The organism is Corallococcus sp. AB032C (assembly GCF_003668935.1).
Classification (GTDB): domain Bacteria; phylum Myxococcota; class Myxococcia; order Myxococcales; family Myxococcaceae; genus Corallococcus; species Corallococcus exiguus.
Map to the genome: position 1 here is coordinate 57,672 of NZ_RAWP01000012.1, position 57,671 is coordinate 115,342.

Annotated in this window: 49 protein-coding genes (2 of these 49 cut by a window edge); 41 read left to right on the plus strand and 8 right to left on the minus strand. The window is 69.2% G+C overall.

All coding sequences use genetic code 11. The features are described from left to right. The 7 genes from D7X99_RS07600 to D7X99_RS07630 all read left to right on the plus strand — a co-directional run. Positions 1-564, plus strand: the 3' portion of a protein-coding gene (locus tag D7X99_RS07600; protein WP_121777173.1) for a pectin acetylesterase-family hydrolase. 534 nt of this gene lie to the left of the window's left edge; the window shows 564 of its 1,098 coding nt (coding positions 535-1,098); its start codon lies off the left edge, out of view; it ends in the stop codon at positions 562-564. Positions 565-813: 249 nt separating this feature from the next. Further along, a complete protein-coding gene (locus tag D7X99_RS07605) occupies positions 814-2,205 on the plus strand; it encodes a hypothetical protein (RefSeq protein WP_121777174.1) in 1,392 nt (463 codons plus the stop codon). Next, positions 2,195-4,348, plus strand: a complete 2,154-nt coding sequence (locus D7X99_RS07610) for a hypothetical protein (RefSeq protein ID WP_121777175.1) — start codon at positions 2,195-2,197, stop codon at positions 4,346-4,348. Before D7X99_RS07605 ends, D7X99_RS07610 begins: the two co-directional genes overlap by 11 nt. Next, complete coding sequence (locus D7X99_RS07615) at positions 4,345-5,679, plus strand: hypothetical protein (protein WP_121777176.1); 1,335 nt, start codon at positions 4,345-4,347, stop codon at positions 5,677-5,679. Before D7X99_RS07610 ends, D7X99_RS07615 begins: the two co-directional genes overlap by 4 nt. A 49-nt stretch (positions 5,680-5,728) precedes the next feature. Then, complete coding sequence (locus D7X99_RS07620; protein ID WP_120579657.1) at positions 5,729-6,496, plus strand: DUF3592 domain-containing protein; 768 nt, start codon at positions 5,729-5,731, stop codon at positions 6,494-6,496. An 84-nt stretch (positions 6,497-6,580) separates the two neighbouring features. Beyond that, on the plus strand, positions 6,581-8,329 hold the full coding sequence (locus D7X99_RS07625; protein ID WP_121777177.1) for an N-acetylmuramoyl-L-alanine amidase: 1,749 nt from the start codon (positions 6,581-6,583) through the stop codon (positions 8,327-8,329). Positions 8,330-8,352: 23 nt separating this feature from the next. After that, on the plus strand, positions 8,353-11,925 hold the full coding sequence (locus D7X99_RS07630) for a DEAD/DEAH box helicase (protein ID WP_121777178.1): 3,573 nt from the start codon (positions 8,353-8,355) through the stop codon (positions 11,923-11,925). Between the two features lie 337 nt (positions 11,926-12,262). Here the strand turns inward: D7X99_RS07630 and thiD are convergent, their stop codons facing one another. The 3 genes from thiD to D7X99_RS07645 all read right to left on the minus strand — a co-directional run bounded on the left by thiD (position 12,263) and on the right by D7X99_RS07645 (position 14,966). Then, positions 12,263-13,072: a bifunctional hydroxymethylpyrimidine kinase/phosphomethylpyrimidine kinase gene (gene thiD, locus D7X99_RS07635; RefSeq protein WP_120579660.1), complete on the minus strand. Its 810-nt coding sequence runs from the start codon at positions 13,070-13,072 to the stop codon at positions 12,263-12,265. Positions 13,073-13,116: 44 nt separating this feature from the next. Next, positions 13,117-14,169 carry a hypothetical protein gene (locus tag D7X99_RS07640; RefSeq protein WP_121777179.1) on the minus strand — a complete coding sequence of 351 codons (1,053 nt, stop codon included), beginning with the start codon at positions 14,167-14,169 and terminating at the stop codon, positions 13,117-13,119. Positions 14,170-14,315: 146 nt separating this feature from the next. After that, positions 14,316-14,966, minus strand: coding sequence for an NADPH-dependent F420 reductase (locus D7X99_RS07645; RefSeq protein ID WP_121777180.1), 651 nt, complete (start codon positions 14,964-14,966; stop codon positions 14,316-14,318). A gap of 102 nt (positions 14,967-15,068) precedes the next feature. Here D7X99_RS07645 and D7X99_RS07650 point away from each other — a divergent pair, with 102 nt between their 5' ends. Beyond that, positions 15,069-15,974, plus strand: a complete 906-nt coding sequence (locus D7X99_RS07650; RefSeq protein ID WP_121777181.1) for a LysR family transcriptional regulator — start codon at positions 15,069-15,071, stop codon at positions 15,972-15,974. On the opposite strand, the gene D7X99_RS07655 is transcribed toward D7X99_RS07650, so the two are convergent. Then, positions 15,961-16,671, minus strand: a complete 711-nt coding sequence (locus tag D7X99_RS07655) for a TVP38/TMEM64 family protein (RefSeq protein WP_233613181.1) — start codon at positions 16,669-16,671, stop codon at positions 15,961-15,963. The genes D7X99_RS07650 and D7X99_RS07655 overlap by 14 nt on opposite strands. 349 nt (positions 16,672-17,020) lie before the next feature. On the opposite strand from D7X99_RS07655, the gene D7X99_RS07660 reads away from it, so the two are divergent. The 6 genes from D7X99_RS07660 to D7X99_RS07685 are packed head-to-tail and all read left to right on the plus strand — an operon-like array spanning position 17,021 to position 22,099. After that, positions 17,021-17,473 carry a general stress protein gene (locus D7X99_RS07660; RefSeq protein WP_121777183.1) on the plus strand — a complete coding sequence of 151 codons (453 nt, stop codon included), beginning with the start codon at positions 17,021-17,023 and terminating at the stop codon, positions 17,471-17,473. Between the two features lie 39 nt (positions 17,474-17,512). Continuing rightward, positions 17,513-17,851, plus strand: a complete 339-nt coding sequence (locus D7X99_RS07665) for a hypothetical protein (RefSeq protein WP_121777184.1) — start codon at positions 17,513-17,515, stop codon at positions 17,849-17,851. 32 nt (positions 17,852-17,883) lie between these two features. Continuing rightward, positions 17,884-19,119, plus strand: a complete 1,236-nt coding sequence (locus D7X99_RS07670) for a sodium:proton exchanger (protein WP_121777185.1) — start codon at positions 17,884-17,886, stop codon at positions 19,117-19,119. After that, a complete protein-coding gene (locus tag D7X99_RS07675) occupies positions 19,116-20,417 on the plus strand; it encodes a cation:proton antiporter (RefSeq protein WP_121777186.1) in 1,302 nt (433 codons plus the stop codon). Before D7X99_RS07670 ends, D7X99_RS07675 begins: the two co-directional genes overlap by 4 nt. A gap of 51 nt (positions 20,418-20,468) precedes the next feature. Then, positions 20,469-21,089 (plus strand): L-threonylcarbamoyladenylate synthase, encoded by a 621-nt coding sequence (locus tag D7X99_RS07680; RefSeq protein ID WP_120581577.1) that lies wholly within the window; start codon positions 20,469-20,471, stop codon positions 21,087-21,089. Positions 21,090-21,112: 23 nt separating this feature from the next. Continuing rightward, positions 21,113-22,099, plus strand: a complete 987-nt coding sequence (locus tag D7X99_RS07685) for a hypothetical protein (protein WP_121777187.1) — start codon at positions 21,113-21,115, stop codon at positions 22,097-22,099. Positions 22,100-22,124: 25 nt separating this feature from the next. Here the strand turns inward: D7X99_RS07685 and D7X99_RS07690 are convergent, their stop codons facing one another. Further along, the gene (locus D7X99_RS07690; protein ID WP_147476058.1) at positions 22,125-22,439 is read right to left on the minus strand and encodes a hypothetical protein; all 315 of its coding nucleotides are present in this window, start codon (positions 22,437-22,439) and stop codon (positions 22,125-22,127) included. A 125-nt stretch (positions 22,440-22,564) separates the two neighbouring features. Between D7X99_RS07690 and xerD the strand changes: the two genes are divergently transcribed. From xerD to D7X99_RS07710, 4 genes are all read left to right on the plus strand, one after another. Next, the gene (gene xerD, locus D7X99_RS07695; protein ID WP_121777189.1) at positions 22,565-23,500 is read left to right on the plus strand and encodes a site-specific tyrosine recombinase XerD; all 936 of its coding nucleotides are present in this window, start codon (positions 22,565-22,567) and stop codon (positions 23,498-23,500) included. A 290-nt stretch (positions 23,501-23,790) separates the two neighbouring features. Next, the gene (locus D7X99_RS07700; protein ID WP_147476059.1) at positions 23,791-25,314 is read left to right on the plus strand and encodes a hypothetical protein; all 1,524 of its coding nucleotides are present in this window, start codon (positions 23,791-23,793) and stop codon (positions 25,312-25,314) included. 24 nt (positions 25,315-25,338) lie between these two features. Continuing rightward, complete coding sequence (locus D7X99_RS07705; RefSeq protein WP_121777191.1) at positions 25,339-27,261, plus strand: hypothetical protein; 1,923 nt, start codon at positions 25,339-25,341, stop codon at positions 27,259-27,261. 62 nt (positions 27,262-27,323) lie between these two features. Further along, positions 27,324-28,067, plus strand: coding sequence for a glutathione S-transferase family protein (locus tag D7X99_RS07710; RefSeq protein WP_121777192.1), 744 nt, complete (start codon positions 27,324-27,326; stop codon positions 28,065-28,067). 18 nt (positions 28,068-28,085) lie between these two features. On the opposite strand, the gene D7X99_RS07715 is transcribed toward D7X99_RS07710, so the two are convergent. Beyond that, positions 28,086-28,391: a hypothetical protein gene (locus D7X99_RS07715; RefSeq protein ID WP_158626948.1), complete on the minus strand. Its 306-nt coding sequence runs from the start codon at positions 28,389-28,391 to the stop codon at positions 28,086-28,088. A gap of 335 nt (positions 28,392-28,726) precedes the next feature. Here D7X99_RS07715 and D7X99_RS07725 point away from each other — a divergent pair, with 335 nt between their 5' ends. Next, positions 28,727-29,089: a DUF2019 domain-containing protein gene (locus tag D7X99_RS07725; protein WP_121777194.1), complete on the plus strand. Its 363-nt coding sequence runs from the start codon at positions 28,727-28,729 to the stop codon at positions 29,087-29,089. Positions 29,090-29,095: 6 nt separating this feature from the next. Here the strand turns inward: D7X99_RS07725 and D7X99_RS07730 are convergent, their stop codons facing one another. Together D7X99_RS07730 and D7X99_RS07735 are read right to left on the minus strand one after the other, a co-directional pair. Beyond that, positions 29,096-30,070: an RNA ligase family protein gene (locus D7X99_RS07730; RefSeq protein ID WP_121777195.1), complete on the minus strand. Its 975-nt coding sequence runs from the start codon at positions 30,068-30,070 to the stop codon at positions 29,096-29,098. A 4-nt stretch (positions 30,071-30,074) separates the two neighbouring features. Then, positions 30,075-31,262, minus strand: coding sequence for a DUF4388 domain-containing protein (locus tag D7X99_RS07735; protein WP_121777196.1), 1,188 nt, complete (start codon positions 31,260-31,262; stop codon positions 30,075-30,077). Between the two features lie 245 nt (positions 31,263-31,507). On the opposite strand from D7X99_RS07735, the gene trpS reads away from it, so the two are divergent. The 22 genes from trpS to D7X99_RS07845 all read left to right on the plus strand — a co-directional run. Further along, on the plus strand, positions 31,508-32,521 hold the full coding sequence (trpS, locus tag D7X99_RS07740; RefSeq protein ID WP_121777197.1) for a tryptophan--tRNA ligase: 1,014 nt from the start codon (positions 31,508-31,510) through the stop codon (positions 32,519-32,521). A gap of 139 nt (positions 32,522-32,660) precedes the next feature. Further along, positions 32,661-33,536, plus strand: a complete 876-nt coding sequence (locus D7X99_RS07745) for a ScpA family protein (protein ID WP_120580752.1) — start codon at positions 32,661-32,663, stop codon at positions 33,534-33,536. After that, positions 33,523-34,524, plus strand: coding sequence for an SMC-Scp complex subunit ScpB (gene scpB / locus D7X99_RS07750; protein ID WP_120580751.1), 1,002 nt, complete (start codon positions 33,523-33,525; stop codon positions 34,522-34,524). The genes D7X99_RS07745 and scpB overlap by 14 nt, the downstream gene beginning before the upstream one ends. Before the next feature lie 27 nt (positions 34,525-34,551). Continuing rightward, a complete protein-coding gene (locus tag D7X99_RS07755; protein WP_121777198.1) occupies positions 34,552-37,143 on the plus strand; it encodes a pseudouridine synthase in 2,592 nt (863 codons plus the stop codon). 97 nt (positions 37,144-37,240) lie between these two features. After that, complete coding sequence (locus tag D7X99_RS07760) at positions 37,241-39,358, plus strand: HEAT repeat domain-containing protein (RefSeq protein ID WP_121777199.1); 2,118 nt, start codon at positions 37,241-37,243, stop codon at positions 39,356-39,358. Beyond that, positions 39,359-41,257, plus strand: coding sequence for a cyclic nucleotide-binding domain-containing protein (locus tag D7X99_RS07765; protein ID WP_121777200.1), 1,899 nt, complete (start codon positions 39,359-39,361; stop codon positions 41,255-41,257). It begins immediately after the preceding gene. A gap of 108 nt (positions 41,258-41,365) precedes the next feature. Continuing rightward, a complete protein-coding gene (locus tag D7X99_RS07770) occupies positions 41,366-42,280 on the plus strand; it encodes a hypothetical protein (protein ID WP_147476060.1) in 915 nt (304 codons plus the stop codon). A gap of 6 nt (positions 42,281-42,286) precedes the next feature. After that, positions 42,287-44,002 carry an AMP-binding protein gene (locus tag D7X99_RS07775; RefSeq protein WP_121777202.1) on the plus strand — a complete coding sequence of 572 codons (1,716 nt, stop codon included), beginning with the start codon at positions 42,287-42,289 and terminating at the stop codon, positions 44,000-44,002. A 13-nt stretch (positions 44,003-44,015) separates the two neighbouring features. After that, on the plus strand, positions 44,016-44,402 hold the full coding sequence (locus tag D7X99_RS07780) for a DUF4280 domain-containing protein (protein ID WP_120599259.1): 387 nt from the start codon (positions 44,016-44,018) through the stop codon (positions 44,400-44,402). Then, the gene (locus D7X99_RS07785) at positions 44,395-45,471 is read left to right on the plus strand and encodes a type VI secretion system protein IglI family protein (protein WP_121777203.1); all 1,077 of its coding nucleotides are present in this window, start codon (positions 44,395-44,397) and stop codon (positions 45,469-45,471) included. The genes D7X99_RS07780 and D7X99_RS07785 overlap by 8 nt, the downstream gene beginning before the upstream one ends. A gap of 5 nt (positions 45,472-45,476) precedes the next feature. Further along, positions 45,477-46,373: a hypothetical protein gene (locus tag D7X99_RS07790; protein ID WP_120579049.1), complete on the plus strand. Its 897-nt coding sequence runs from the start codon at positions 45,477-45,479 to the stop codon at positions 46,371-46,373. Between the two features lie 136 nt (positions 46,374-46,509). Beyond that, positions 46,510-47,157: a type VI secretion system contractile sheath small subunit gene (tssB, locus tag D7X99_RS07795; RefSeq protein ID WP_121777204.1), complete on the plus strand. Its 648-nt coding sequence runs from the start codon at positions 46,510-46,512 to the stop codon at positions 47,155-47,157. Positions 47,158-47,198: 41 nt separating this feature from the next. After that, positions 47,199-48,686, plus strand: a complete 1,488-nt coding sequence (gene tssC / locus D7X99_RS07800) for a type VI secretion system contractile sheath large subunit (protein WP_121777205.1) — start codon at positions 47,199-47,201, stop codon at positions 48,684-48,686. Positions 48,687-48,741: 55 nt separating this feature from the next. Next, positions 48,742-49,326, plus strand: a complete 585-nt coding sequence (locus tag D7X99_RS07805; RefSeq protein WP_120599257.1) for a hypothetical protein — start codon at positions 48,742-48,744, stop codon at positions 49,324-49,326. An 86-nt stretch (positions 49,327-49,412) separates the two neighbouring features. Next, positions 49,413-50,663 carry a type VI secretion system baseplate subunit TssK gene (tssK, locus tag D7X99_RS07810; RefSeq protein WP_120579045.1) on the plus strand — a complete coding sequence of 417 codons (1,251 nt, stop codon included), beginning with the start codon at positions 49,413-49,415 and terminating at the stop codon, positions 50,661-50,663. A 5-nt stretch (positions 50,664-50,668) separates the two neighbouring features. Beyond that, the gene (locus D7X99_RS07815) at positions 50,669-51,058 is read left to right on the plus strand and encodes a GPW/gp25 family protein (protein WP_120579044.1); all 390 of its coding nucleotides are present in this window, start codon (positions 50,669-50,671) and stop codon (positions 51,056-51,058) included. Beyond that, complete coding sequence (locus tag D7X99_RS07820; protein WP_121777206.1) at positions 51,058-52,731, plus strand: hypothetical protein; 1,674 nt, start codon at positions 51,058-51,060, stop codon at positions 52,729-52,731. Before D7X99_RS07815 ends, D7X99_RS07820 begins: the two co-directional genes overlap by 1 nt. Positions 52,732-52,744: 13 nt before the next feature. Beyond that, positions 52,745-53,371, plus strand: a complete 627-nt coding sequence (locus D7X99_RS07825; RefSeq protein ID WP_120598871.1) for a hypothetical protein — start codon at positions 52,745-52,747, stop codon at positions 53,369-53,371. A 52-nt stretch (positions 53,372-53,423) separates the two neighbouring features. Next, positions 53,424-55,070 carry a type VI secretion system baseplate subunit TssF gene (locus D7X99_RS07830; protein WP_121777207.1) on the plus strand — a complete coding sequence of 549 codons (1,647 nt, stop codon included), beginning with the start codon at positions 53,424-53,426 and terminating at the stop codon, positions 55,068-55,070. A 12-nt stretch (positions 55,071-55,082) separates the two neighbouring features. Next, positions 55,083-55,724 carry a DotU family type IV/VI secretion system protein gene (locus D7X99_RS07835; RefSeq protein WP_121777208.1) on the plus strand — a complete coding sequence of 214 codons (642 nt, stop codon included), beginning with the start codon at positions 55,083-55,085 and terminating at the stop codon, positions 55,722-55,724. Continuing rightward, entirely contained in the window at positions 55,721-56,038 is a 318-nt protein-coding gene (locus tag D7X99_RS07840) for a hypothetical protein (RefSeq protein ID WP_233613183.1), read from the plus strand. The genes D7X99_RS07835 and D7X99_RS07840 overlap by 4 nt, the downstream gene beginning before the upstream one ends. Position 56,039: 1 nt before the next feature. After that, positions 56,040-57,671 carry the 5' portion of a type VI secretion IcmF C-terminal domain-containing protein gene (locus tag D7X99_RS07845; protein ID WP_121777209.1) on the plus strand. Its footprint extends 2,196 nt past the window's final position, so only the first 1,632 of its 3,828 coding nucleotides appear in the window; its start codon is at positions 56,040-56,042; its stop codon lies beyond the right edge, outside the window.

Genomic DNA, 57,671 nt, shown 5'->3' on the forward strand with positions numbered 1-57,671 from the left:
CGGAACATGGATGCGTACCTGCGACGGCTCCAGCCGACCTTCCCCCAGGCCGACCGCGTCTGGCTCACCGGAATCAGCGCGGGTGGCTACGGGGCGACGTTCCACGCGTGGCGCGTGCAGAAGGCCCTGCCCTGGGCGCGGGTGGACGTGCTGAATGATTCGGGGCTCATCATCAACACACAGGGGGATGGCCGCTACGGCACGATGCGCGCGAGCTGGGGCATGGAGTTCCCTCCCGGCTGCACCGGGTGCGACACGGGCTTGTCGGCGGTGCTGGGCGCGTCCGCGCGGCTGCTCACCGCTCCCCGGCGCTACGGGATGCTCGGGTACCTCCAGGACGGCACCATCTCCCTCTACTTCGGACTGGAGGGCGCGCAGGTGCAGTCCGGCCTGGAGGCGGCCCGCGCTTCCGCGGCGCCGAACGTGAAGACCTTCTACCTGCCGGGCAATCCTCACGTGCTCCTCGCCCACCCGGACACCGCGAACGGCGCGGGACTCACCGTGCGAGGGTGGATCCAACAGTTCGCGGCGGAGGATCCGGCCTGGGACCACGCCGGCCCCTGACGTGACGTTTCCCTGGGTCTCACGCCAACGTCGAGGAGCATCGCGGGGACGTGAGGGAGCATTGCTCACCTCCAGGTCCGCTTTGGCTTCGGCCGTCCGATAGTGGATCAGATGTGCGGCAGCCATCACGCGCACGTCCATTCACTCATGCTTGAGCACTTCGACTGCGCGCGGTCCGACGCACTGTCGGATCGAACAGGGAACCTCTCTCCTTGCGGCCCCTGCTTGGGGCCTTCTCGGGAGGCGTCGATGTTCGTGCGTCGGAGCTGGGCCGTCGTGTTGCTGCTGCTGTTATCCGGAGCGGGGTGGGCGGAGGAGCCTGCCGACTCCCAGGACTCCGAAGAGGAGGGAGAGGCACAGCTCAAGGACGCTCCTCCGCGCCCCACGCCGCCCGACTCAAGCTCGCGCTGGGCGAACCTCGTGAGCCTGGAGACCACGACGTTGGCGTTGCATTCGCGGGGGACGGTGGGACGAGGCGAGGGCTTTCTGCAGGTGGCGCCGCGGTTGGTGGTCGCCAGGCCAGGAGTGATTCACCTCGGCCTGGGCGCCCCGGTGCGGCTGCGGATGTGGGGCGGTGGGGAAGGGGCCGGTCTCGTCAGGAAAGAGGATTGGGACACGCGGTCCGACTGGGGCCAGGTGGTGCGCATCCTCACTGTAGGAGGGGATGCACCGAACTCGCTGTGGATGGGGGCCCTGGAGTCATACACCCTGCTGTCCGGGCACCTGGTGCGTCGCTACAACAACCGAGGCAATCCCGACTACCACCCCGCCGGAGTCGTGGTGACGGGCCTGATGGCACCTGTGTATGTGGAGGCTTTCGCCTCGGACGTGCTCGGTGCGCGGCTGATGGGCGCGGAAGTCGTCCTGGACGCGCAACACCTGCTCTTTGGCCGCCCTCTCAATCCCTTGCAGTATCTGCTGTCGCTGTCCGCGGTGCATGACTGGGGGAAGGCTGGAGGGACGTCGGAGCCGATGACGCTGGCCCACCTGGACGGGACGGTCATCCTGGTGCGGCGCGGAAACCCCGAGGGAGGCTTTGAGTTGCAGGCGATGGGCGGCTGGGGAGGGCGACCCGGCGAAGGGGGCGCATGGGGCGCGGTGGCGGGACTGGGCGTGGAGGTCGTGTCGTCGAGGTTGGACCTGAGGGCGCGCCTGGAAGCGCGCCTGCAACGGGGCGGCTTCCGTCAGGGCGCCTTCGGTCCGGACTACGAGTTGGCGCGCATCCAGGTGGCGGGGCCGTCCGCCCTGCCGCAGGTGGATGCGCCCTTCCCGGACGGGTATTCGGTCTACGGCGAAGTGATTCTCAGCTGGGACGCGGAGGGCCTGGGTGTGCTGGGGAAGCGCCACTTCCGCCTGACGATGGGGGCGGAGGCCTTCAGCTGGGGCCGCGTGGACGTGGATGGGCGCCTGGAGTCGCAGGTGTTTCACCGGAACCTCACCGTGGCGGTAGGTGGCGTGGCGATGGGAATGGGCCAGCCGGCAGCCCGCTACCTCGCGTCGGGTGAGGCGCGGTGGCGCTTCCTGGGCGGGTGGCTGTACGCGGTGGGGCAAGGGGGCACGCTGCTATTCCCGACGGCGGAGGGGACGCTGCGGCCGGGAGCGTTCGCGGCCGTGGGGCTGGGGGTGGACCATGTGCGCTGATCGGTGGCTGCACAGCGGACCCGGCCTCGTGCTGATGGTGGCCCTCCTCGCCTCGGGCTGCGCCTCGTTTCCCGCGAAGGCGAGCCATGGTGCCACCCTGGCTTTCAATCCCATCTTCTCGGCCGCCCAGGCGGAGAAGAGCACGGCGGCAGGTTTGTACCCGGAGGAGGAGTTGGACTCCTCGACCAGGGAGCGTGCGGCGGCGCCCCTGGGCTTTCGACGCGGCCCGTTGACTGACACCGTCGAAAGGACGGGGGCGCGCGGCTCGGGCGAGGTGGACGGTGTCGCCTTCGCGTGTGGCGGCGGGGGAGTGCCTTCCGGGTGGCCCCACCTGGACTCCAGCCGGGAGGTACTGGCGCCCTTCCTTGCGTGTGCCTCGCCGGCGGAGTTCGTGGCCATGCAGCGCGGGGTGGACATGGCCTCGCTGGTGGAGTCACTGGAGGATTGGGACGCCGTCCGGCTGGGCGCCCTGGGGCCACTCGACGCGCGGGCCTCGGAGGTTCTCGGACGCAAGCGCGCGGCCTTCCTCGTCGCCGTTACCGAGAAGTACGGCGGGCCATATGCAGAGGTCTTTGCCCTCTTCGTTATCCACTCGGCGTTCGATGATGAGTTACGCGAGGTGGTGCGGCTGCTGGCTCGCGACAAGCAGTTGGCGGAGACGCTGGGGAGCATGGCCGCCGTCCGCGAGGAGTTGAAGCGGCGGGGGCTGGCGCTGGAGAACTTCCTGGAGCGAGGAGAGCAGGCCCCAGATGTGCTGCGCGGGCTGGGGCGAGCAGGCCGGGACATGCTCTCCAGCACCTCCGTGAGTGGTGAGGCCCGGTACACGGACCTGATGGCGTTGCGGGGTCAAATGCCCTCGCCCTACCAGGCCGCCCTCGACGAAGTGCAGAAGGGCTTGATGGCGCGGCACTACTCGGCCGGAAGCGTCTCGGCAGGGGCCTTCGATCACCTGACGTTTGGCGTGCCGCTGGGCTTCTACCACCTGGTTGCGGGGACGGGGCACGGGGCGCACTCGCTGGCGCAAGGCAAGTACGAGCAGGCCAGCCGGGAGCTCGCACCGGCGGCACTGGCGGTGGCGTTGTACGCAGGAGGCAAGGGCGCCAGGGCCCTTGTGGAGGCGCGCGGAGGGCTACGACGGATTCAGATGCCGGCGCTGGATCTGGTGGGGATGAAGGCGCTGTTGGGGCGCATTGAGGAGCAGCTCGGCGTCAACGCCGCTCGCGATCTGCTGAGCTACCTCCAGGCGAACCGAGAGGGCGCGAGGGTCGCCGCCGAGTGGGGCGAGGCGGGGCTGCTGGCGCTGTACGAGGCGCGCGGCAATCCGGCGAAGGCGCACGCGGTGCTGGCGGAGGCCCGCCGCGATTCCGCCCGCGCCGCGGCAACGAAGGGCGTGGCCGGGAAGAGTGCCGGCGGCTCCGCTCTGGAGGCGGCGAAGGCCAAGCTGCTCCAGGCCGAACTGGAGGCCTCGGGCCCACGCCTTCCCAAGGACGTGGAGGTGTTGAAGGGACTGGCGCCCGAACTGGATGCGCCTCCGGCGGGAGTCGAGAGGGGCGCGGGCCTCTGGCGCGACTACGTCTCCTACCGAGAGCGGCGGCTCCAGGAGATTCAGAGCGGTGCGGACGTCAAGGGGCCCCTGAAGTGGGCGGGCTATCAGGAGATGTTCGCCCACTACGCGCGGGGCATGGCCTTCGAGAAAGCCATGGTAACCCTCCTGGAGAAGGAGGCGGCCCTACCACGAGCGCAGCGTCGATGGCTCGGGGACTTCGACCAACCTCGCATCGAGACGCACGTGGGAGTGCTGAAATCGGACCTGCGCTTCGCGGACCTGCTTGTCATCGAAGAACGCCCTGCTCCCGGCACTTCCCCTCGCGTCGAGACCTTCAGCTTCAAGAGCCGCGACCTTTCGCAGTTCAGAGTCAAGGCTCTCACGGCGCAAATGTTCGCGGACGCGAGCGCTGCCTTGAGGTACTACGGTGAAATGCTGACCATCCGACGCCCAGGCATGCAGATGGAGGTGCGGGTTAAGAAGGTTCGCTTGATTTACGAAGGTGGAGAATTCAAACCCAGGGACGCAAGTGCCCTAAGCCGGGCACTGAGCAGTATGCTTCACGCGGTTCAGGAAGTGGAGATCGTGTTTCAATGAGACATCTGAACCTGTGGAAGTCAAGGTCGGCAGACCGTCTCGTGCTGTCATTTGAAGCGGCCTTTGACAGTACCGCTCCAGCTGAAGACGAGCTGGGACCGATCTTCGAAATCCTGGAGAAGCATGCGGGCGAGTGGATGCCAGACGTTGTCGAGGGAAAGCGCGAACGCAAATATTCCAGAAATTCTGTCTGGAAGGCCTTCAACGAAATGCGCAGGGAGAGGGTCGCGGTCATCGGACTTTGTCGAACGCAAGAGCCTGCGCTGGACATGTCACTGCACCTCAGTCTTCCTCCGCTGCCTTCCGACATTGCTGTGTTGATTTACATTGATTCGCTCCCACTGTTCGCCGAGGAGGAGCCGTGCAGTCGACTCGTGGAGATGGTTCGGGAGTGGGCCCTGCGCTACCCGACTTCACACGCGTTTGCTCACAGCTCCGCCGATAACCAACTGTCAGGTGCTCCCAGTTTTGGCCGGGACAATGAGACTGTTTGGAGGGATGGATTCGATAAGGTCTATGAGTTTTCCTGGCTCAATGTCTTTGGCTCCAAGTTGGTGGAGACGGTGGGCCGCGAGCGGGTGCTCTCGACTCCCGCGCACCTCGTGGAGGAACTCCCCAACGGCTCCGTCCTCCTCGTGCTGCGGCCCACCCCCGCCGACTTCGCCAGTGAAGAGGCGCGCGTCGCCCAGGCCCGTGCCCATGTGCACCTGCGGCCGGAGCTCGACTTCGACACGGTGCTGCGGACCCTGCGCGAGCGCAGTGCCGCGCTCGCCCCGGTGGAACCACGCTTCCACCCCGACCTGGCGCCGCTCCTCTCCCGTCTGCCATTCGAATTCGCCATCAGTGAGCGGCAGCGGAAGATCGCCGAACTGAACGCCTTCCGACCGCCCGAGCCGGAGGAGTGGCTCCCGGCCGCACTCCCGTCGGACGTCGAGAATCCGGAGCGTGTCCTCAGCGACTACGATGACCTGTCAGAAGGCCTCGTGGCGGCGCTGCACACCAAGGTGCCCAGCATCTTCGATGAGACGCCTGAGTCCCTCACGGACCTCGACTTCTATTTCTGGAAGGAGAGCTTCCCGAAGCGGTACCTGCGAGACCTCATCGACAGTCACACCGCGCCGGCCCTGGGGGCCTACTTGGGACGTACGCTGGTCCGGCGGTTGGGCGGGACGTGGGTGCTGCGGCAAAAACTGGAGGAGTCGCAGGTGCGTGTCGGCCAGCGCGTCTGGCTCCCCTTCCTCCGCGCCCGCCGGTACATGCAGTCTTGCGAGGCGCTGCTGGACTACTCACTCACCCAATTCTTCCGGGAAGCGGAGCGGCACCGGGGCTGACCTGGAATCAGACGCTGACCGCGATCGTGAAGTAGGCTTCGCGCCCGCCATGCAGCTCGCCATCCCCCATGCCCCCCGCAGCGTCAAACTCGCCCAGGTGCCTGGGGCCGTGGCGCGGTTGGTGCGCGGGGTGGTGTTGGGCCTGGTGATCATCACCGTGCTGGGCCTGGGTGCCAGCTACGCCGGCCGCTACTTCATCGAGGAGCAGCGCTTCACGTCCAGCGCGGAGCTGGTGGACGCGGTGGTGGGCGCGAGTCATGCGCCCCCTCCGAGCCAGCACGAAGACGCGGAGGGCACGCTGGACGTCCTCTACACGTTCGCGGGCGAGGATCACTCCGTGTCGGGCGTGCGCACGGCCGCGGAACATGCCGCGGGCCTGGGCCACGGTGCCCGGGTGCAGCTGCTGGTGGATCCGTCCCAGCCGGGGCGGCCTCGCGAGGCGACCCATGCTCGGGCCCAGGCGGCCCGGGTGGGCCTGCTGCCTTGGGGCCTGGGCCTGGGGGCGCTGGTGGCCCTGGGCGGCTTCGCGTGGGAGGTGCGGCGGCTGTGGCGCCGGGAGGTGGTGCCCCTGCGCCTGGGCGCGCTGGTGTGGCTCACCCCGGACGATGGCTACCTGCCGGAAGGGAAGGGCGAGGCCGTGTTCCCCGCGCACTTCTTCCGCCAGGACGTGAAGCACGCCGTGCGGGCGCGCTGCCGCCCCCAACGGGCCCCGGTGCGCAATGGCGGCAAGGTGCTGGCCGCCGTGGTTCCCTCCGAGCCGGGGTGGTGCCGCGTCATCGACGAGGAGCTGGCGCGGACGCTGGGCTGGGTGCGCTGACAGACGGACAGGTGGGGTTGAAAAGTTGCTGGCCCCCAGAGGCCGTGTGACACACGCCTGTAGCTGCAACGTCCGGAGGCTTCCATGCGCGTTCGCTTCTCCCACTTCGTGCTGCCCGTGCTGCTCCTCACGGCCCCGAGCGCCGTCGGAGCCGGCAAGCGCAACGAAGCGGAGGAGGCGTACCAGCAGGCCCGCCGCGCCTACTACGCGCTGAAGGACGACGCGTCCCGCCGCAAGCTGCGCCACCACTGGCTCAACGTGGTGCACCGCTTCGAGGCCGTCGCCACGCGCTTCCCCAAGAGCGACCGCGCCCCCGATGCCCTCTTCACCGCGGGCGACCTGCTCCAGGAACTGAGCCGCATCTCCTTCGTGGACGAGGACCTGCAGTCGGCCATCTCGGACTACTCCAAGCTGGTGGAGGCGCACCCGAAGCACCGGCTCGCGGATGACGCGGCGCTGGCGCTGGCGCGCATCCACGTCAACCGCCTGGACAAGCCGGAAGCGGCCCGGAAGGTCCTCAACGAATCGCTGGCCACCAATCCCAAGGGCGACCAGGCCAAGGAGCTGAAGTCGCTGCTGGCCTCGCTGCCTCCGCCCAGCAAGACGCCGCCCGCGAAGCCCACCGTGAAGCCGCTGCCCCCGGTGGTGAAGTCCACGCCGGACACCGCCGTCGCCGCCGCGACCTCCAGCTCGCCGCTGGTGGACGCGATCTCCAAGCTCGCTCGCGAGCCGTCGCCGGTGCTGCCGCGCCTGGATCCGAACGTCCCGGCCTCGGGCTCCGAGACCTCGACGAAGGACTCCGCGGCGAACATCGTGGACGCGCCCACCGTCGCTGACCGGGCCGTGGACGCGAAGGCTCCGGAGGCGGTGGCGTCCTCGCACGGGACGTCGAAGCCGGAGGTCCGCGTGGAGGTTCCGGCCGTGGCGTCGAAGGCTCCGGCTCCGGTGGTGGACTATGCCCCGGTGGCGCCGAAGCCGGCCGCCCCCGTGGCGGTGGCGTCGAAGCAGGAGACGAAGCCGGCCGCTCCTGAGGCTCCTCGCCCGGTGACGGCGCCGGTGGACGCACAGGTGGCGCAGGCGCGGCTCAAGGCCGTGGCGAAGCAGTCGCGCCACGCGGAGCTGACGCTGGCGGAGCAGCTGGGGCTGAAGGTCCGGCGCGTGGTCATCGACCCGGGCCACGGCGGCCATGACTCCGGCGCGGTGGGCAAGGCGGGGACGAAGGAGAAGGAGGTGGCCCTGGCCATCTCCAAGAAGGTCGCCGACGGCCTGCGGGAGAAGGGCCTGGAGGTCGTGCTCACCCGCGACGACGACACGTTCATCCGCCTGGAGGACCGCGCGAAGCTGGCCAACGAGGCGCACGGCGACCTGTTCATCTCGGTGCACTGCAACTCGGCGGCGACGCACAAGCTGCGCGGCATCGAGACGTACACGCTCAACACGTCCGCGGACCGCTACTCCATCCGCCTGGCCGCTCGCGAGAACGCTTCCTCCGAGAAGGGCATCAGCGACCTCCAGTTCATCCTGGCGGACCTGGCCACCAAGGCGAACACGGAAGAGTCGTCACGGCTGGCGAACGCCGTGCAGCACAACCTGGTGACGGGCCTGTCCGGCCAGTACGACGGCATCAAGGACCTGGGCCACAAGGAGGCGCTGTTCTACGTGCTCCTGGGCGCGAAGATGCCCGCCATCCTGGTGGAGACGTCCTTCCTGTCGCACGCGGAGGACGAGAAGCGCCTGGCGTCCGAGCGCTTCCAGGACGAGGTGGCGAAGAACATCGTGCTGGGAGTGGAAGAGTTCCTCGGTGATCGCCGCCGCATGGCCAAGGTAGACTGACGCGTTCGTTGTCGTCAGTCCCCATGGCCGAGCAGTCCCCCCCGTCCAGCCCCAAGCCCGCGCAGGATCCCCACGCGCCCCCGTTCCAGACGGAGGCGGACCTGCGCGCGTGGCTGCGGGCCGAGGGCCTGGAACACCTGGCGCGCCTGAGCCTGGCGCTGCTCACGCCTCGCGTGGAGGCCGCGTACCTGCCGCAGGTGCGCGCGGTGATCTCCCGCCGCAGGCTCGTGGAGGTGCTGGCCCAGGACACGCTCGACCGCTGGACGGCGGAGATGCTGCCCACGCCGCGCATGCGGGACCTGCTGCCGAAGCTCGCCTGGCGCTACGTGGAGGACGAGCGGCAGGCCACCCTCGACGCCCGGGCCTCCGTCGCGGAACGGTTCGCCCCCCCGGCCGACAAGCGCACGCACACGGTCCACGGGATGTTGCTTGCCTGGCGTGCTCGCGTGCCTTCGAGCATCGCGCCTCGACCGGAGCGCGCGCTGTCGCTGGAGGCGCTGGTGGAGGAGCCGGACCTGCCGGGCTTCCGCCTCAAGGAGACGCGCATCTCCGAGCTGCCGGTGTCCCCGCCGGGCTCGGGCTTCATCCTCGCGGAGGCGCGGCTGACGTTCAGTCCGTCCGGCGTGACGGTGGACTGTTCGTGCGGCGCCACGTTCTGCGTTCACCAACTGGCGGCGGTGGACACGGCGCTCCTGTGGCTACGGCAGCGCTGGACGGAGGACTTCGGCGAGACGCTGGAAGAGCTGGTCCGGCCCGCGTGGGCCCGGACGCTGCGCGCGCTGGAGCGGGCGGTGGAGGAGAGCCCGGGCGGCGGCGGAGGCGTGGAAATCTCCTGGCGGCTGGACGTCATCGAAGGGTACGGCGTGGAGGTCGCGCCCTACGTGCACCGGCGCACGAAGAAGGGCCAGCGCACGACGGGGGCGAAGGTCGGCCGGCGCAAGCTGTTGCAGGAGTACGGCTCGCAGCTCAGCCCCTCGGATTCGCGCATCGCCGCGCTGCTCTCCGACAGCACGGCCCCCGCGTCGCGCGCGCTGCTGTTCGAGTTGATTGATCATCCGCGCCTGTCGCTGGAGGGCACGCAGGACATCCCCGTGCGCATCGAGCGCGAGAAGGTGGGCCTGGTCGCCGAGGACCGGGGCGGCACCGTGCTGGTGAACGCGGGCGTGGACGGCACCGTGCTGCCCGCGCCGCTGCTGGAGCGCGTGCGCAAGGCGAAGCCGGAGGACGCAGTGTTCCTCTGGGACGAAGGCGCGCATGTGCTCACGGTGCTGGACGTGAGCCCGGAGGTGCGCGCCATGGCCACCGTGCTCCAGCGGCACGGCAACGCGTTTCCTCCGGAGAGTCACGGGCCGCTGCTGGAGCACCTGTCGAAGCTCTCCGTGCGCCTGCCGGTGGCCATGCCCCGCAGCGTGATGGGGGAGTCCATCGCGCCGCAGCACCTCCCGGTGCTCCGGCTGGAAGGACAGCCCGGGGGCGCGGTGCGGCTGGAGCTGCGGCTGCGCGCGCTGCCGGATGGCCCGGCGTACCTGCCTGGCGAGGGGCCTCGCGACGTGCACGTGCGGCGCGACACGCGGTCCTTCCACGCGGTGCGCGACTTCGGGCGCGAGCTGACGGCGGGCGCGGCGCTCCAGGCCCGGTTGCCCTTGCAGGCGGCGGAGCCGCAGGAGCTGCCGTTCTGCTTCCTCTTCCACAGCGCGCAGGGCGGTCTGGCGGTGCTGGCCGCGTGCGCGGAGATGGAGCCCCGGCCGGAGCTGGAGTGGGTGGGCGCGTCCATGCGGCTCGTGCCCAAGCGGGGCGCGGGCGACCTGAAGGTCGTCCTGGAGCGCAAGCGCGAGTGGTTCGGCGTGCTGGGCAGCCTGTCCGTGGAGGGCGAGCGGGTGGAGCTGGCGCGGCTCCTGGACGCGGCCCGGCGCAAGGAACGCTTCGTCCAGGTGGACGCGCGCACGTGGGTGGAGATCGAAGCGGCGCTGCGCGAGCAGCTGGAGAAGCTGGCGGATCACACGTACCTGTCGAAGCACGGGCTGGAGGTGGGCCCGTCCGCGGCGGAGGCCCTGGCGGGGCTGGGCACCGCGGGCGCGCTCATCGACGCGGATGCGTCCTGGAAGACGCTGGTCGAGCGCATCTTCGCGGCGAAGGAGCTGAAGCCCCGGGTGCCCGCGGCGCTCAAGACGGAGCTGCGCGACTACCAGCTTGAAGGCTTCCGCTGGCTCACGCGGCTGGCGTCGTGGAACGCGGGTGGGGTGCTCGCGGACGACATGGGTCTGGGCAAGACGGTGCAGGCCCTGGCCGTGCTGCTGGATCGCGCGAAGCAGGGGCCCGCGCTGGTGCTGGCCCCCACGTCGGTGGCCTTCAACTGGCGGGACGAAGCGAAGCGTTTCGCGCCGTCGCTGAAGGTGACGATCTTCTCCGACGCGGAGGACCGGGGCGGCACGCTGGAGCGTCTGGGACCTCGCGACGTGCTGGTGCTCAGCTACGGCCTGCTCGTGCGCGACATCGAGCGGCTGGCCGCGCTGCGCTTCTCCACCATCGTCTTCGACGAGGCCCAGCAGCTGAAGAACGCGGCCACGCAGCGCTTCCGGGCGGCGCGAGCGCTCCAGAGCGACTTCAAGTTCGCGCTGTCCGGCACGCCGCTGGAGAACCACTTGGGCGAGCTGTGGTCGCTCTTCGCGGTCGTCTTCCCGGGGTTGCTGGGCAGCCTGGAGGCGTTCCGCAACCGCTTCGCCGCGCCCATCGAGAAGCAGGTGGATCCGACTGCCGCGCCCGCGCTGGCCCGCGTGCTCCAGCCCTTCCTGCTGCGCCGCACCAAGTCCCAGGTGGAGGCGCAGCTGCCGCCGCGCACGGACGTGCACGTGCCCGTCGTCCTGTCCCCGCCGGAGTGGACGCTCTACGAGGACGCGCGGCTGGCGGCGCTGTCCGACCTGGAGACGCGCAAGGCGAAGATGAAGGACCAGGAGCGGCGCATCGAGGTGCTGGCGGCGCTGACGCGGCTGCGGCTGCTCGCGTCGCACCCGCGCCTGTACGACAAGGCATCCAAGCTGGAGTCCTCCAAGCTGGAGCGCTTCCTGGAGCTCATCCAGGAGCTGCGCGAGGAGGGCCACCGTGCACTGGTGTTCAGCCAGTTCACGTCCCACCTGGCGCTGGTCCGCGAGGTGCTGGACGCCCAGGGCATCGCCTACGAGTACCTGGACGGCTCCACCCCCGCCAGCGCCCGGGCGGACCGCGTGCGTGCCTTCCAGGAGGGCGACGCCCCCCTGTTCCTGATTTCACTCAAGGCGGGCGGCTTCGGTCTCAACCTGACGGCCGCCACCAGCGTCATCCACCTGGACCCCTGGTGGAACCCGGCCGTGGAGGATCAGGCCTCCGATCGCGCGCACCGCATCGGCCAGCAGCGACCCGTCACGGTCTACCGGCTGGTCTCGCGTGGGACGATCGAGGAGCAGATGCTTTCGCTCCATGAGCAGAAGCGGGCCCTGGTGGCCGGTGTGTTGGAGGGCAAGGACGCCGCCGCCCGCCTGTCCACCCAGGAGCTGCTCGGGTTGCTCGCGCAGCGGATGCCGGGCATCGACGGGCTCGATTCCGACGCGACGAAGCACTGAACAGTCTTTCCGTGGTTTTTCTTGGACCCATTCGTGCGCCTGAACAGGCACTGAACAGACTTTTAGCCATTTCCAGTGCACCCAGACCTGGACGTATGATCAGTCCTGGGGCTCCGATCAGCCGTACCTACATGAAGAAATGATCAGGTGGGTAAGATGTGCTGTTTGTCGGCGGACAATCACCGCCGGGGCCTACATCCACCTGCCCGATCAGGATCGTCATGCCCACATGAACACGGCTTCAGTGAGTCTCGATCCACCCGATGAAACATGTATCAATTAAATATATGTTTCATTTATCGCGCATCTGCAATCAATTGCACTTGATGTCTGTGTTTTAGTCGTGGGTCAGTGGGAAGAAGTGCCCGATCGGGCCGTTCCCATGGCCCACGGCAAGCGGGTAGCGCAGGGCGGAGGTGACGTACTCCTTCGCCAGGCGCACGGCCTCCAGCGGCGGGGTCCCCAGCGCGAGCCTCGCGGCGATCGCGGCGGACAGCGTGCAGCCGGTGCCGTGCGTGTTCGGCGTGTCCACGGGCGCCACGGACAGCGTCTCCATGCGCGTCCCGTCGAACCACACGTCCGTGCCGCGCAGCGCGCCCGGCATGCCGCCGCCCTTCACCAGCACCACGCGGGAGCCCAGGGCGTGGATGCGCCGGGCCGCCTCGCGCATGTCCTCCAGCGTCTGGATGTCCATGCCCGCGAGCAGCTTCGCTTCATGGCGGTTGGGCGTGAGGATGGCCGCCAGGGGCAGCATGCGCGCGCGCAGCGCCTCCACCGCCTCATTGTCGATGAGCTGCGAGCCCGCTCGGGACACCATCACTGGATCCACCACGATGGGGCCCAGCGACACGCGGGCCAGCTGATCCGCCACGGCTTCGATGAGCGGGCGCTGGGCCAGCATGCCCACCTTGACCGCGTCCACGCGCATGTCCGACGCGACGGCGTCCACTTGCGCGGTGACGGACTCGGGCGGGAGCAGGTCCACGCGCGTGACGCCTCGCGTGTTCTGCGCGGTGATGGCCGTCACGGCGCTGGTGCCGTGCACGCGGTGGAAGGAGAAGGTGCGGAGGTCGGCCTGGATGCCAGCGCCACCGCCGCTATCAGAGCCGGCGATGGTGAGGGCGGTTGCGACAGGGAAGGGCTTCATGGGCGCGGCATCCTAGCCGCGGCCCGGCGCCTGGGGCCCTGGAACTAGAACTGGTTCTGCCGGGCCTGGTCGAAGTCCACGCGGTGCTTCAGGTACAGCGTGTCCAGCATGTGGTTGCTGATGGGGTTCAGGTTGCCGTCGGTGAAGCGGTGCACCACCGCGCCCTTGCCCGCGTCCTTGAGGAAGGCCAGCGGATCCACGTCGCCGCCCAGGCCGGTGAGCGTGGGCACGGGGTCCGCGTTGTTGACGTAGTGCACGTACTGAGGGCCGTTCGGGTACTTCGTGGACGCGGCGCCGAAGGTCTCCACCTGCAGGTGGCTCATCTTCGCCTCCACCTGCGCGGGGGACAGCCCGTCCTCCACGCGCAGCCGCTTCGCCACGTCGTTCAGCGCGCGCGCGGTGATCAGCCCGCCCTGGCTGTAGCCCACCAGGTGCACGTCGCGGCCGGCCTTCAGCTCCGAGTAGAGCGTGTCCGCCAGCGTGTCCACGGCGGGGTTCTTGCCCTTGTCCAGCTTGTCCGTCACGCACTGGCCCAGGTCCTTCACCAGGCCTTCAGTCGCGTTGTGGATGCCCACCACCTTCGCGCCGGAGCTGTCCGCCAGCGCCTGCATCTCGTTCACCTGACCCGCCGTCGGCGTCATGATGCCGTTGACGTAGAGGATCGTCTTGTCCGGGTTCGGGTTGTTCTTCGGCGTGATGCCCGGCACGTCGCCCAGCTTCGTCGTCGCCGGGAGCACCTTGCCGCCCGCGCCCACGAACATGCCGTCCTGCGCGCGGTCCGGCTTCGCGCCGCCAAACAGGCTGGTGATCTCCTTCACCGTGGTGGCGTTGAAGACGTCCGCGCCCATCTGCAGGAAGCGGGGGATGTCCTTGATGCCGCCCACCGCCGCGTCGATGAGGCCGCCCAGCAACCCGTTCTTCTGCGCCGGCGCGGCGCCCCCCAGGTTCGACGTGGAGGCGCGCGACGGCGACTGCTCGAAGGAGGACTTCTGGAACGCGGGCTGATGCGCCACCGGCTTCTTCGCGAGCGGCTCCGCGGCCGTCTTCGAAGTGGAGGACGGCACGGCGAGGGGACGGTTACGGTCGATCGTGCTCATGGGGAAACCTCCAACCACCGGGGGAAGTGGGTTCAGGTAGGTTATCCGCTCCTTGCCTGGGAAGTTGCGTGCCCCCGCGTCATGGCCCCGCAATCCACGCCGCGTGCCTGACGCGCTTGGTCAATTCCAGACACCCGGCATGGTTTTCAGCGCTTCACGACGTGGATGTTGAAGTCGCCGGTGCGCAACGTGCCCCACAGGCGCAGCCACAGCGGGAGGAAGGCCTCCGTGCCGCGGGCGGTGGTGATGTCGCCCAGGTCGATGACGTGCTTCCAGCCGAAGCCCTCCGTGAGGAGCTGCTTCACGCGGGCCTTGGCGTCCACGTCGTTGCCGGACACGAAGACGTCGTGATCTCCCGGCACGCGTGAGGGATCCACCATCACCTCGCAGTTCATCGTGTTGAGCGTCTTCACCACCTTCAGCGACGGGAAGGCGCGCTGGAGCTGCTCGCCCAGAGAGTCGTCCGGAGGCGTGGAGAGCACCGGCGGCATGCCCTTGGTGAAGTCGAGCGGGTTGGACACGTCCACCAGCACCTTGCCGCGCAGGGCCTCCTCACCCGCGGACTTCAGGACGTCCAGCGAGGCATTGCCCAGCGTGCAGTTGAAGATCAGCTCCGCGAACGCGGCGGCGTCCCGGAACGTGCCCTGAGAAGCCTTGCCTCCGGACTTCTTCACCCACGCGGCGGCCTTCGCGTTGTCCGGCGTGCGCGAGCCCATGCGCACCTCGTGGCCCAGCGCCACCAGCTTGCTGCCCAGCGTCTCGCCCACAATGCCCGTACCCAGGATCGCGATCTTCATGAGGACTCCCTTTCGTGTGGGGTGAACCCTAATCGTCAACCCAGGCGACCGTGAGCACGTCCAGGTTGAACCATCATCAACCCTGGGTTGACAATGCGGCCCATGGACCTGTTCACGGGCGTGTTGCCCTTCCTCCACGTGGCGGAGGAGCGGAGCTTCCGCAAGGCGGCGGAGCGGCTGGGCGTCACCGTGGCGGCGGTGAGCAAGGCGGTGCGGAAGCTGGAGGAGGAGCTGGGCGCCAGGCTCCTGGAGCGCACCAGCCGGCAAGTGGCCCTCACCTCCGAGGGCATCGCCTTCCTGGAGCGGGCGCGCGAGGCCGTGGCGCAGATCCGCGCCGCCCGCGAGACGGTGGCCCAGGCGCACCGCGCACCCAGGGGACCGGTCACGGTGTCACTGCCGTTCATCCTGGGCCCCGTGCTGTTGCCCCGGCTGGCGCGGCTCCAGGCCCGCCACCCGCAGCTCACGCTGCACGTGCGCATGAGCGACCGGCTCAGCAAACTGGTGGAGGAACAGGTCGACGTGGCCATCCGCGTGGGCGGGATGGAGGACTCCAGCCTCGTGGCGCGGCGGCTGTTCTCCACGCGATGGATGACGCTCGCGTCGCCGGCCTACCTGGCCCGGCATGGAACGCCGGAGCACCCGTCACTGCTGGAGCGCCATGCGTGCCTGAAGTTCGTGGATCCGCGCGGCATCACCCGCGAGTGGCACTTCCGCGAATCACCCGGTGGCGACAAGGCCGGAGTGGTGCGCACGCGCGCGGCCATCGACGTGGATCACGGCCCGGCGCTGCTGGACCTGGCCGCCGCGGGTGCCGGGCTCTGCCAGGTGCTGGACTTCATGAGCGACGCACGGCTGCGCGAGGGTGCGCTGGTGGAGGTCCTGGCGGAGTACGCCGCGGAAGGGCCTCCGGTCCACGCGCTGTGCCTGCCGGGGCGCCAGTCCGTGCCCCGTGTCCGCGCGCTCCTCCAGCACCTGGTGGAGGAGCTGCGCGCCGTCACGGCGTGGTGAGCGCTTCCTTCCCGGCGGGCAGGCCGCGGGGGGCTTCCGCTTCGGGCGTGGGAACTTCCACCGACGCCTCGTTGACCTCCTTGTAGAACCGGCGGCCGAAGATGACGCCCAGCACCAGCGACACCACCATGCCCACAGCGGAGACGGCGGTCATCACCGTGCGGCCCTGCGCCAGGCCACTGCCGAACTGCGCGGTGAGGAAGGTGCCCGGAATGGTGCCCAGCACCACGCCCATCACGGAGGGCCAGAAGCGCGCGCCGCTCGCCGCGCCGGCGATCAGCATGATGTCCGTGGGACACAACGGATTGAGGCACGCCAGGAACGTGAACTGGAAGTCGTGCCGCCGCGCCGCCTTGGCGATGGCCGGGTACTTGCTGCCGCACAGCCGCTGCATGGGCCGCGTGCCCAGCTTGCGAGCAACGAAGTAGAGCAGGGTGGCGGACAGGAAGCTGCCCGTTAGTGAATAGAGGGTGGCGGCGAGAGTCCCGAACATCATCCCGCCCACCGCGGTGAGGACCTGACCTGGCAAGAGCGTCAGGGGCCGCACGGTCAGGAAGGCCACGTACGCCAGGGGGGCGTAGTCGCCCAGGGGGAGCAGCAGCTCCCGGATGGTGCGCTGATCGATGAAGTCCGGCCCCAACAGCCGGAGCATCACCAGACCGCCAATGGAGACGACCATGGGCGCGAGGATTCGCAACCAGGTCTTCAGTCCGTTCCTGACACTCGCCAAAAGAACCTCCTCCACCGCCCGCGGACACATGTGTCAGGCGTTGCGCACAAGGTGGGATCCGAGCAGGGAATCGGCAACGTGGACTGAATTGTTGTGAACAACGAGAGCGTCCTGCCGGGCAATCACCCGTCCCGACCGGATGCCCAGCAGGCCTGACAAGCGCGCGAAATCCTTGGGGATTATGCATGCAATGTCAGGAGAGAACGGCTGGCGGTGTACGGAGCTTGCTTGCATCGGGGCGCTTCCGTCCCAAGGTTTCAGGCAAGGGACACCAAGGCGCGGACGGGGTTGGGCAGTCACGAGAGGAGACACGGACATGTCGGACAAGGACAACAAGGGCAGCATGACGGTGGCTGAGGCCGGGCGTAAGGGCGGCGAGACTGTCCGCAACGAGCGCGGTCGCGAGTTCTACGAGACCATCGGCCGCAAGGGCGGAGCGACGGTGAAGGCCGAGCGCGGACGCTCCTTCTACGAGGAGATCGGCCGCAAGGGCGGCGAGACCGTGAAGGCCGAGCGCGGCGCGAAGTTCTACGAGGAGATCGGCAAGAAGGGTGGCGACCGCGTCAAGGCCACCCGCGGGCCGAACTTCTATGAGGAGATCGGTCGCAAGGGCGGGCAGAAGGTCAAGAAGCTGATTGAAGAGGGAAAGCGCGCCGCCCGCGCCGCCATGGAGAGCCAGGCCGCCGCCGGGAATGCCCCCGCGTCCGAGGGCACCTCCGCTCCGGTGAAGCCCCCGGAAGAGCCCGCGCAGCCGGGTGGCAACGAGTAACGGGGGACAGGAAGCGCGGTCTTCCGGTATGACGGCCGCGTGTACCTCGTCATCACGTTCCTCGAACAGGTGGAGACGACCGAGCGGGCGATCCGCCGGCTCCGGGAGTTTGGCATCCCGGAACCGATGGTCATCCGAGCGCGCAGCGCCGCCGCGGCCTTGTCCGCGGAGGTCCCGGTGTTCGCCGGACTGCGCAGCCTCGCGCTGGGCGCGGATGAGGACCGCATCGTCCTGGTGAGCGTGCTGCCCGCGCTCCCGCAGGAGGAGTTGGATCGCATCCTCCAGCGCGTGCAGTTGGAGATGGACGCGGACGACCCACCCATGGGTCGCCTGGTGGCCCTGCCTGTCCTGGCGGCGCCCACGCATCGGCGTGGATGACGCGCGGGGGCGCACGGGTGTAAGCACGTTGAGTGCAAGCGCTGCTCGTCTTTCTCATCGTCGCGGCGTTGTCGCTGCTCGCGTCCAGCCGGTCGCTCCTGGCTCCGGGCCGCTTCCCGGCGTTGGCACAGCTGGCGGCCAGCGGCCTGATGTTCCTCATCTTCGGGGCCCTGCTGGGCCCGTCCCTCCTGGGCGTGCTCACCGTGGGCAACCTGGAGTCACTGCGCCCGCTGGTGGCGCTGGGGCTGGGGACGGGGGGCGTGCTCTTGGGGCTCAACCTGGAGCCGCGCCTGCTGCGGTTGTTGCCCCGGCCCGTGTACGCGGCGGCGGTCGCGCACGCGGGCACGGCGTTCCTCTTCGTCGCGCTGCCGCTGTCCGTGCCGCTGCTGTTGTCCATGGGCCTCAGGCCCTTGATGGCGGTGGGCGCGGCGGCGCTCCTGGGCGCGGCGGCGAGCCTGTCCTCCGGCCACTTCGCGGTGCTGGGCTACCGCAACGGACGGATGGAGCGCGCGCGCGGTCTGGGCGTGGCGCTGCTGACGATGATGGACGACGCGGTGGGCCTGGGCGTGCTCGCGCTGGGCCTGGTGCTCGGCGTCACCGGCAACGCGGTGGAAGGGCTGGGCCTGCTGAGCCTGACGCTGCTTCTGGGCGTGGCGTGCGGGGCGCTGCTGGCGTTCCTCACCTATTCGCTGAAGGACCTGGCGGAGCAGACCACGGTGACGCTGGGCATGGTGGCGCTGGTGGGCGGCGCGGCGGCGTACCTGCGGCTGTCGTCGCTGCTGGCGGGCGTGGCGTGCGGCGCGACGCTGGCGCTGATGGGCGGGCGCACGGCGGAGCGGGTGGCGCGGGCACTCTCCCGCGTGGAGCGGCCCACGTACCTGGTGCTGGTGTTCCTGGTGGGCAGCCACATCCACGCGCGTGACATGTCCGCCTGGGCGCTGTTGCCCGCGTTCGTGGGGCTGCGCTTCCTGGGCAAGGTGCTGGGGGGACGCTTCGCGCAGCGGCTCACCGCGGGCGTGTTGGACCTGCCGCCGCGCTTCGGCTACGCGCTCATCTCCCAGGGCGGCCTGGCGCTGTGCCTGGTGGCCGAGTACGTGATGCTGGTGCCGGGCTCGCTGTCTCAGCGCGTGTTGGACGTGGTGGCGGTGGGCGCGGTCGTCAACGAGATGCTCGCGCACGGGGCCTTCCGGCACGTGCTGGCCGCGGAGCCCAGGGCCACGACTTCGCGGGACACGCCTTCCGCCGGTGACTCAGGGGTGGCGGCGTGAAGGGGTCCATCTTCCGGCTGCTGCTGCTCATGGGGCTGCTGGCGGCCATCACCCAGGCGCAGGTGGTGCGCGTGGACGCGGGCACGCCGGTGCTGCTGGCGGCGGGTGCGCTGCTGTTGTGCGGCCTGTTCGCGGGCAAGGTGGCCAAGGGCATGGGCCTGCCTCGCCTCACCGGCTACCTGCTGGTGGGCGTGGCGGTGGGGCCGTACGCGCTGGGCTTCATCCCCAACGCGGGCGTGAAGGGGCTGGAGCTGGTGAAGGGGCTGGCGGTGAGCCTCATCGCGCTCGTCGCGGGCACGGAGCTGCACCTGGGGCTCATCCGCCGGGTGGGCGCGCGCGTGGCGCTGCTCTGCGCGGCCGTGTGTGGGGTGACGTTCGCGGTGTGCTTCGGGGCGACGTTCGCGCTCAAGCCCGTGCTGCCGTTCCTGACCCCCATGACGGTGCCGCAGGCGCTGGCGGTGAGCGCGCTCATGTCCACGGTGGTGGTGTCGTTCTCCCCCACGGTGACCATCGCCATCGTGCAGGAGACGTCCGCGCGCGGCCCCTTCACGGAGTTCCTGATGGCGCTGGTCATCATCGGGGACCTGTTCGTGATGGTGGCCTTCGGCCTGGCGGCGGGCATCACCCGCGCGACGTTCGGCACCAGCGGCTTGGACCTGCCCGCGCTGGTGGGCGGGGTGGGGTGGGAGCTGTTCGGCTCCGTGGTAGTGGGGTGCCTGCTGGCCGTGGCGATGCTCCTGTACATGCGAGGCGTCAACCGGGAGCTGCCGCTGTTCCTCGTGGGGCTGTCGTTCGCGGCGGCGGAAGGCGGGGCGCGGCTGCACCTGTCGCCGCTGCTGGTGTCGCTGGCGGCCGGAGCGCTCATCGCGAACCTGGACGAGCGCGAGGGCCGGCGCATCCACCACGCCATCAACCAGGCGGGCCTGCCGGTGTTCGCGCTCTTCTTCGCCGCGGCGGGGGCGGGGCTGAAGCTGGACGCGCTGGTGTCCGTGGGGCCGGCCGCGCTGATGCTCGTGGCGCTGCGCGGCCTGGCCATCTGGGGAGCGTGCCGCAGGTTCGCGCCCGCGGAGGACCCGCGCCTCAAGCGCTACCTGTGGATGGGGCTCATCTCCCAGGCGGGCGTGACGTTCGGCCTGGCGGCGCTGGTGTCGCGCACCTTCCCGACCTTCGGGCCGCAGGTGGAGGTGCTCATCATCGCGATGATCACCGCGCACGAACTGGTGGGGCCCGTCCTCACCCGGCGCGCGCTGATGGGCAGTGGCGAAATCCGTGCGGAGGAGGCGGGCGGCGGCGCATAGTGGGGGCACCCCCCTCACCCCGGGGGTGGCCTCTTCCAGGAGCCTCCCGTCATGCCCGCCGCTGTCGCTCCCATCCTCGAGGTGGACGTGGATCACCCCTCGCCCCGCCACATCGCACGCGCGGTGGAGGTGCTGGAGAAGGGCGGCCTCATCGCCTATCCCACGGACACGTACTACGGGATCGGCTGTGATTTGAACGCAAAGAAAGCCATTGAGCGGCTGTACCAGCTCAAGGGCCGCGACAAGAAGAAGCCCTTGTCACTGCTGTGTCCGGACCTGTCGGACGTGGCCCGCTACGCGCACGTGAGCAACTTCGCCTACCGCGCGATGAAAGGGCTCACTCCCGGTGCATTCACCTTCATCCTGGAGGCCACACGCCTGGTGCCAGAGGTGATGATGACGAAGCAGAAGCAGGTGGGCCTGCGAGTGCCGGACGCTGCCTTGCCCCGCGAGCTGGCGAAAGCGCTCGGCCGCCCGCTCATCACCACGTCGGCGACCCACACCGACGGTACGGTTCTCTCGGACGCCCGGGATATCAAGACGGCGCTGGGCCATGGGCTGGATTTGATTCTTGACGGAGGCGTCACTTTGAACGAGCCGTCCACGGTGGTTTCACTGATAGGCGATACGCTTGAAATCCTGAGGCAAGGCAAGGGTAGTCTGGAGTCCTGAAATCCATTCCAGAGGGGGAAGCCTTGGCTGAGGGGGACCTACCAGCAACGCCTGTCGTCGACTCACCGGAGCGGGTGCCGGGCGCGTTCGCGCTGCTGGGCCTGTTGGTGCTCCGTCCCATTGACTTGCATTACCGGCTGCGCGAAGCGGGCATCCGTTCGCCCGCGGGACGCATCGGGCAGCTGTGGCGCGAACAGGCCGAAGGAGGCCGCGCCGCCGGGGCCTTCGTGGCGCGGATGCTGCTGCTGCTCGTCGTACTGTCGCCCCTCCTCACGGTGCTCGCGGGGCTGGGGCTGCGGCTGATGGGCGTGCCGATGCGGGGCGTGTACCTGGTCTCCGCCGCGCTGTGCAGCGCGGTGGGGCTGGTGGTGGCGCTGGTGTCGGGGCTCGCGTCGGGCGTGCTGCTGGGCTCGCTGGCGAGCGTGTCCATGCTGGCGGGGCTGCACGCCACGGCGGGTGGCGCCTTCGGTCCGGAGCACGGAGGCGTGGCGGCGATGATGGTGGGCCTGTGCCTGGGCATCGTGTCCGGCCTGTCCGCTGGGAGTATTGGCGGCCTGTCCAGCGGGCGCGGTCCGTCCGTGCGCAACGTGCAGGTGGCGGCCATCGCCACCAGCCTGGTGCCCATGCTGGTGTGGAGCAGCGCCTCGACGGTGTCCTTCGCGGGCGCGGTGGCGGCGAGCGCGCTGGTGGCCTTCCTGATGTGCGCGTTCCGGCTGCCGTTCTACGCGCTGGAGGTGCTGGCGCAGGCGGTGGCGTACGCGGTGGAGCGCTTCACGGGGAAGCCCACGCTGCGCTGGGTGCCGGTGCGGCATCACAACCTGAGCTACCTGCCGCACCCGTTCCTGAGCCGCCACCTGGCGCTGGCGGTGCGCTCGCGGCCGGCGGAGGTGCTGGCGGTGGCGGACGCGTGCCTGCGCTCGCCTGGGAACATCCTGGTGGGCTGGCCCTGGGTGGTGGAGGCGCTGGAGCGCGCGCACGCCCAGGAGGCGTCGGCGGAACCCCAGGCTTGAAGACGCCTGGGGCCGCCGCCGGGCGCTACTGCTTCCGCACGTCCGTGACGACCTTCGCGCCCACGTCGTTGGGGGCGTAGGTCAGCTTCACGGAGTCCCCGGCCCGGATGCCCTGGAGGGTCTGAGCGAGCTGGGGCTTCGTCGTGTCCACCACGTAGGTGAGCGGTGGGGCGTCCGGGGTGGTGCCCTCCAGCTGGATGCTGGACGGACTCACGCTCTTCACCTTGCCCGTCCGGGTCTTCTGCTCCTTCGCCACGGGCGCGGGCGTCTGCGCCAGGGCCGTCGTGCCCACGCTGCCCAGCGTGAGGACCGCCATCCACATCCATGCCTGTGCACGCATCTTCGTCACTCCTTGAGTGTGGGACGCGGCAGGGTGGACCGCTTCCCGGGGTGAAGGCAACGTCGTGACGGGTGGGGCCGTCAGGGAGTTGCCCTCGGGAGCGCGTCCGGTAGCCTCCGGGGACCATGGAAGGACTGCTCGACGCGTTCATCGCCTTCATCCGCGCGGAGCGGGGCTTGTCCGGCAAGACGGTGGACGCCTACGCGGCGGACCTCACCGTGTACTTCGAGGACCTGCGCTCGCGCGGCAAGGACGACGTGGCGCGCGTCAAACAGGAGGACGTGCTCGCGCACCTGGTGACGCTGGGCAAGCAGGGCCTGGGGCGCCGCAGCCAGGCGCGCCACCTGGCCGCGCTTCGCGTCTTCCACCGCTTCCTCGTGGCGGAGCGGCTGGCGGACAAGGACCCCACGGAGGACGTGGACACGCCGAAGTCGCCCCGGAAGCTGCCCGTGTTCCTCACGCTGGAGGAGGTGGAGCAGCTGCTCGCCGCGCCCGACGAGCGCACCGTCACGGGCCTGCGCGACAAGGCCATGCTGGAGGTGCTCTACGCCACCGGCCTGCGCGTGACGGAGCTGTGCACGCTGGAGCTCAACAACGTGCAGCTCACGGCCGGCTACCTGGTGACGAAGGGCAAGGGCTCCAAGGAGCGCATCGTCCCGCTGGGGCGCGTGGCGATTGAGAAGGTCCAGGAGTACCTGGCCCATTCGCGGCCGGAGTTCCTGGGCAAGCGCGAGGCGAAGGCGCTCTTCGTCACGCCGCGCGGAGGGGGCTTCACGCGGCAGGGGTTCTGGAAGCTGCTCAAGCGCTACGCGCTGAAGGCCGGCATCCTGAAGCCGCTGTCGCCGCACAAGCTGCGCCACTCGTTCGCCACGCACCTGGTGGAGCGCGGCGCGGACCTGCGCGCGGTGCAGCAGATGCTGGGCCACGCGGACCTGGCGACGACGCAGATCTACACACACGTCAACGGCGCCCGCCTGCGCAAGGTGTACGACGAGTTCCACCCGCGCAGCGACGCGTTCAAGCCCAAGCCCTCCGCGCGCAAGCGCCCGCCCGCGCCGTGACGCCGGGAGTCGAGCCGTCATCCCTCACGGGGTGAGGGGGACCCTGGACCGCGGGGAGGGGGCGGGGCGTGCGTCGCGCGCGAACGCAACCGCTTGCGGCGAAGACGCGCTTCGAGCGCGTGCGCGTGCCTCCGAAGCCGGCTCGCAGAGGAAACGACGCATTCCTGGGAAGTGGATCGCCACGTGCAGTGCAGGACGGACGCGGCGGACAGCGGGTCCGCCGCCCTGTCGCACGGTCTCGCGTACCACCCCACTCGGGCGCGGTGTGGCCCACGAAGGTCTGCTCGTCCATGAAGCGTTCTCGCCAATCCCTGATGTCAGGCGTCCTCAGCCTTACCGGCTGCGTGGCGCTGTCCCTCTCTGGCTGCAAGGTGCCGGAGGCCGACGCGGCGGAAGCGAAGGCTCCGCCCAAGAAGGCACCCACCTCCAACGTCGTGCCGGCTTCCGCCACCGCTCCCGCGGAGCCCGGCAAGGCCCGCACGCCGTTCGCCGCGGCTCGCGAGGCGTTCGAGCGCAACTCCGTGAACGCCAACCCCTTCGCTGACAACAACGGCAGCATTCCGCCGTCCTGGCAGTACTCGGGCCCGATGTTCAGCCTGAGCCACGACTATCCGCAGACGCCCGTCGCGCCGCCGGCCAATCCGCCGTGGATCGCCGCGCTCAAGGGGCAGCCCATCTCCAAGGCGAACGCGCTCGCGTACGTCAACGCGTTGAAGGCCTACATCGCGCCGTCCATGCAGACGCTGCTCTACAACTATCCCCGGTGGGATGCGGCGAAGGAGGGTTGGTACAACGAGCCGTGGCTCGCCTCCATCCGGGAGAGCATCCACGGCACGTACGTGGGCTCCGAGTTCCCCGCGGCCACCTTCGCCGCGTCCGGCCTCAAGGTCGACATGACGACGTACGTGCTGACCTACTACGACAAGGTGGCGGCGTACGCGCTGGGGCAGGTGTGGGGCAAGACGGCCATGAGCCCCACGCTCACCAACACGTCCGCGCAGTTCCCGGAAGGGTCCATCGTCATCAAGGTGGCGTTGACCAGCGCGCTGGCGAAGGACTGGCCGGTGATGCAGGGCGCGTCGCCGTGGCCCGTCTACGTGCCTCCGCCCAACGGGCCCACGGGCGCGAAGCCGGTGACGATGAACGCGTCGATCATGCAGTTCGACATCATCGTCAAGGACACGAAGTCGTCGCCCAAGACGGGCTGGGTGTTCTCCACGTTGGTCTACGACATGCGAGTGCCGGGCACCCCCTGGGACAAGATGATCCCCCTGGGCGCGATGTGGGGGGATGATCCCAACGTCAACTCCACGCTGAACCCGGGCACGCCGCTGCAGGAGACGGTCATCAACCCCGCGGCGCCCGCGTACTCCACGGCGACGCTGGGGTGGGGCGGCCGTCTGTCTGGCCCGAACGACGGCGCGGTGGTCGCGCCGGCCTCCATCAACGGGCAGATCGTGCCGGCCGTGCAGGCCTCGTCGTGCATGAGCTGCCACAGCGTGGCGGAGTGGCCCATGAAGACGTTCCTGTTGCCCACCACCACGATGCCGCCGACGGTCGTGGGCGACGCTCTGGTCCTCGAGCAGCCTGGTTCCGCGGCCTGGATGAAGTGGTTCCAGAACAACCCGGGCAACGTGCCGCTGGATCCCGGGACGGTGCCCATGGACTTCGACATGGTGTTCGCATTCAAGTCGCTGCCCGCGTGGCAGGCGGCGACGCAGGGCAACAGCGGCATGAAGGCCTTCGAGGCCGTAGACCTGCTCCGCGGCACGCAGCCCGTCAACCCGCGCGACCTCAAGTACAACGGCCAGTAGGCCCGTGACCTCCGGGAGGACCCCATGTCCATCTTCGACAAGGCCATCATCGGCGCCGGTGGCGGTGCCATGTATTACCTCGATGCGCGCATGGGGTCCGACCTCACGTCGGACGTCCGGGAGCAGTTCCAGAAGCAGTTCGGGAAGATCAAGAACCTGGAGGCTCGCAAGAAGGCGCTGGAGCACCTGATGTTCGTCGGTGACAAGGACATCGACATGCAGACGGCCCCGGAGAACAAGTCGCTGCTGGACCTCACGTCCAAGCGCGCCGTGTTCAAAAACACGGTGCTCATCGGCATGAGCAATCCGTGGCACATCGGCAAGAGCGACCAGTACACGGGGCGAGGCGGCAACTACGTCGTCAATCACACCCGCCAGGTGATCAGCACCCGGCCGCTCTCTTCCTTCAAGAACACCCAGTCCCGGAGCACGGTGAAGGCCGAGTGGGAGAAGGTCTTCAACACGAGTGACTCCGTGGTCGGAGAGGATGTCCTGTTCGAGCAGTCCCAGGGCTACACGACCCGCGAGAGCTTCAAGGACGAGTGGCTGAACGTCATCGGCCGCGCCATGAACCTGGGCCTGACCCGTCTCTGGGGCAACGTGACGAAGATCGAGTGGAAGCCGGACAACGACAACGACGAGGACAAGGCGCACTTCGAGATCACCTTCACGCCGGCGAAGTTCGAGAAGGAGCATGCGCCCATCAAGGCCCGCGAGCTGCTCCTGATGACTGGCAACGGGAGCTACCTCAAGCCCACGGAGGCCAACGGCATCAAGGTCCCAAAAGGGTGGGAGCGGGACCGGCGGATCATGGACATGGATCAGCTCATGCGCTTCCTCGTGGCGAACGGGAAGAAGCGCAAGCGGATCGTCGTCCAGGGCGGGAACGCGGCGATCGACGCGGTAGAACAGGCCCTCCGCTATGGCCATGAGGTGCACTGGCTGGTGCGGTCCGGAGTGAACATCCTCGCCAACTCCCTGCTCGTGCACGCCCCCAAGCTCGCCAAGAGTGGGACCTATGTGAACCAGTCCGTCACGTCGCAATTCAAGAAGGGGGTGAGCCTGGCGGAGGTCGCAAGCACCAGCAGCACGCAGCTCCGCGTGCAGGCCTACTCGCTGGAGGATGAGAAGAAGGGCAAGGGCGAGGACGAGGTCATCACGAAGAAGAAGACGCCCGTCGCGGACATCAAAGACGTCGACATCTACGTCTACTGCATCGGCCAGGAGGTGAACGACAGCCCTTCGGGGGTGGCGAAGCTGCTGGTCAGCAGCAACCTCCTCAAACAGGAGGGCCGAGGGGTCAAAGAGTCAGAGCTGGAGCTCATCTGCGACGAAGGCTGGCTCTTCCGGAGCCTGTCGCAGCGCAAGAACTCCGTGGAGGAGGCCGCCATCGGGCTCCGGAAGAGGTTCTCGGAGCGATGCCGCATCGACGTCCTGGGCGCGGCTTCCTTCATGCTGGTCTCACCCCAAGGAAAGCTCGGGAGCAAGCTGAAGCCCCTGACGAACTATTCGATCCAATCCGTCGCGGACGTGCGCCAGTTGGCGGCGCTCAAGGACGTGATGCGGGCGTACTGCAACACCCTGAGCGGCGCCTCGCTGGATCCGAAGAACGTCAACTTCCTGGGCGGCACGAAGAACGAGATCGCCGCCTTCATCGCCATGCACCACGAGTTCATCCCTCCGGTCGTCGCGGACGAACTCACCCACTTCCTCATGCGCGTGCGGACGCGCGAGGAGTTCACCAACGGCTACTCCGGGGACGAGATGGCGAACATCCGGGACGCCCTGAAGAAGATCGACAAATACTTCGAGACCCATGAGGACGTCCGGACGTTCCTGGAGAAGAAGATGACCCAGGTGGTGATGGACTACCGCAAGCTCATGCTCTCGCCCTTCCAGGAGGAGATCTCCACCTTGAGGTGGGCGGACATCCTCCGGGAGGACTGAGCCGGGCCGCCTTCGCACTATCCTGACAAACAGCTGTCACAAGGGAGGCCTACCGTGGCGTCATGACCACGAACACCTTGCCACCCCTGACCCTGCTGGAGCTGGCCGACCCGGGCCTGCCGGGCATCGAGAGCTACTCGCCCTTCTGCCTCAAGGCCCACCGGGCCTTGAAGTACGCGGGGCTGCCCTACGCGCGAGGCTGCGCGGACAACCCGGCCTCGCACCGCGCGCACAATCCCACGGGACAGGTGCCGGTGTTGCTGGTGGGAGCGGAGGCGGTGCCGGACTCCACGGCCATCCTCGCGCGCATCCAGCAGCTGGCGCCGGGCCGCATCGACGCGTCGCCGGAGGCGCTGCTCTGGGAGGAGCTGGCGGACACGTCGCTCAACGGCTTCCTGGTCGCCTCTCGCTGGGCGGATGACCGCAACTGGCCCCGGACGCGCGCCACGTTCTTCCACTTCATGCCGGCGCCGGTGCGCGCGGTGGTTCCAACGCTGATCCGGCGCAAGCAGGTGGAGCGGTTGGTGGCGCGGGATGTCTGGCGCACGGGCCCGGAGGCCTGCTGGCGCCGGTTCGGGGCGCTGTTGGATCAGCTGGACGCGCGGGCGCCGGAGCAGGGCTTCTGGTTGTCAGGGGCGCTGAGCGTGGCGGACCTGGCCCTGTTCGGGCAGTTGCACAGCTTCCGGACGCCGCTCACGCCCTGGCAGGGCGCGGAGGTGGATCGGCGCGAGCGTTTGAGCGCGTGGCTCGGGCGGGTGGATGTGGCGACCCGGACCGCGAGCGTGCCACTGCGCGCCGCGAGCTGATGGCGACCGGTGGCCGGCTCACCGGACGAAGCCCGCCACGGGACTTTCGAAGACCTTGCTCACGACGTTCATGGTCCGGAGCCAGGCCTGCGCCTCCTCGCCAAGCCGCCCGTAGACGCGCACGTCCACGGGCTTCGCGACACCGAGAAGCGCCTTGAACTCCGGCCACCCGGAGATCCTCCGGATGTGCTCCATGACCTGGCGCGAGTCCGCGAACGTGATGACCGCGCCGACCTCCGTGTCGTCGGGCCGGGCGTGGAACTGGATGCTGAGCAGGCTGCTCACGCTCTCGCTTCCGTCCACGGTGGTTGCCATGGCGGACATGGGGCGCGGAGCACCACCGGCCGGTGCGAGTTCCTGGGGCTCCTTCAGCGCCCTCAAGCGGGCACGTGGGCCGGCAGGCCCCGGGAAGCAGTGGCACCACATCGTCGAGCAGACGGACGGCGACGTGCAGCGCTTCGGTCCCCAGGCCCTGCACAACACCGAGAACGTGATCGCCATCGACGAAGCCATCCACCAACAAATCAGCAGGTACTATTCATCGAAGGATCCCTTCACCACAGGAGTACAAACGACTGTGCGGCAATGGTTGAGCGTCAATCCTTCCAGGCCCAACAGGACTTCGGGATGATGATCCTCATGCGCTATGGCGTCGCCCCATGAGTGCCCGCAAATTTCAGAAGGCCAGCATCGAAGAACTCGTCCAGTGGTACGCGGAGGGGTCGGTCGCATACGGGAAGGCCCTGGAGGCCGCCGACTCGCGGGCAGCAAACCGCGCCAACGACAAGCTCGTGGGAGCCTACCAGGAGCTCCGGAGCCGTGATGCGACGTCCCAGCTCATCCCGCTGCTCAAAAGCGAGGACGAAACCCTCCGGATGCACGTCGCGGCCCATGTCCTGGAATTCGCCCCCGAGCTTGGCGAGCCGACTTTGCTCTGGCTCGCCAAGCGTCCCGGGCTCCTCGGGTTCCGTGCGGAGTACGTCCTCAAGGCCTGGCGCGAGGGCACGCTCAAGTTCCCTTGATCAGGTTCAGCTCCCCGCAGCATCCAAGGCCTCCCGGATGAGCGGCCGGGCAAGTTCACGAACATGGGCGGACAGCCGCTCCTCGCTCGCCGGATCCAGGGCCTGACACGCGGTGGGGAAGGCCAGTTCCAGGTCCACCCGGACATCCAGCTCCACCTCGCTCAACACGGCCTCGGCATCGTCGCGCCCGCACTTCGAGAGGGCGCTGGAGACCCGCGCGGGATTCACCAGACGCGATGACCAATCCAGAAGCTCGGTGATGGACAACCGCTGGTGGGCATCCCAGGCCGTGCTCTCGTCGAAGCGGGCCTCGTTGAACTCCTCGATCTTCCGCTTGAAGGCGACGCGCTGCCCTGGTGCCACGGGCTGCTCACTCTTGATGACGAGCCCCTCCGCATGGTTGTCGGCCAACGGCGGCAGGCCCAGCATCGCTGGGAGCCGCGTCAGCGCTCGCGTCGGCGCGGCTTCCATCTGCGCCCGGGTTCCTCGCGCCACCAGGGGAGGGACGAGCACCCCAGCGGCCCTCGCGGCCGTCTCCACGTCGCGATGCGAGAGCATCACGCCTTCGTCCTCGTCCGACCGGGCCACGAGGATATCGAACAGCACCCAGTGAAGGCCCGGCGCGTACCAGATGCCCGTCTGGACCGGCATCATTCCAGGCACGGCCGGGACCTCCGGGTGGGGATAGCGGCCTCCCAGCAGCTCTCCGTACAGGTAGACGCGCGCGTCAGTGAGCCCCAGCGTCCGGACCGCCTCCAGCGCCGCGTTGCTCAAGGACAGGCGCAACAGCTGCCATCCAAAGAAGGAATCCCCCTCCTCGAGCCAGGCCTTGCGCTTGCCAAAGTGCACCGCCCCGTCCTGCACGCCCAGGACGAGCTGCGCGCCATGGAGCTTCTCCAGTGCCACCCAGCTCCCGGAAGGACTGGCCTGCCCCCGGGCATCACCCGCGGAGGACATCTTCAGGAAGGGTCGGAAGCGCATGGCCTCAGTTTCCGCCCAGGTCCCCCAGATTCAAACCGTAGGGATCCGTCGTCGTCCGCCTCGGTGCCGGCTCCGGCGCTCCCGGCGCCAGCGGAGCCACGCGGATCAGCCCCGCGGCCCTCAGCCGCTCCACGGACCGTGACGCGGCCAGCTCGCCCATCGCCGCCGTGCGCAACGCCTGACGGATGCTCCGGCTGCCCCTCAGCTTGGAATAGAGATACAGGTCGTCCGCTGTCAGATCCGCCGGGGCAGGGCGGGGGATGGGCTCGAACACCAGCCTCCCGTCCAACGCGAACAGCGCGTCACTCAACGCCAGCGTCAGCCCCACCTCCGCCTCGCGGTACAGCGCGTGCGCCTCCGGAACCGGCCCCCGCTCCAACACCTGCGCCGCCAATGCCACCGCCAGGTCGTACTTGCGCGACGACAGGAACGCGCGCACCAGCGCCAACAGCTCCGTGAACTCCGTGGACTCGCCCACCGTGAGGCCCGTCGACCGGTGCGGCGCCAACGCTCCCCGCCGATACAGATGCAGCACCCAGCGCGCCGCGAACAGCGGGGCCTCCCTCGCGCTCGCCAGCAGCTCGCCCAGCGTCGCGCCTCCGGCCGCCAGGTCCAGGAGCACGTCCTCCTCCTCGGAGAACGTCTCCACCGCGAACTCGCGGAACACCCGGAACGTGGTGTCCAGGCGCGGGAAGATGTCCCGGAACTGCGCCCACTCCCGCACCCGCGCCACCGCGTCCCGGTGCAGCGTGCTCAACTGCAGCCGCAAGCCCACCGCCCGCCCGGACAAGGGCAGCCCCGGCGTGAACTCCACCTCGCCCGACTCCCAGGCGTAGCAGTCGAACAGCGCCTCGCGCGCCTTGTGCTCCATGGCCTCCGTCAGCTGCGACAGCCCCACGAAGCAGCGCTGCACCAGGAACGTGCCGTAGGGCAGGTTCGCCCCTTCCGCCGCCTCGAACGCCGCCGCCGCCCGGGGCGCGTCCAGGATGCGCAGGTTCACCAGCACCTGCGCCAGATGCTCCCTCGGATCCGTGGAGGCCACCCCCACCAGGTGCCCGTCCCGCAGGTAGAACTCCCGGCGCACCGCGCCCCGCTCCACCCGCAGCGTCCCCTCCACTCCAGGCGTCGCGAACAACGGGGGCAACACCAACTGGAGCCGGTAGCTGGCCAGGTTTCCTGTGAACGCTTCCATCCGTGGGCGCCCTCCAAGGCGGTCCGATGTGCTGCGCCGGCCGCAAGGGTACCTGGGAGACTTGAGCCCTCTCAACCCCCTGAAACTGCTGGCCTTTTCCTGCCCGGGCGAAATGTTCCAGGGAAGCCGGGCGCGCGAGTGTCAGGCATTGGAAGGGCCCACCCGTCCCAACGGAAGGTTGCAGCATGACGGCGGGTGTGCGAACGAGCCGTGTCCTCCACCCGTCATTGGGAGCGCGAATCGCGATGCGGATTCTCTCAGGCGTCCAGTCGTCCGGAAAGCTGCACATCGGCAACTATTACGGGGCGATGCGGCAGTTCGTGCAGCTCCAGGATCAGGGCGAGGCCTACTACTTCATCGCCAACTACCACGCGCTCACCACCGTCCGGGACCCGAAGCTCGCGCTGGAGCTGACCCGCGACGCGGCGCTCACGTACCTGTCGCTGGGCCTGGATCCGAAGAAGGCCGTCCTCTTCCGCCAGAGCGACGTGAAGGAGGTGCTGGAGCTCAACTGGATCCTCGGCACCGTGGTGCCCCAGGCCCACCTGGAGCGCGCCCACAGCTACAAGGACAAGGTCGCCCGCGGCATCAGCGCGGACTTCGGCCTCTACGCGTACCCCGTCCTCATGTCCGCGGACATCCTGCTCTACAGCGCGGATCAGGTTCCGGTGGGCAAGGATCAGATCCAGCACATCGAGTTCGCGCGCGACTGGGCCGTGAAGTTCAACACCCAGTACGTCCCCGGCTACGACCCGGCGGATCCGGAAGGGAAGGAGCGGGGCCACGCGCCCGGCATCCTCAAGCTTCCTGCCGCCTTCGTGCAGGAGAACGCCGCCACCGTGCCCGGCATCGACGGACAGAAGATGTCCAAGTCCTACGGCAACACGCTGGAGCTGTTCGGCGAGGAGAAGGACATCAAGAAGCGCATCATGTCCATCAAGACGGACTCCACGCCCGTGGACGCGCCCAAGCCCACCGTGGACGCGCCGCTGTATGACCTGCTCAAGCTGATGCTCCCGCCCGGCGAGTTCTCCGACGTGGACGCGTCCTGGAAGGCCGGCGGCAAGGGCTACGGCGACTTCAAGAAGAAACTCCTGGAGGCCTTCCACGTCACCTTCGGCCCCGCCCGCCAGCGCCGGCAGGAGCTGCTCAACGACCCGGGCGAACTGGAGCGCATCCTCGCGGACGGCGCCGACCGCGCCCGGGCGGAAGCCACCCGCCTGATGGATCAGGTGAGGCGGGCCGTGGGAATCCCCTGAACGCCCGTTCCTGTTCAAATGTTTGACCCCCCTGGGAGGCATTGCTAAGGAGGTCTGTCCCCCCGGCGCGCGCTAAAGGCCGGAAATTCGGACCCTTACGCATGACGAAGTTCCCATCCCCCCAGAAGGACGCCGGCCGGTGAGCGAAGGTCGCAAGCCCCCACCGCCGGACGACCTCCCGCCGGACCCCGACGGGGAGGGATTGCCGCGCACGCCCGGAGACGCCTTCCGGGTGGCGCTGCCCAACTTCGAAGGTCCCCTGGACCTGCTGCTCCATCTCATCAAGGAGCACCGGGTTGACATCTTCGACATCCCGCTGGCGCTGATTACCGGCAAGTACCTCGAGTACCTGGAGCGGATGCGGGAGCTGAACCTGGACATCGCCGGGGAGTTCCTGGTGATGGCCTCCACGCTCGCCCACCTCAAGAGCCGCATGCTCCTGCCCCGGCAGGACGCGGCCCAGGTGCCGGAAGGGGCGGACGCGCTCGCGGCGGTGGAGGAGGCGCAGGACCCTCGCGCGGAGCTGGTGCGCCGGCTGTTGGAGTACCAGAAGTACAAGGACGCCGCGGAGCACCTGGCCAAGCAGGACATCCTGGACCGGGACGTGTTCGCCCGGAAGGTGCCCGTGGAGGCAGTCCCCATCCCCGAGGACGAGGTGGGGCTCCAGGAGATCTCCGTCCTGAAGCTGGTGGAGGCGCTCGACCGGGTGCTCGAGCGGCTGACGCCCAAGGTGCAGCACGAGGTGGTGCTGGAGCGCGTCAGCCTGTCCGAGGCCATCCTCCGGTTGGCGGAGCGCGTGAAGAAGGACGGGCAGGTGGTGTTCGAGGCGCTGTTCACGGAGGCGGCCACGCGCCAGGAGGTGGTCATCACCTTCATCGCCATGCTGGAGATGGTGAAGCGCCGCCTCATCAAGGTCTTCCAGGAGGAGCCCCTGGGCCCCATCCAGGTGACGCCCAACGGGGACGCGCTGGAAAAGCTCATCCCCACGGAGGTCGACGAGAGTGACTACCGGTAACGGTCCCGACGACGGTGACGAGACGCCCGCCCCCGGCACGCCCGGCGGCCCCGGACAGTTCTCCGAGGAGGAGATCGCCGCGGTCACCGGCCCTGGCCCGGACGACGCGGAGCTGGACGGGGTGGAGGCGGCCGCCATCGAGGAGGACTCGGACGACACCGAGAACGTCCCGGACCTCCAGTCCTCCTTCGAGAAGCTGCTCGCCAAGAGCCGCAACCTCTCCCCGGACCGCATCCGCACGGTGCTGGAGAGCGTGCTCTTCGTCGCCGAGCGCCCCCTGTCCGTGGACGAGCTCTACCAGGCCACCGGCATCCCGAGGGATCCCATCCTCCAGGCGCTGGATCAGCTCTCCGGCATCCACCGCGAGGGCATCAGCGGCGTCGTCCTCTACGAGGTGGCGGGCGGGTGGCAGTTCCGCACGGACCCCCACTCCGCGGAGTACGTCCGGCGCTACCTCCGGGTGAAGCCGCAGCGGCTCACCCGCGCGGCGGTGGAGACGCTGGCCATCATCGCGTACCGCCAGCCCGTCACCCGGCCGGAGCTGGAGGACATCCGCGGCGTGGACTGCGGCGCGGTGCTCAAGGCGCTGATGGACCGCAAGCTGGTGAAAATCCTGGGCAAGCGGGAAGAAGTCGGCCGCCCCATTCTTTATGGAACCACGCGCGAGTTCCTGGAGTTCTTCGCGCTGAAGGACCTCTCCGCGCTGCCCACGCTCCGTGAATTCCATGAATTGACCCAGGAGCACCGGGAAATCGTGGAGAAGGAGGCGGCTCCGCCAGTACCGGTGGCGTCGGGGACGGTGGCTGCGCTGTCGGACCCGGGGTTCACGAAGCGGATGGAGAAGAACGAGGCGGCCAGCGAGGCGGCCCTGGAGGAACTGGAGGAGGCCATGGCGGCCGCGGAGCGGAGCCAGAAGGTCAGCGCCAGCATCCTGGAAAGCCCCCCTTCGCCCGAGAAGGGTGATAGCGAGGGCCCCAAGCCCGAGTGATGGGCGGCAACTGGAAGAAGGCACGGAATGGCGGCGGAACGTTTGCAGAAGTACCTGGCTCGCGCGGGAGTTGCTTCGCGCCGGCACGCGGAAGAACTCATCACCTCCGGTCGCGTCGGAGTGAACAACGAGACGGTGACGGAGCTGGGCAGCCGGGTGGAGCCCGGAGTGGACCTGGTGACCGTCGATGGGAAGCTCGTCACGCCGCCGGAAGAGTCGTCCTACTACCTGCTGTACAAGCCCGTGGGCGTCGTGACGACGCTGTCGGATCCGCAGGGCCGGCCCACGGTGGCCAGCTATGTGGAGGAGACGGGCCGCCGCCTGTTCCCCGTGGGACGTCTGGACTACGACGCCGAGGGAGCGCTGCTCTTCACGGATGACGGCGCGCTGGCGCACAAGCTCACGCACCCGAGCTTCCAGGTGCCGCGCACGTACCTGGCGAAGGTGAAGGGCGTGCCGGACTTCCCCACGCTGGAGAAGCTGCGCGGTGGCGTGCGGCTGGAAGACGGCATGGCCACGCCGGTGTCCGTGGACATCTTCGAGAAGGCCGAGCGCAACACCTGGCTGAAGATCGTCGTGGCGGAAGGCCGTCCGCACCTCATCAAGCGCCTGTGCGCGGCGGTGGGGCACCCGGTGGTGCGCCTGTTCCGTCCGAACTACGCGGGCGTGGGCGTGGAAGGGCTGCGCCCTGGCGAACTGCGGCCGCTGAAGGTCGCGGAAGTGCTGCAGCTCACGGAGGTGGCGGAAGGCCGTGCTCAGCCGGCGTCCTCGGACCTGAAGCTGCCGCCGCGCCGTCACGGGCGTTCGGCGCCGGGCTTCGGCGGGGCGGAGGACGACGACATCGAGCTGTCGATGGACGACGACGCACCGGCCGCGCCGCGCAAGACGGAGCGCGCGGCGAAGAAGGCTCCGACGGGGCCCAAGACTCGCGAGGCGCGTCCGGAGCGCAAGGAGTGGAAGGGCGTGCAGGACGGAGGCACGCGTCCGCCGAAGTTCGCGAAGCGCGGGGCGACGCTGGAGACGGACGACAACGCGGATCTGGACGACGTGCCGACGTTCGACGACGACGGTGACGAGGCGGAGTCGGACGTCGCCGAGGGAGCCACCTACGGCAAGGCCGCGCGAGGCGCGGGCCGTACCGGCAAGCCCGAGGGTGAGCGTGCCCCCCGTGGCGCCGCGCGGTTCGGCAAGCCGGCCGGTGCGGGTCGTTCCGAGGGTGATGCGCCGCGCGGTGGTAGCCGGTTCGGCAAGCCGGCGCGCGGTGGTGACGAGGGCGGTGCTCCGCGCGGTCGCAGCTTCGGCAAGCCTGCCGGTGCGGGCCGTGGCGGTGACGAGGGCGGTGCTCCGCGCGGTCGCAGCTTCGGCAAGCCCGCCGGTGCGGGTCGTTCCGAGGGCGGTGCCCCTCGCGGGCGCAGCTTCGGTGACGAGGGCGGTGCTCCTCGCGGTCGCGGCTTCGGCAAGCCCGCCGGCCGCTTCGGTGCTGAAGGCGGCGCGCCTCGCGGTCGCAGCTTCGGCAAGCCGGCCGGTGCGGGGCGTGGTGGTGACGAAGCTCCTCGCGGTCGCAGCTTCGGCAAGCCCGCGGGCCGCTTCGGTGACGAGGGTGGTGCTCCTCGTGGCCGCAGCTTCGGCAAGCCTGCTGGCCGTTTCGGTGACGAGGGCGGCGCTCCTCGCGGTCGCAGCTTCGGCAAGCCTGCCGGTGCGGGCCGTGGCGGTGACGAGGCTCCTCGCGGGCGCAGCTTCGGCAAGCCTGCTGGCCGTTTCGGTGACGAGGGCGGTGCGCCTCGCGGCCGCAGCTTCGGCAAGCCGGCCGGTGCGGGTCGGGGTGGTGACGAAGCTCCTCGTGGTCGCAGCTTCGGCAAGCCCGCAGGCCGTTTCGGTGACGAGGGCGGTGCTCCTCGCGGTCGCAGCTTCGGCAAGCCCGCCGGCCGCTTCGGTGCAGAGGGCGGCGCTCCTCGTGGTCGCAGCTTCGGCAAGCCGGCCGGTGCGGGTCGTTCCGAGGGCGGTGCCCCTCGCGGTCGTAGCTTCGGTGACGAGGGCGGCGCTCCTCGTGGCCGCAGCTTCGGCAAGCCCGCCGGCCGCTTCGGTGCGGAGGGCGGCGCTCCTCGTGGTCGCAGCTTCGGCAAGCCCGCCGGTGCGGGCCGTGGCGGTGACGAGCGCGCCCCGCGCGGTCGCTCCTTCGGAGACGAGGGCGGCGCTCCTCGTGGCCGCAGCTTCGGCAAGCCCGCCGGTGGTGGCCGTTTCGGTCGTGAAGAGGGCGGCGCTCCTCGTGGCCGCAGCTTCGGCAAGCCCGCTGGTGCCGGTCGCTCCGAGGGCGGTGCTCCTCGTGGCCGCAGCTTCGGCAAGCCCGCCGGCCGCTTCGGCGCGGAGGGCGGTGCTCCTCGCGGTGGTGCCCGCTTCGGCAAGCCCGCCGGTGCAGGCGGTGCTGCTCGCGGAGACCGTCCCGAGCGTCGCGAGTGGAAGCCCCGGGGTGAAGACTCCGGCAGCCGGTCTCGCGGCGGCGGTGAGTCCTCGTCCAGCGGCACCGGCGAGCGCATCGTCCGCGCGGGCGTGAGGAAGGCCCCCCCGGGCGAGCGTGGAGGGGCAGGCCGTCCGCCCCCTCGTGGTGGCCGCTCCCGCTAGAACACCCCTCCTCCTGGGTCGCTCCGTCGGTGGGCGGCCCGGGAGGGCGTTGATATAACCGCCGCCTACCTCCAGCGTCCGCCGCTCCGGGAGAACGATGCGAATCCGCGTGCGACCCCTCTTCCTCGCCCTGACCCTCCTCGTCGGGTGCAACGGCAACCGGGATCAGCTCCTCGCGGAGATCCAGGATCCCCGTCCCGAAACCCGCGCCGCCGCCGTCAGGAAGCTGGCCGAGCAGAACAACGCGGACGACCTGGTCCTCTTCACCCGCGCCGCCAAGGACCTCTCCGCCTTCGTCCGCGGTGAAGCCGCCAGCGCGCTCGGGGAGAGCCAGGATCCGCGCGTCGTGGATCTGCTCGGAGAGCTCCTGGAGGATCCGGACGAGGCCGTGCAGGGCCAGGCCGCATTGGCGCTCGCCAAGGTGAAGAACGACAAGGCCAAGGCGTACCTCACGCTCCAGTACGGACGGCGGGGCCGCGCCACGCGCCGGGTCATCGTCCAGGCCCTCAAGAGCACCAACGTCCCCGGCGCCATGGCCTCTGTCGTCGCCGCCGAATCCAAGGGCCTCTGGGACCGCAACCTCCTGGCCCTGACCGAAGGCGTGCTCCCGGAGCGCGTGGGCGCCGCGGAGGAGCTGGGCAAGAGCGGCCGCCCGGAGGCGGTGAACCGGCTGCTCCCCATGGTGCGTGACAGCCAGGTCATCCTCGCCGCCGCCGCCGTGCGCGGGCTGGGTGACGCGGGCGACACCCGCGCGGTGGCCCCCATCGCGCTGCTCCTCGACGAGAGCTTCCCGGAGCTTCGCGAGTCCGCCATCAGCGCGCTGATGAAGCTTCAGGATCCGACGGCCGCGACGAAGCTCCAGGCGGTGGCGGTGGAGAAGAGCGCGGTGAGCCCGCTGGCCACCGACGCCATCCTGACCTTCCCGCGCACGCCCGCGACGGACGCCGCGTTGTGCGCCATCGCGCTCGACGGCGCCCGGGACGAAGCCCTCGACGCCGCCCGCGCCATGCGTTCGCGAGGCGGCTGCCCGGCGGACCCCATCGCGGACCGGCTGTCGCGCCCGGCCTCCGCGGCTTCAGGGCTCCAGGCGGTGACGGGCCTGGGCCCGGCGGCGCAGGCGCTGCTGCCCAAGGTGACGCCGTGGCTCAACCAGCCGGACGTCGGGCTGCGCACGCTCGCGGTGGAGGCGGTGACGCACGTGGGCGATGCCTCCGTGGTGCCCGTCATCCAGAAGCTCTACGAGCAGGAGGTCGCCGGGCTCACGGCGCTGCGCGCGGACTGGATCCCGCAGGCGCTGCCACGGAAGTACGCCGCGGACCTGGATCCGTCGGCCCCGCGTGCGGAGGTAGCGAAGGCGAAGGAAGACAACCGGTCGTCCAAGCACGCGCAGCTCTTCGAGCGGCTCCAGGCGCTCAACGCGGCCCGCGCCAAGGAGGCCGGGCGCGTGGTGGTGCCTCCGCGAGTCCCCTCGGAGCTGAGCGACGACGTGGAGCCCGCGAAGCTGCAGCCGCTGGCCACGCTGCTCACCGCGCTGGGTGCGCTCAAGGCGCCCGGAGCGCTGGAGATCCTCAAGGGCTACACGGACGACGCGAGCCCGGTGCTGCGCGCGGCGGCGCTGGTGGGGCTCGCGTCCGTGGGGCCTGAAGGCATCGAGGTGACCCGCACGGCGCTCCTGGAGCCCGACCGCGAGCTGCAGAAGACGCTGGCGCTGGCGCTGGCGGAGCAGGGTGAGGCCGGGCAGCTCGCGCTGGTGGCGTCGCTGCCGAAGATGGGCAGCGAGAAGCTGGTGGTCCTGGATGCGCTGACGCGCGTGGGGCCGCCGCCGACGTCCGCGTCGGCGGCGTTGCAGGGCGTGGTGAAGGAGGGTGGGGCGGAGGCGGCGCTCGCTGCGCAGCTCCTGGGGCGGATGGGCGCGAAGGACGCGGTGCCCACGCTGCTCAAGGCGCTGGACGACTCCAACAGCGTGGCCCGGCGCGACGTGCTGCTGGCGCTGGGCGTCATGGGCGACGCGAAGTCCGCGGAGGTGGTGGGGCGGGACCTGTACCACGACCTGCCGGAGATCCGGGCCGCGGCGGCCACGGCGCTGCGCAAGATGAACACCGGCGCGCAGGCCGAGCCGCTGGACGCGCTGAAGGGCGACTACTTCCGCGAGGTCCGCGTCGCGGCGGGGGCCTCGATGACGAAGGAAGGCACGGCGGCTGGCGGGGCGCAGTGAATGGAGCCGCGCGCGCTCAAGGACAAGGCGACGGAGGCCTTCGGCAAGGGCCGCTTCGCCAAGGCCGCCGAACTGTACGAGGACTACTGCCAGGCCGAGCCGAAGGACCACCAGAGCCGCTTGCGCATGGGAGATGCGTGGTCCAAGGCCGGGCAGCGTGACCGCGCCGTCTCCGCGTACCAGTCCGCGGCGGAGGGCTTCGCGAAGGAGGGCTTCCTCCCGCGCGCCATCGCCGCGAGCAAGCTGATCCTCGAACTGGATCCGTCCCACCGGGGCGTGCAGCAGATGCTCGCGGACCTGTACGCGCGAAGAGGCACGCCGGCCACGTCCAGGCCGAAGCCGAAGGACGCCGCGCCCCCATCCACTCCGGCGAGCCTCATCACCCCTCGGGAGGTTCCGCCCGAAGCCACCAGCGCCAGGCCCGTGCCCCCCGAGCCGCTGGAGGCCGGCGGAGCCCCGGTGGACCTGTCGGATGCGCTCCCGTCCGAGCTGGCCCTGTCGAACGCGCCCATCGCGGATGACACCGAGGTGGTCCTCTCCGTCGAGGTCGAGTTCGAGCCCACGCAGGACGAGCCCAAGGCGCCAACGGTGACCGAGGCCGCCGCGCCGCCACCCGCGCCCGCAGGCCAGTCCGTCCGAGTCGCACCGCCGTCCCCATCTCCCATGCCCGAGCTTCCCCAGATCCGGACGCCCAGCGGACGCTGGCAGGCGCTCGCGCCGCCCATCACGGGCCCCGAAACCACGCCGACCCCCACCGCGCCGAAGCCTCTCTCACAGGCCGCGCCCCCGGGCCTGCGCCCCCGCCGCGTCGACACTCCGTCCAAGCCCACGGCCACGGTCGCCGCGGGTGCCTCCGTGGTGCCCACCACCGCCGGAGCCCCGGAGCCCTGGCGCGCGTCCCTGCGCGTCTCCAGCTTCACGGAGCTGGAGATCGAAGCGGACTCGCTGCTGCACGCGGTGGAGCTGGCGGCCCAGCGGGGACTGGCCGAACACGCGCAGGAAGAGGAGCCCGTCTACGAGCTGACCGAGGAGGCCGAGCCCACCTCGGGCACCTGGGACGCGCTGCCGTCCATCCCGCTCTTCTCCGACCTGCCGCGCGACGCCTTCATCCAGCTCTTCGAACGCTGCCCGCTGCGGCGCTTCGGCCCCGGCGAGCGCATCCTCGCGCAGGGCTCGCACGGCGACGCCTTCTACGTCATCTGCGAAGGCAACGTGCGCGTCTTCCGCGAGGAGGACGGCCGCCGCCAGGACCTGGCCACGCTGGAGGTCGGCGCCTTCTTCGGCGAGATGGCGCTCCTGTCCGGAGCCCCGCGCGCGGCCTCCGTGGAGTCCGCGTCCGACGACACGCAGGTGCTCGAAATCTCCGCCGCCGTCCTGGCCACGCTCTCGCGCAGCCATCCGCCCGTGGCGAAGGCCCTCAAGAAATTCTGCCGCGAGCGGCTCCTCGCGAACGTGATGAACAGCTCCGCGCTGTTCCGCCCCTTCAACCGCAAGGATCGCCGCAACCTGGTGGAGCGCTTCCGGGCCCGCGACGTGGAGCGCGGCGAAGTCATCATCCGCGAAGGCGACGCCACGGACGGCCTCTACGTCGTCCTCTCCGGCGAGGTGGAGGTCCACAAGGGCGGGCAGCGGCTGTCGACCCTGAAGGAAGGGGACCTGTTCGGAGAGATCTCCCTCCTCCAGAAGACCCCGGCCACCGCCACCGTGGAGGCCACGCGCCACACCACGCTGCTGCGCCTGCCGCGCGAGGACTTCGACTCGCTGATCTCCAGCCACCCGCAGGTCTTGATGCTCGTCTCGGACCTGAGCGACGAACGCCTGCGCCGCACGCAGCACGTGCTGGACAGCCAGGCGGGGACGACGCCGGACGACGAGGACGAAGACCTCATCCTCGTCTGACCTGCCCTCGCGGGTCCCCGGCCCCCAATCCCACCCCGCGAGTCACCTGACGCAACCAGCCAGGGCGCCAGGTTGTGACGCCCGGAAGCGCCCGCTATCCTGCCCGGCATGGCTGGAGGCCAGCACGCGACAGCGGGATTGGGGCCCGACGACATCGCCGAGCTGGAAGCCATTGGCTCCGGGCCCGGCTATGACATGTTCCTGGCCCCTGCGCGCGCCCTCGAAGGCGCCGTGGAGGAGTGCCGCTCCAACATCGCGCTCGCGTTCCACAACACGAAGCGCGGGGTGGAGAGCGTCCTCGCCCGTGAGGCGGAGGTCGCCGCGCTCCCGGGTGTGAACGTGGAGGAGCTGCGCGAACTGCCGCTGCTCGCCCAGGGCCTGGCGTGGGCCGCGCTGCGCGTCCAGCGCGACATGCGGGCCAGCTCCTTCGGAGCCCTCTTCGACCGCGCCCAGCAACTGCGCCGCAAGCTGCTCAAGACCGCGGAGGCGCTCGCGGAGTCCTCCTTCCTCGCCGCCGCGGACGTGGCCGCCGCTCACGGAGAGGGCCACCGCGACGTGGTGGGGGACTGCCTGGGACTCGTGGCGCTGTTCCGCAGGCACGAGGAGAAGCTCGCCGGCCGTTCCCCTGTCACCCCCGAGGACGTGAACGAAGTGGAGCGCGTGGCGCAGCAGCTGCGCGCCCTGCTCGCTGCCCCGGGAGAGGCCCGCGAGGAAGACAGCTCGCCGCTGCTCTTCGAGGCCACGGAGACGCGAGACCGCTTCTGGACGCTGCTCACCCGGCGCCACGACATCCTCTGGCGCTGTGGCGCGTGGCTCTTCGGCCGGGACGTGGACATGCACGTGCCGCCGCTCCTGGCCCGCCACCCGCTGGTGCGCGCCGTCGAGCCCACGTCCATCGAACGCGCGAAGCAGCAGACGCCAGGAAAGCGCGGGGCGACCCCGATCGACTACGCCCCGGAAAGCAACGTGCGCTCCAAGGTCCGTTTCATGGTGAAGGTCGGCTTCGACTTTCCCTCCCGCTAGAGACCCATGCCTTTCGACGTGAAGGACATCCTCCGGCAGCTGGAAGCCGGCTTCGCCCCGGATTCAGGCGCTCCGAAGTGGTGGCAGGAGAGCTGGGAGGATCCGGAAGGGTTCGCCGTGGCGCTCGCGGAGGCCCACGCGGGCCGAGGCGTCCCGCCGCCCAAGAGCCGCCCGGGCCAGCAGTACGACTTCTTCCACGATCTCATCGTGCGCCACGTCGCGCTGGAGCGCCCCGCGTTCCGCACGCACCAGCGCATCCAGGGTTGGCAGGCCCTGGCCTACCGCACCCTGCACGACCTGGCCTCGCGCCGCGCCAGCGAGTGGGCGGATCAGGGCGTGGAGCCGGGCGCCAAGGTGTGCCTGGTGCACGGCGTGGGGCAGGAGCTGCTCGTGTCGCTCCTGGCCACGCTGAAACTGGGCGGCTGCTTCACGCTCCTGCCGCCCATGGGCCCGCGCGCCATGGCCACGCGGCTGGAGTCCCTGACGCCGGACTTCATCGCCGCGGAGCCCCACCAGCTCCCACTCCTCAAGGGCCACGAGCAGCTGCTGCTCAAGAGCCAGGGGAGGGGAGCGCCGGGCTTCACGTCGCACACGTACAAGCCCTCGGACGTGGTGGGGCTGCTCTTCTCTCCGCTGGTGGATCCGCCGCACACGCCCGTGCCCCTCACCGCGGAGAACGCGTGGAAGGGCGCCATCGGCGACGGGATGCTCACCTTCGGCCTTTCGCCGGGGGACCTCCTCGCGGCGCCGGACTTCCCGGTGCTCCAGCACCTGCCGGCGCTCCTCTTCGCCACGCTCCTGCGCGGCGCCACCTACCTGCACCTGGAGATGGCGGACCTGGCGCTCAACCCGGCCCCGCTCCTGGAGCACCCGCTGCGCGCCCTGGGCGTCACGCCGAAGCTGCGCGACCTGCTCGTGCGCCACCGCGCCTCCCTGCGCAACGTGCAGCACTGGTTCCGCAGCCCGGAGGAGCCCTTCGACGCCCAGGCGTGGCGCGCGTGGGTGAAGCAGTGCGGCCTCCAGGCCGTGCCGTCCTCCAACATCCTCATCGACGCGTCCGCGGGCGGCGCGGTGCTGGCCTCTTCGCGCGGCGTGAGCGAGGCGACCACCGACGTGCACACGGACGTCTTCCCCGTCCCAGGCCGCGCGTGGACGCTGAAGGATCCGAACCAGAGCGGGCAGGGCGCTCCCACGGACGTGGGCGTCTTCACGCTCCTGCCGGACAAGGAATACCCGCCGGGCCACGTCCTGCTCGCGCGGATCCGCCAGCGCTACCACTACGCGGGCACGCTGGGCTTCCGGCACGACGGCCGCACCTACTCCGCGAAGGAGGTCACCGCCGCGCTGGAGGGCCTGCCGTTCCTCGCGGGCACCAGCGTGGTGCCGGTGTCCACCGGCGGCCTGGCCAGCCACTCCCGCTTCCTCCTCCTGGCCTTTACCGGGGCCACGCCTGCTCCCTCGTCCGGCGAGCAGGAGATAAACCGACGCATCGAAATGTTGCTGGGCGGGGATTTCCTGCCCGACCGGATCGAGTTCTTCCCGCTCTTTCCCCACCGGGTGAAGGGCGCGGTCGACGACGCGTGGTGCGCCTCGCAGTTCTTCACCGGCGCGCTACACAAGAAGGCGAAGGACCCGATGTTCCAGGCCCTCACCGCCCTGCGGGGACGACTGCTGGAAAGCTCCGCGGCTTCGGGCGAAGATGATCCGTCGCCAGCGCGCTGAAAAGGAACGGCACATGGGTGCTCAAGTCGTGATGGGAGCGATGCTCCAATGCAGCTTCGGGATGGCGCCCTCGTCGCTGATGGTGCTGCCCGTGAACCGGATCATGGCCACCACGCCCGCGGCGAACATCATGGACAACAAGCCGTTCCTGAACGTGCTGCCCTTCGGCATGTGCCAGTCCCTGGCCAACCCCATGGTGGCGGCGGCGACCGCGGCGGCCCTCGGCGTCCTCACCCCCATGCCCTGCATCCCCGCCACCGCGGCCCCCTGGGTGCCCGGGTGCCCCAAGGTGCTCATCGGCAACATGCCGGCGCTGGAGAGCAACTCCAAGTGCATGTGCAGCTACGGCGGCGTCATCCAGGTCGTCTCCCCCGGACAGATGGTGGCCATCGATGGGTAGCCCCGCGCAGGTGTTGGAGGCCGTCGACTTCACGCTGCTCGACGTGGAGTTCACCACCGCCCCCGTGCCGCTCGACGAGTCCGAGGGCCCGGATCCGCGCCTGGAGGCCATCACCGGCTTCGTCGCCAAGAGCGAGTACGCGGACGCGGCCCGTGCCGCCGCGGGGCTCCTGCGCCAGGGCGTGCGCGACGTGCGCGTGGTGGGGCCGTACCTCTTCGGCCACTTCGTCGCGGAGGGCATGAAGGCGCTGCCCGTCCTGTTCCGCTCCCTCAAGCGCACGCTGACGGAGAACTGGGACTTCTTCGGCCCGATGGAGAAGAAGCTCGTCTTCGCGGACACCGGCCTGCGCTGGCTGCTGAAGATGATGGGCAAGCACCTGGAACACCACTCGCGCCTCAAGGACGCGCAGTGGCAGGCCTGGACCGCGCCCGGCAATCGCGAGCCCATCGAGGAAGCCCTGACCCTCGGGGACCCACTCATCGCCGCGCTCGCCATCCTGCAGAAGCCCGCGTGCATGGACGCCATGCGCTCGCTGCTGGGCGCGCTGCGCTCCCACGCCCAGGGCGTGCCCTTCCTGCCCCCGCCGGAGGAGCCCCAGCCCGAGGCCCCGGAGCCCGAGCTCGCCGCCGCTCCGGACGAAGAGGAAGAGGACGACGAAGGGGAGGAGGAAGAGGAGGTCCGCCCCGCGCGCCGCAAGAAGGCCGTCCGCCAGGTGGAACAGGACTCCGGCCCCAGCGTGCCCATGTCTCCCGCGCTCGCGCTGCTGGTCCGCAAGCTGTCTGCCTTTGAGGCGCTGGTGGAGAAAGAGGACTACTCCAAGGCGAGCGTCATCGCCGTGGACGTGCTCGCCACCGTGGAGCGCTTCGACCCGCGCGTGTTCCTGCCGCAGCTCTTCTCCGGCTTCTTCAATGGCCTGGCACAGCACGCGGAAGCCATTGAACCCATGCTGCACAACACGGAGACGCTGTCCTTCCGCGCCATGGATCAGCTCTACCGCGTGGACCTGGACGCGTTCCTCGTCGCCCAGCAGCGCCAGCCGCGCGGCGGCGGCTCGGAATTCGACGAATAGCCCCCATGGCACTGGAGCGCGAACAGCCGAACCGCAAGCTCACCGTCGAGGAGCGCATCAGCGAGCGCATCCGCAGCTTCGACGTGCCGGCCCTCCTGGACCTGCTCGCCAAGGAAGGCTACGGCGAGGCGGAGGTGGAGTTCCGCAGCCACCGCAGCACCGTGCACCAACCCCACCTGGTGCATGCCATTGAATTCACCCGCCACCCGCGCAAGCGCGTGGTGATCACCGTCAACCTGGGCCTGCTCAGTCTCCAGACGCCGCTGCCATCCTTCCTCTTCCAGGCCATGGATCGCCTGGAGCAGGACACGATGGCTGACTTCCTGGGTTACTTCGACCACCTGTTGCTGCGGACCCGCTTCGCGGGCCAGTTTCCTGATCGCGACGAATCCCTGCTGCCCGGCTGGGAGCACTCCACCGCGCACCGGCTGCGCCTGCTTCGCCTCGCGTGCCCCAGCAGCCTGCACTGGCTGTTCGCCAAGGTCTTCCCGGAGGCGGAGGTGGTGGTGCGCCGCGAGACGCGCCGCCAGCGCATCGAAGCCAAGGGCATCCGCCTGGGCGCCGCCGCGCTCGGAGACGGCAGCGCGGTGGGCGGCTTCGCCACCGTTCCCACGGGCGGGGTGGAGGTGCGGCTGTTCCTCAACGAGCCGCACTCCGGCACCGGCACCCCCTGGGCCGTGGAGGCCCGCCGGCGCCTCAACGCCCGCATCCTCCCGAGCCTGGCGGAGACCCCGCTCGTGCTCGCCGTCATCCTGTGCCTGCGTGATCAGAGCAGCTACGCCCGGCTCATCGACGGAAGTCACCTGGGCTACGAGCCGCTGGTAGGCGGTCCGGAACAGACCCAGGAGGTCCTCCTGTTCACGGGGGACACCGCTCAACTGCGATCATCGGAACCCCGGTAGACCTGTCATGTCGGCTGGTTGACGGGAATTCCTGATCGCGCCTAGGCTGTAAATGTTCACTCGGCAGGGCGTACTCCCGGGGCGGCTCCAGTAGGACGGGGGGAATCAAACGCTCTGCGATTGTCAGGGAGTCACCGTGGCCATTCAGGACCAGCTTCCCAAATCCCGCATCACCCTCACGTACCGGACCACCATCAACGGCGAGCAGGAGACGGTGAACCTGCCGTTGCGCCTCCTGGTCATGGGCGACTACTCGCTGGGGACCTCCGAGGACCGCAAGACGGACCTGGAGACGCGCAAGCTGCGCTCCGTGGACGGCCGCAACCTGGACGAGTTGATGAAGGACATGAAGATGTCCGCCAACTTCCAGGTCGCCAACCGCATCAACCCGGACGTGGAGGAGGAGCTGAACGTCACGCTCCCCATCGACCGGATGAAGTCCTTCCACCCGGATGAGATCGTCAAGCACGTGCCGAAGCTCAAGGCGCTGCTGCTCCTGAAGACGCTCCTCGTGGAGATGCAGTCGAACATCGACAACCGCAAGGACCTGCGCCGCGAGCTCTACGAGCTGTTCTCCAAGCCGGATGCGCTCAAGGAGCTGCTCAACGAGCTGAAGGGCTACGAGACCATGCGCCTGCCCGCCGGAGAGACGGCGAAGACGGACGCGCCCGCCGCCGCCGGTGCCGCCGCCGCCGCTGGCAAGCCCGCCGGGGGTGCCGCCGCCGCCACGGCCGCGGTCGCCGCCACCGTCGCCGCGGGCGCCAAGCCCCCGGCCGCTTCCTGATCCGCCTTCCCAACCCCTTCGACTTCTAAAAGGACTCCGCCATGGCTGAGACCACCTACCTGAAGCGCCTGTTCACCAGCGTCCGGCTCGATCCGCCCCAGGAATCGGCGCCGATGATCACCACCAACTTCGCGCCCGCGGGCGACGAGCAGCAGGTCACCCTGGAGAGCCGCTTTCTCTCCAGCGTCGCCGCGCTGCTGCAGAACGTGGCCCCCGTGGAGGGCCCGGACAACACCGCCCGCTTCGACAAGGGCCAGGTGCTGGACGTCATCAGCCGCATCGATCGCATGATCGACGTGCAGATGAACGAGATCCTCCACAACGACACCTTCCAGAAGCTGGAGTCCACGTGGCGCGGCCTGGAGGACCTGGTCGACCACACCAACTTCAAGGCGAACATCGCCATCGACATCCTGGACGTCGCCAAGGATGAGCTGGCGGAGGACTTCGAGAACAACTCCAGCAACATCTTCGCCGGAGCGCTGTTCGACAAGGTCTACATCCAGGAGTACGACCAGTACGGTGGCCGTCCCTTCGGCGCCATCGTCGGCCTGTACGACTTCTCCTCGTCGCCCGCGGACCTCACCTGGCTGCAGCGCATGGCCAAGGTCTCCAACGCCGCGCACGCGCCGTTCATCTCCGCCGTGAACCACAAGTTCTTCGGCTGCGAGACCATCGAGGAGATGGAGGCCATCAAGAACCTGGAGGGCGTGCTCGCCCACCCGCGGTTCGGCCGCTGGAACGCGTTCCGCGACACGGAGGAGGCCGCGTACGTGGGCCTGACCTTCCCGCGCTACGTGCTGCGCCTGCCCTGGCACCCGGACAAGAACCCCTGCGACGTCCTCAACTTCACCGAGACGGCGCGCGGCGACTCCGACAAGTACCTGTGGGGCAACTCCGCCATCCTGCTCGCGCGCAACATGGTGAAGGCGTTCGAGATCAGCGGCTGGTGCCAGTCCATCCGCGGCCCCAAGGGCGGTGGCCTCATCTCCGGCCTGCCCGTGGACACGTTCTCCCTGCGCGGCCAGGAGGAGATCAAGGCCCCGGTGGAGATCGCCATCCCGGACTACCGCGAGTACGAGTTCGCGCGCAGCGGCTTCATCCCGCTCGTGTACCGCAAGGGTTCCAGCGACGCGACGTTCTTCAGCACCCAGTCCGCCAAGGTCGCCAAGACGTTCAAGGACCCCAAGGACTCGGAGAACTCGCAGCTCGTCACGAACCTGGCCTACACGTTCTCCATCACGCGTCTGGCGCACTACGTGAAGTGCATCATGCGCGACAACATCGGCAACACGGCGGACGCGCCCTACATCCAGCGCCAGCTGGACTCGTGGCTGTCCAACTACGTCACGACCGTGGCCAACCCGGACGACCTCACCGTGCGCCGCTTCCCGTTCAAGGCGAGCAGCGTGGCGGTGTTCCCGCGTCCCGGTGAGATCGGCTGGTACGACTGCAAGCTGGCCGTGCTCCCGCACATCCAGTTCGAAGGCCTCAACGTGGAGCTGATGCTCGAGTCGCGGCTCGGTTAAGCCGCATCCCACCTGGGGCAGGTGAGTGCCTGCCCCGCTTACCCTGGAGTGACAGATGCCCCAGTTTTCGCGGAACCTGGACGTGTATCAGGGCTTCAACTTCAAGAAGGACAAGCAGTCCCCCGTGGGCTACATCACCGCCATCACCATTGGTGGCCAGGCCCTGGCGCCGGATCAGGAGACCATCAAGGATCCTGAGAACCCGGACGCGGCCATCGGCGACAAGGTCGTCGCGGTGCTCAACCACTACCTGTGGGAGACGGGCGTGACGGACGCCATGTACTTCTCCGGCCAGGTGTCGGTGGCGAACAAGCAGAAGGTGGCGGAGATGCTGCTGGGCAACTTCAGCAACATTGAAGTCAACTTCAAGTACGTCATCTACGAGTACGACCCCATCGGGAAGAAGTACTTCAAGTCCAACTTCCTGGACGCGGAGATGAAGGGCCTGCTCGAGAAGAACGGCGACGACCTGAACATGTCCGTCGCGGACAACGAGTCGCGCGAGGTCCAGTCTCCCAAGAACTTCACGTTCCAGATTGGCATCAAGCCGCAGGCAGCCGAGCAGTCGCTGAACCTGGCGACCTCGTCCGCCAAGAAGATCGCGAAGAAGTGGGGCATCACCGAAGCGGCCGCCAAGTAGCGTTGGCCGCGGTCTGAGTCTAAACCGGGCTGGGAGCAGGTCTCGCTCCCGGCCTGGGTCAGGCGGGTGGAAGGAAAGAACGGCGTATGCAGCGGTACAAGCTCGCACGGGTCCGCTGGCACGTAGGCCAGACGCTTCTTCCGGAGCATTTCGTCGCGCAGGAGGACGCGCTGGACGCGGAGATCCGCCTCCATGCCACCCTGTCCGGCCTGCCGTCGTACGGCATCGCGAACATGGCCTGGAACGAGTCGCTCCTCCAGAGCGGCAGCCTGTCCATCTCCGCGCTCACCGTCGTCACCAAGGCCGGGGACCTGATGGACGTCCCGGGCAACTCCGTCATCGCTCCGCTGTCGCTGGAAGCCGTCGGCAAGACGGAGTTCATCGTCTACCTGCACGTGCTGAAGGAGACCGTCAGCGCGGAGGGCATCCGCCTGTACGCGGATGATCCGCCGGTCATCCAGCGCGTGCTGCACAAGCTGCAACTGTCCACGGAGCCGGTGCTGGACGGGACCGTCGCGTCCCTGGGGCTGGCCGCCGTGTCGCAGGACGAGGACGGCGCGTGGCACACGTCCGCGGACTGGGTGCCCGCGCTCCTGCTCGTGGGGCCCAACCCCTTCCTGGAGAAGCTGCTCTCCACGCTGGATGATCTGCTGGATCAGGTGCGCCAGCAGCTGCTCACCAACATCTCGGACACGTACCTGCGCACGGACCGGCTCACCAACGCGCGCCGGGCGCTCTTTGAAGTGCAGCGGCTCATCGCGCTGCGCCGGGACATGTTCCGGCAGGTGTACGTGCACCCGTACCACCTGTTCGACGCGCTTCGCCGGCTGTACTTCGAGGCGTGCTGCTACCTGGAGATGCTCCCGGACGAGCAGATGCCGGTGTACCAGCACGAGGGGCTGAACGAGGCCCTGGGCGGGTGGATCCGCCTGCTCCAGCGCAGCTTCCAGCCCGAGGCCACGCGCTCCACGCACAAGGCCTTCCAGGCGAAGGAAGGGCAGTACCAGATGACGCCGCTGCCGCCGGAGATCCGCTCCGCCAGCGAGGCCTATCTCCTGGTGCAGCGCACCCAGCCCGGCGAGCGCACGCCGCTGGACGGCGTGAAGCTGGCCAGCCCCACGCGGCTGCCGCTGGTGCGCCGCCAGGCCCTGAAGGGCGTGCCGTTCAAGCACGTGCCGTATCCGTCCTTCCCGCACGCGCTGGGGCCGGAGATTGACTGGTACCTGCTGAGCAACGGCGAGGAGTGGCAGCACGCGCTGCGCGAGGACGGCCTGGCCTTCTACGTGACGCCCGCGCTCCGGGGCGCCCAGACGTCGCTGTTCTGGCGGAGGAGCTAGTCGCCATGGCGCGCGCACCGTTCCTGGACAAGTTCGCGACCCGCAGGGAGCGCACCAACTCGCGCGACAGCCTGGAGCACGTGATGCGCAACATCGAAGCCGTGCTCAACACGAAGAAGGGCTACGGCTTCTTCATGCATGATTTCGGGCTGGGCGGGTACACGGAGAAGCTGGGCACGCGCGAGCTGGTGGAGGCGCTCACCGCGGAGATCCAGCAGGAAGTCACGCAGCACGAGCCCCGGCTGGTGGGGCCGGAAGTGAAGCTGCGCGGCCGCGACAGCTCGCTGTGGCTGTACTTCGACTGCAAGGGCACCTTCAACGGGCAGCCGTGTCACCTGTCGCTGTTGTTCCACTCCACCACCGGCCGGGTGCGCGTGCAGGCGGAGGACACCTGATGGCCTTCGCCGACCGCCTGGACCTGGGCCTGACGCTCACCATCGGCGGGACGGCGCACGCCATCCCCTCGGCGGACGTGCTCGCCTTCGAGTTGGACCTGCACGGCTGGGGGCACGAGGGGAGGGTGGAGTTCCGCGTGCTCGACGAGACGGGCCACGGCGGACAGAAGCAGGACAAGCTGCTCGCGGACTTCCTCAAGCCGGACCTGGTGGAGGTGGCGCTGGAGCTGAAGGCCGTGCACTCCGATACGGCGACGAAGCCCACCTTCACGTCGCTGAAGGTGAAGGGGCTGGTGCAGGACAAGTCCCTCACGGAGGAGGGCGTCGCCCAGGCCAAGGGCGCGGGCATCACCTACCGGCACTACACCGTGCGCTTCGTGGACCCCGCGCGGCTCCTGTGGAAGCAGCATTACCCGTGCGTGCTCTACACGCAGAAGACGCTCCAGGACGTGCTGGACGCGCACAAGGGCGACAAGATCACCCTGGCCAACGAGTGGGACGCGCAGCTGGCCAAGACGCTGCCGCTCATCTTCCTGGGCCTGTCCCCGGAGTCCGGCGCCAGCTTCTACGACTTCGTCGTCTGGTTCGTGCACACGCGCAACGGCGCGCTGGCGTACGACTACACGGCGCAGGGCTATCAGCTGCGCGCGGCGAAGGACGCCAGCCCCACGCCCCTCACGCTGCGCGCGGCGGACGTGGACCGCGTGTCGGTGGTGTTCCCGGAGGTCGCGCGCCACGACGTGGCCATCCTCAACGCGGCCGCGGAGAGCCCCAAGAACCAGGCCATCACCAACGCCCAGGCCGTCACCGGCGTCCGTCAGGACGTGCTGTTGCGCACGGACATCGCGGACGACGTGCAGGCCCGCGCCACGCTGGAGACGGCCCGCCTCAAGGTGCGCGGCCTGGAGGTGGAACTCACCTGGAACCGCTTCCCAGCGGTGGCCTTCGCTCCGGGCGCGCTGGTGAAGGTGCCGGACACCGCCGGTTGGACGGCGGCGGGCGTGCCGGTCACGCAGGACTTCCGGGTGCGCCGGATGCACCTGCGCGCGGATCCGCTGCCCGTGGAGGAGGGGGAGATCCCGGCGGGCGAGCAAGGGGAGGAGCCCACGCGCCGACCCAAGCCGGAGAGCCGCTATCTCATCTCGTTCACCACGCGGCTGGAGAAGAAGGCCGAACTGCACACGGATCTGCCGCCCTTCACCGCGCCGGTGTTCCCGCGCTTCGTGGAGGGGCTCATCGTCAGCGAGGTGGGCGAGAAGAAGGACGAGACCTGGCAGGCGTACACGGACGACGCCACTTCGCTGGACAGCTACAAGGTGAAGCTGCCGCTCTTCGCCAACCAGATCATCCAGGTGCCCTTCAACGCGAACCTCCAGCCGGGGCACTTCTACTTCCCGGCCTACAAGGGCGCCCGGGTGCTGGTGGCGCTGGACTTCCTGCGCGCGTGGCTCAAGCGCAACCTGGACTGGCGAGCGGGCGCGCGGCTGCCCTCGGACGGACAGGGCGTGCACCTGCTCGTCGGCAAGACCACGACGAGCGGCACGTCCATGAGGCACTTCTACGAGGACAACAAGCCGCTGTGGCGCCTGCAGCGCACGAACGAGAGCGACACGGAGAAGGTCGAGCTCAAGGAAGGCAACCTGCTCATCCTGGTAAAGGAAGAGTCCGCCTGAGGCGGGAGGGACGATGGGAGCTTCAGGACCGGGAGCGGCAGGAACGCTGGTCTGCAAGATCGAACTGGACAAGAAGGGGGGCATCACCGTCCAGGTCGACAACGGGGATGATCAGATCACCCAGACCATCGTGATGGACGGCACCAGCATCACCATCACGGTGAAGGGCCCGCAGGAGACGAGCACCTACGTGCAGAAGCAGGACAGCATCGTGGTGACGGTGAAGGACCTGACGTTCGACACCGACACCATCACGATGAAGTCCAAGGGCGTCTCCAAGTGGAACAGCCAGGACACGTTCACGGTGGAGAGCACCAAGGACATGACGCTCAAGACGAGCGCCAAGCTCACGCAGACGGCCACCAGCGACGCGAAGCTGTCCTCCAGCGCGAACGTGAACATCGAGGCCACGTCCAAGCTGGCCATGAAGGGCAACATGGGCGCGGAGATGGTCACGTCCGGCGGCGAGGCCAAGGTGGACGGCGTGACGCTGAAGCTCGCCGGCAAGACGCAGGCGGAGATGTCCGGCGCGATGACCAAGGTGTCCGGCACCGGCAAGCTCGATTTGGAGAGCTCCGGCATGGCGAACCTGAAGGGCTCCATCACCAGCGTGGGCGGCACCCTGGTGAAGCTGGGCTGAAGACGACTGACTCACACATGGCAACGACAGACGTACGGCGGGAGAGCGGGCGGTGAAGGACTTCTCTGAGAAGATCTACCTGGATTTCCTGTCGGAGTTGGACGGGCTGGAGCGCTTCCGTCAGCGCTTCCAGGAGCGGCACCCGGCGGCTCCGTTGGATCGCGAGGACCCGGACGTGCGCCGCCTCATCGAGGCGATGGCGTTCTTCTCCGTCCAGACGCGGCACGCCACCCTGCACAACCTGCGCTCCACCTGGCGCCGGCTGTTCGCGGGCTTCTTCGACTTCCTCCTGGAGCCCGTGCCCGCCACCGCCATGGCGCAGGCCGTGCCCACGGAGAAGATGGTGGAGCCGGTGCTCCTCACCCGGGGCACGGAGCTGCGCCTGACGCCCGCGGAAGGGGTGGCGGGCTCCTTCCGGCTCCAGCGCGACCTGCGCGTGCTGCCCATCTTCCTCAAGGGCACGGACGTGGTGCCGCAGGTGCGCAGCGGCCACCGGCTCATCCTCCGCTTCGAGTCCCGCTTCGCGCGCAAGGACGCCATCGACGTGCTCAGCCTGCACGTGCGGCACCTGGACGACTACCGCTCGTCGCTGGCGGTGTTTCATGCGCTGCGCAAGCACGTGAAACAGGTGAGCGTCGTCTACGACGAAGAGGCGGATGAGCACTCCGTGGGCAGCCCCTGCGAGGTGTCCTTCAACCGCGACCCGCCCGCGCCGGACGACAGCGGCCTCTACGCGCACCCGTTCCAGCGCCTGCGCGCGTTCTTCCAGTTCCCGGAGCAGCAGCTCTTCGTGCACGTGAAGGTGCCGCCGCCGCGCGGCAGCTCCTGGATGCGGTTCTGCATCTGCCTGGACCTGGACAAGGACTGGAACGTCGGCCGCTCGCTGCACCCGGACTTCTTCCAGCTCTTCACCGTGCCGGTGGTGAACCTCAAGGCGGAGCCCGCGCAGGTGGTGGTGGCGGACGGCACGCGCGCGGAGCACCCCATCATCAGCATGAGCGCGGGGCGCGAGTTCACCCTGCACTCGGTGACGGGCGTCTTCGAGATGACCAAGGCGGGCCTGGCCCCGCTGCGGCCCGCATTCCTGCCCGGCAAGGGCCCCAGCTACGAGGTGGACGAGACCTTCGACGAGAAGCTCGCGTCCCGGCAGAGCCTCATCGTGCGCATGCCAGAGGCCTTCACGGCGCCGCGAAAGATTGTCTTGGAGGCGCTGTGGCACCAGCCGCAGTTCTCCGCACAGGCGGCGGGCAGGGTGGAGGTGTCCGTGCCGGGCCGTCACATCGAAGGCTTGAAATGGCAGACGGTGGGCAGCCTCCAGCCACACCGCGACAGCGTGCTACGGGATGATGTCGAGGCGTTGACCCAATTCCTCGCGTGGAAGGCCAAGCCCACGCTGGGCCGCGACGAGGTGGTCGCCCTGCTGGGTCACCTGGGGACCCCCGCGGAGAGCCCGTTCCGCCGCGTCCTTCCATGGCTCAAGGAGTTGAAGTTCAGTGTGGTGCCCGACAGCGCGCTCAAGGGTTCGGGGATCCGCCACGCTTACGAGGCCGTGATGGAGCCCTTCGACCAAAGCTTCGAGCCTGTCGTCATCTGCTTTCTTGAGCAGTTGAGGGACCTGCTTGATGCTTGGAACAACGAGGCGACTGTTGATCTCAAGGCCTCGGTGGCGGGATTGGGACCGCTACAGCTTCCAACATAGACAAACACACGCATGAAACTGGAGCATTGGAACTCACTCCTGGCCACGCAGCGTCGCGTGCGCCAGCTCCTCGACCGGGCACTGCCCGCCGAGCCCGCCCCCGGTGCGCGCCGGCCGCAGGGCAGGGTGGGGCCGGAGGCACTGGGCCACCTGGAGCAGGCGCTGATGGTGGAGCTGGAGCGCCTGCGCGCCGCGTTCGGCGCGGACATGCGCCCGGACGAGGTGGAGGATTTGATCCGTCCCTTCGTCTACTTCCTCGATGAGTGGGTGCTGCGGCGGCTGGCGGACGCGGAGCAACATCTCTGGCCGCTCCTGCAGCAGAACCTGTTTCAGGTTGATGCAGGCGGAGACCTCTTCTACGACTTCGTGGAAGAGAAGTTGCGTCGCAACGATACGCCCCCCATCGTCTTCGAGATGATCCGCTTCTGTCTGGCTGCGGGCTTCACGGGCCGCCTCGTGGGGCAGCCGGAGCGCATCCGCGAACTCAAGGACCGCATCTCCGAGCGCATCCCGCAGCCGGCGGCCATGGCGCCGTCCGCGCCGGTGGTGCCCGCGGCGGTGCCCACCGTCTATGACTTTCCGGTGCACTACTACGCCGTGACGGCGGCCATCGTGCTGGGGCTGCCCATCTTCCTGTGGTGGGTCTCCAATTGAGGCCCTTCCCGACACACGACGCACGGCCTCCCGCGCCGGCTCCCAAGGCTCCACCCAAGACGCTCGCGCTGCTGGACGCGCTGGAGCAGCAGGTGGGCTCGGAGCTGGGGTCGCTGAAGGAGGGCGTGCAGCCGCTGCTGGACTCCGTGCGCGAGGGTCTGGTGACGTTGGATCCACCGGGGGATGGAATGCTTCCGTCGCCGCAGGAGCAGGAGAAGCTGCGCGCGAAGCTGACATCCACGCTGGAGGAGGCGGAGGATGTCCTCGAAGCGCTCCAGCTCGCTGTGAAGCCGGGCGGAAGGAGCGGCGGCTGACGTGGGCGCGCTCCAGTCCATGCTGGCGGCATTGAAGGCCCACTGGGTGCTCGTGTTGGGCATCGTGGTGGTGCTCGCGGCCATTGGCGTGGGCGTGACGCTCTGGTGGCGCAAGCGGCAGCAGCGCGGCCCGTCGCTCGCGGGCGAGCAGAAGCCGCTGGCGGCCGGGCAGCTGCTGGCCATCCGCAAGCAGTTCCTGGCGAAGCTGCCGTGGCGCTTCCGCGCGTCCGTGCGGGACTTCCCCACGCTGGTGGTGCTGGGCCCGGCGGGCAGCGGCAAGTCGGACCTCATCGAAGCGGAGGTGGACTGGGAGCGGCAGCAGCGCCAGTTCATGCCCAGCTACACGGACGACCCGCTCCTCAAGATGTTCCTGGGGCCGGAGGTCGTGGTGCAGGAGCTGGCCGCGCCCGTGCTGGAGGACGACTCGCGCCACGCGCGGCGTGCGCTGCGCCGGCTGTGGAAGGCCACCTTCGGGCGCCGGCACGTGGGCCGCGCCGTCATCGTCCTGAAGGTCAACTGGCTGCTGGAGACGTCTCCGGACGAGGTGAAGCGCGTCACCCAGCTGCTGCGCGGCAAGGTCAATCTCTTGTCGGAGGTGTGCCAGTCACCCGTGGAGACGCGGCTGGTCCTCACGCACATGGACACGCTGGACGGCTACGCGGACTTCGCGCAGCTGCTGCGCAAGAACGGCGTGCCGCTGGAACTGACGGTGCCGCCACCCGGCAGGGAAGGGGAGCTGGGGGAAGCGCTCCAGCCCATGGAGAAGTACCTGGCGCTGGGGCTCACCTCGCTGTCGCCGGACGCGTTCGAGCGGCTGGCGGCCTTCTACTCGCGCGGTGGCGAGGCGTTCGCGGCGCTGGGGCGCTTCGTGTCCACGCTGTTGGAGGGCGGCTCGCTGGCGTACCCGCTGAAGCTCCAGCGCGTGTACCTGTCCGCGGGAGGGGCGGATGCCCAGCCCACCGGGGCGCTGGCGGTGCAGGCGGATCAACCGGCGGAGCTGCTCGTCCGGGACTACCGCTGGACGCACCTGCGCCGGTGCGCGGCCATCCTCGCGGTGGGGTGCCTGCCGGTGCTGCTGGCGTACGGGCACTTCTACCGGTTGCTGATGCGCGCGCAGGACAAGCTGGACGTGTTCCAGGTGACGGTGCAGCGGCTGGAGGATCGCAACCAGAGCGTGTCCGGCTCCGTGGTGGAGTCCCAGACGACCGACGCGGTGAAGGCGATGGAGGACCTCTGGGGCGCCACGCGCTTCTGGCCGCCCCTGACCCACAGCTTCACCGACGAGTGGGAGGAGCTGCGGGCGCGGCTCGCGCGCAGCATCCGGATGTCCTACCTGAAGCCGATGCTGGAGAAGTGCCAGGACCAGTGCCGGCGCTGCCCGAGCCTGATTCCCGGCTGCCAGCCCGCCCCCGCCTTCGCCAGCCGGGGCACGCGCGCCACGCCGCTGATCCCGGCGTCCCCAGTGGATGACAGCTGTCACATGGAGACGCTGTGCCGTCCGGAGCAGGTGCTCTACACGCTGGGCGTGCTCTACGCCTCGCGCAAGGAGGACCTGGGCCAGTTCGTGCTGCGCAGCGTGCACGGGACGCACAAGAAGCAGCTGGGGTGGACGACGGAGGCCTTCGGGTTGAGC

Bases quoted from the DNA above. Each gene is read 5' to 3' on its own strand.
- D7X99_RS07645 (WP_121777180.1), bottom strand. From the start codon at position 14,966: ATGAAGATCGCGATCCTGGGTACGGGCATTGTGGGCGAGACGCTGGGC.
- D7X99_RS07630 (WP_121777178.1), top strand. From the start codon at position 8,353: ATGGCCGAGCAGTCCCCCCCGTCCAGCCCCAAGCCCGCGCAGGATCCC.
- D7X99_RS07780 (WP_120599259.1), top strand. From the start codon at position 44,016: ATGGGTGCTCAAGTCGTGATGGGAGCGATGCTCCAATGCAGCTTCGGG.
- D7X99_RS07755 (WP_121777198.1), top strand. From the start codon at position 34,552: ATGGCGGCGGAACGTTTGCAGAAGTACCTGGCTCGCGCGGGAGTTGCT.
- D7X99_RS07820 (WP_121777206.1), top strand. From the start codon at position 51,058: ATGGCCTTCGCCGACCGCCTGGACCTGGGCCTGACGCTCACCATCGGC.
- D7X99_RS07610 (WP_121777175.1), top strand. From the start codon at position 2,195: ATGTGCGCTGATCGGTGGCTGCACAGCGGACCCGGCCTCGTGCTGATG.
- D7X99_RS07700 (WP_147476059.1), top strand. From the start codon at position 23,791: ATGAAGCGTTCTCGCCAATCCCTGATGTCAGGCGTCCTCAGCCTTACC.
- D7X99_RS07690 (WP_147476058.1), bottom strand. From the start codon at position 22,439: ATGCGTGCACAGGCATGGATGTGGATGGCGGTCCTCACGCTGGGCAGC.
- D7X99_RS07640 (WP_121777179.1), bottom strand. From the start codon at position 14,169: ATGAGCACGATCGACCGTAACCGTCCCCTCGCCGTGCCGTCCTCCACT.
- D7X99_RS07730 (WP_121777195.1), bottom strand. From the start codon at position 30,070: ATGCGCTTCCGACCCTTCCTGAAGATGTCCTCCGCGGGTGATGCCCGG.
- D7X99_RS07835 (WP_121777208.1), top strand. From the start codon at position 55,083: ATGAAACTGGAGCATTGGAACTCACTCCTGGCCACGCAGCGTCGCGTG.
- D7X99_RS07620 (WP_120579657.1), top strand. From the start codon at position 5,729: ATGCAGCTCGCCATCCCCCATGCCCCCCGCAGCGTCAAACTCGCCCAG.
- D7X99_RS07705 (WP_121777191.1), top strand. From the start codon at position 25,339: ATGTCCATCTTCGACAAGGCCATCATCGGCGCCGGTGGCGGTGCCATG.
- D7X99_RS07770 (WP_147476060.1), top strand. From the start codon at position 41,366: ATGGCTGGAGGCCAGCACGCGACAGCGGGATTGGGGCCCGACGACATC.
- D7X99_RS07775 (WP_121777202.1), top strand. From the start codon at position 42,287: ATGCCTTTCGACGTGAAGGACATCCTCCGGCAGCTGGAAGCCGGCTTC.
- tssK (WP_120579045.1), top strand. From the start codon at position 49,413: ATGCAGCGGTACAAGCTCGCACGGGTCCGCTGGCACGTAGGCCAGACG.
- D7X99_RS07680 (WP_120581577.1), top strand. From the start codon at position 20,469: ATGCCCGCCGCTGTCGCTCCCATCCTCGAGGTGGACGTGGATCACCCC.
- D7X99_RS07815 (WP_120579044.1), top strand. From the start codon at position 50,669: ATGGCGCGCGCACCGTTCCTGGACAAGTTCGCGACCCGCAGGGAGCGC.
- D7X99_RS07605 (WP_121777174.1), top strand. From the start codon at position 814: ATGTTCGTGCGTCGGAGCTGGGCCGTCGTGTTGCTGCTGCTGTTATCC.
- D7X99_RS07725 (WP_121777194.1), top strand. From the start codon at position 28,727: ATGAGTGCCCGCAAATTTCAGAAGGCCAGCATCGAAGAACTCGTCCAG.
- D7X99_RS07715 (WP_158626948.1), bottom strand. From the start codon at position 28,391: ATGTCCGCCATGGCAACCACCGTGGACGGAAGCGAGAGCGTGAGCAGC.
- trpS (WP_121777197.1), top strand. From the start codon at position 31,508: ATGCGGATTCTCTCAGGCGTCCAGTCGTCCGGAAAGCTGCACATCGGC.
- D7X99_RS07650 (WP_121777181.1), top strand. From the start codon at position 15,069: ATGGACCTGTTCACGGGCGTGTTGCCCTTCCTCCACGTGGCGGAGGAG.
- D7X99_RS07760 (WP_121777199.1), top strand. From the start codon at position 37,241: ATGCGAATCCGCGTGCGACCCCTCTTCCTCGCCCTGACCCTCCTCGTC.
- thiD (WP_120579660.1), bottom strand. From the start codon at position 13,072: ATGAAGCCCTTCCCTGTCGCAACCGCCCTCACCATCGCCGGCTCTGAT.
- D7X99_RS07765 (WP_121777200.1), top strand. From the start codon at position 39,359: ATGGAGCCGCGCGCGCTCAAGGACAAGGCGACGGAGGCCTTCGGCAAG.
- D7X99_RS07710 (WP_121777192.1), top strand. From the start codon at position 27,324: ATGACCACGAACACCTTGCCACCCCTGACCCTGCTGGAGCTGGCCGAC.
- D7X99_RS07615 (WP_121777176.1), top strand. From the start codon at position 4,345: ATGAGACATCTGAACCTGTGGAAGTCAAGGTCGGCAGACCGTCTCGTG.
- D7X99_RS07625 (WP_121777177.1), top strand. From the start codon at position 6,581: ATGCGCGTTCGCTTCTCCCACTTCGTGCTGCCCGTGCTGCTCCTCACG.
- D7X99_RS07785 (WP_121777203.1), top strand. From the start codon at position 44,395: ATGGGTAGCCCCGCGCAGGTGTTGGAGGCCGTCGACTTCACGCTGCTC.
- D7X99_RS07805 (WP_120599257.1), top strand. From the start codon at position 48,742: ATGCCCCAGTTTTCGCGGAACCTGGACGTGTATCAGGGCTTCAACTTC.
- D7X99_RS07660 (WP_121777183.1), top strand. From the start codon at position 17,021: ATGTCGGACAAGGACAACAAGGGCAGCATGACGGTGGCTGAGGCCGGG.
- xerD (WP_121777189.1), top strand. From the start codon at position 22,565: ATGGAAGGACTGCTCGACGCGTTCATCGCCTTCATCCGCGCGGAGCGG.
- D7X99_RS07825 (WP_120598871.1), top strand. From the start codon at position 52,745: ATGGGAGCTTCAGGACCGGGAGCGGCAGGAACGCTGGTCTGCAAGATC.
- D7X99_RS07790 (WP_120579049.1), top strand. From the start codon at position 45,477: ATGGCACTGGAGCGCGAACAGCCGAACCGCAAGCTCACCGTCGAGGAG.
- tssC (WP_121777205.1), top strand. From the start codon at position 47,199: ATGGCTGAGACCACCTACCTGAAGCGCCTGTTCACCAGCGTCCGGCTC.
- D7X99_RS07735 (WP_121777196.1), bottom strand. From the start codon at position 31,262: ATGGAAGCGTTCACAGGAAACCTGGCCAGCTACCGGCTCCAGTTGGTG.